This is a genomic window from Corynebacterium urinipleomorphum, assembly GCF_900155535.1.
Classification (GTDB): Bacteria; Actinomycetota; Actinomycetes; order Mycobacteriales; family Mycobacteriaceae; genus Corynebacterium; species Corynebacterium urinipleomorphum.
In genome coordinates, this window is sequence record NZ_LT706962.1 from 215,817 (window position 1) to 256,865 (window position 41,049).

Sequence of the window (41,049 nt, forward strand, 5' to 3'; positions counted from 1 at the left end):
ACCCGCGCCCACTCGGCGCGCGCGTGGCTCGGCCACAACGCCGCCCACGACCTCGCCGGCGTGCTCACCCGCGTCGCCGCGTACGAGCCGCGCACCGTCACCATCGCCGGCTGCGAATACCGCGAAGGCCTCAACGTCGTCGGCCTGACCGGGGGAGTAGCCACCAACACGCTTCCCGACGAAGCCGCGCTGACCATCAATTTCCGCTTCGCGCCCGACCGCAGCCTCGACGACGCGAAACAGCACCTCGAGGACACGCTCGCGCTCGAAGACGGCATCGAGTTGCTTTACGACGACGCCGTTCCCGGCGCCCTCCCCGGCCTCGACGCCCCCGCCGCCCAGGGGTTGCTCTCCGCCGTCGGCGGTGAATTCCGCGCCAAATTCGGATGGACGGATGTATCTCGGTTCTCTACGCTTGGTGTTCCGGCTGTGAACTTCGGCCCCGGCGACCCCGGGTTCGCCCACAAGATCGACGAGCAGTGCCCGATCGACCAGATCCGCTCTGTCGCCGACACACTCACGGCGTACCTGTCAGGCGCGTCCGCGTAGCTCTTCCGGGCTGGGCCGTTCAGTCCCGGACAGGCACCGATTGGCGTCGCCTGTTCCTCGGTATTCCGTCGGTGCTCTAGGCGGCACAGCCGGAAAACCCCGACACGTCAAGCAGAAATAGAAAGCATTCTCCGTGGCTCCACACATCACTCCGCGCCCGGACCGGGACCGCACGTTGAGCGGCCCGATCCTGCGGCGGCACAAAGGCGGCGACGCCGATCCCTCCTCGACCTATGACCAGCGGCTGTTGCAGATGGGGCGCGCGGACCATGACTGGAAGCACGCAGACCCGTGGCGCGTCATGCGCATCACCAGCGAGTTTGTGTCGGGGTTCGACGCTCTCCAGGACCTCGACTGGGCAGTGACCGTTTTCGGTTCAGCTCGCCTGGGGGAGGGCACCCCGGAGTACGAGCAAGCGCGGGCACTGGGCAAGGCGCTGGTTGAGGCCGGCTACGCCGTGGTCACCGGTGGCGGCCCGGGCCTGATGGAGGGGCCGAACCGCGGTGCGCACGAAGCCGGCGGCATGTCCGTGGGCCTCGGCATCGAGCTGCCGTTCGAGCAGGGGCTGAACCCCTGGGTCGACCTGGGCCTGAATTTCCGCTACTTCTTTGCGCGCAAGACCATGTTCCTGAAGTACTCGCAGGCGTTCATCTCGCTGCCGGGCGGATTCGGCACCATGGACGAGGTCTTCGAGGTCCTCTGCATGATCCAGACGGGCAAGGTCACTAACTTCCCGATGGTGCTGCTGGGCACCGAGTTCTGGTCCGGCCTGGTCGACTGGATCCGCACGCAGCAGCTCGGCCGCGGTCTCATCTCCGAGGGCGACGACCAGCTCTTCCTGGTCACGGACTCGGTCGAGGAGGCCGTGGAATACATCGTGAACGCCCACCGCGAGATGTCGGACCCGCGGAACCTGCACAAACACGATAAGTAGATGGGCGAGCTCACCTGTGGCCTGCCCCGCGTCATGGCCATCATCAACCGCACGCCGGACTCCTTCTACGACAAGGGCGCGACGTTCGCCATTGACGCGGCACTCGAGCGCTGCCGCGAAGTGGTGGAGCAAGGTGCCACGATCGTCGACGTCGGCGGCGTGAAAGCCGGCCCCGGCGACGAGGTGGACCCGCAGGAGGAGATTGAGCGTGTCGTTCCCTTCATCGCTGCTGTGCGCGGTGAGCTCCCCGCCGGGGTGGACATCTCCGTGGACACGTGGCGCCCCGAGGTCGCCGAAGCCGCAGTGCAGGCTGGCGCGACCCTGATCAACGACACGTGGGCGGGCTTCGAGCCGGAGCTCGTGGAGGTCGCCGGCGCACACAAGGTCGGCTACGTCTGCTCCCACACCGGCGGCGCGACACCCCGCACCCGCCCGCACCGCGTGCACTACGACGACGTCGTCGCTGACGTGATCCGCGAAACCACAACTCTGGCCGAGCGCGCTGTCGCCTGCGGTGTCCCGGAGGAGAAAGTGTTCATCGACCCGACCCACGACTTCGGTAAAAACACCTTCCACGGCTTGGAGATCCTGCGGCGCATCGACGAAGTGGTCGCCACCGGCTGGCCGGTGCTGATGGCGCTGTCCAACAAGGATTTCATCGGGGAGACCACCGGGCGTGCCGTGGGGGAGCGCGTTGCGGGAACGCTCGCCGCCACTGCATGGTGCGCGGCGCGCGGAGTCGCGGCCTTCCGCGTGCACGAAGTCGCCGAAACAGTCGACGTCATCCGCACCACCGCCGCCATCCAGGGCACGGCTCGGCCGCTCGACACGACGCGGGGGCTCGCATAGTGCGGGTCTCCGTGGTCATTCCCGCGCTCAACGAGGAGGGCACCGTCGCGCACGTCGTGCGCGCAGCCCGCGCCTCTTGCGCGGACGAGGTCATCGTCGTCGACTCCGACTCCACGGACGCTACCTCCAGCAACGCGGCGGCGGCAGGCGCTACCGTGCTCAATTGGCGCGGGATTGCCCCCGAGATCCCCGTCCAGCCCGGCAAAGGCGAAGCGCTCTGGCGCGGAGTCCGCGCGGCAAAAGGGGACATCGTCGTCTTCCTCGATGCAGACGTGACCACGGTGGAGCCGGGGTGGGTGGACGGGTTGGTAGGGGGGTTCGTCGATAAGCATGTGCACCTCGTGAAAGCGAGTTACACCCGCGCACTCAACGGCGCCCCGAGCGGCGGCGGGCGCGTGACAGAGCTGACCGCGAAGCCGCTGCTGCGCCTGCTGTTTCCCCACCTCCCGGAGCTCGACCAACCCCTCGCGGGCGAATACGCCATCCGCCGCAGCACCGCGCTGGAAGTGCCGTTCGTCGCCGGGTACGGCGTAGAAGCGGGCCTGCTTATCGACGTCGCCTCCCTCCACGGCCCCTCCTCCCTCACCCAAGTGGACCTCGGGCAGAAAGCCCACCGCAACCGGCCCCTGAGCGAGCTGACCGAGATGTCCGAGACCGTCGCCCGCACCATCCTCTCCCGCGCCGGCGTCCTCGACGTTCCCCAACGCCAGCCGTGGACGGAACTGCGGTAGCATCAGCTCATGCTGTCTTGGTTGATCCTCATCCTCGTCATCGCCGCCATCGCGCTGTTCGGCGCGTGGATCTCCGCCGCCATTTTCGGCCGCGGCGAAGCGGTGCCGCCCATGGATGAGCCGCAGAACGTCATCGCCGACAACCGCGCCGCTGTCGATGAGGGCCGTTACGACGACATCGCGCTTGAAGTCGTGCCCCGCGGATACCGCCAGGACCAGGTCGATGCTCTCATCGAGCACCTGCTCGGCGCGCAAGAGCGTAAGATTGGGGAAGAGTTTCCGCCGGAGGCCACCGCGCCCGCCGACGGAAAGCAGACAATCGAAGAGCCAAGGAGTACCACCACATGGCAGCAATGAAGCCGCGTACCGGCAATGGGCCGATGGAAGTCGTCGAGGAAAGCCGCAAGATCGTGATGCGCATTCCGTCTGACGGCGGCGGGCGTCTCGTGGTGGAGCTCAACAACGAGGAAGCGGCCGAGCTCGGCCAGCTCCTCACCGATGTCGCAGCGCAGTAGAGCTGCAGGTAACATAACGCGCCATGCTCAAAGACATTGTTGATGTACTGGCGGACCCGATCGACGGCAGCGCCCTGACGGGTGCGGACGATTTCAGCCGTCTCGTCTCTGAGACAGGGCATTCTTACGACGTGGCCAAGCAGGGCTACGTCACGCTGGCGTCTGGCGCGGGGATCGCGCACCAGGGCGACAGTCCGGAGATGGTCGCGTCGCGCGAGGCGTTTCTCTCGCGCGGGCACTTTGCGCCGTTCGTGGAGACGGTCACGGAGCGCGTCCTCGACGCCCTCCAATGCCTCCCGCTTGACGACGTCGCCGCGACCCCACCCACCATCCTCGAAGTCGGCGCCGGAACAGGCTATTACCTTTCCCACACACTGGATGCGGTGGAGAATTCCCGCGGCATCGGTGTGGATATCGCTGTGCCCGCCGCGAAGCACCTGGCTAAGGCACACCCGAAAATCGGCGCAGTCGTCGCCGACGTGTGGGACGGCCTCCCGGTGCGCGACCGCTCCGTCGATGTCATTACCGTGATCTTCGCGCCGCGCAATCCGGAAGAATTCGCGCGCGTGCTTGTCGACGACGGCGAGGTCCTCATCCTCACCCCCCAAACCGGCCACTTGGACGAACTTCGCGAGCCCCTCGGCATCCTCGGCGTTGAGGAAGGTAAGCAGAAGCGCATGCTCGAGCAGGCCGCCGGCTACCTCGAGCCCGTCGGGGACCCCGAGCTGATCGAGTTCCCGATGAACTTGGACCGCGAATCCATCGCCGCCCAAGTAGGAATGAGCCCATCCGCCCGCCACCTCGACCCCGAGGTGCTCGCGGAGCGCGTCGCCGCTCTGCCCGAGACAATGACGGTGACTGCCCGCGCGCAGCTCACCCGCATGAAGAAGCCCGCGCGCGGCTAGACCCACTCCGCTAACGCAACTAGACCGTGCCAGGAAGCCCGCGCGACCAGGCCGGTGCGACTACCGCGGCGGGATCACGAACGCGGGGAGCCAGCACGCAGCGAGCACGCAGCCGGCCCAGCTAGCGCGTCCCGCCCACGGGGCTGCGTTACGGGCGGCTCCACTGGTTCAGGATCTCCGCGTCGCCGGAGGCCGTGACGCGCAGATCCCCGACGCCGTTCTCGGGCCAGAAGCGGCTCGCCATGGTCACGGCGCCGCCGCCGGCGAAGACTTCGATGGCGGAGCCGTCCACAAGCACGGAGATGTGGTCTTCGTCCTCGTCGTCCAGCTCGGCTGTGGCGGGGGAGCCGTCGAGGCGGTCGAGCGTGATCGAGTCGCCCGAGTGCGTGATGGTGGCTGCGACGTCACCGTCGGTGTCTAGCACCTCCACGGTCACGGACGAGCCGACGGGAATCTCGCACATGCCGGTCCAGAGCTTCGCGCGTTCGGTGGCGCTCACGGCGTCAGGGAGCCCTTGGGCCGGAGTCTGGAAGAGCTCTCCGCCCGCGAGCGTGACCACGCGCGGAAGGGACAGCGCGTTGGCCCAGCCCTCGGTCTCCCATGTCGGCTGCGTGGTCGGATCGCCGCCGCGGCCCGTGGCTGCGAGAAGACCGAAAATGCGAGCTTCGGAGTAGCGCTCGCCGTCGGTCTGGGTGCCGCGCACGACGTTGGTGCTGCGCGGACGCGTGAAGTCGTGGCCGTAGTCCAGGCGCGTGAATGGCGTTTTCACAGTGAACTCGGTCTCGTGGAGCGTGCCCACAAGGTAGCCGGTGCGGTCGCCGTCCTCCAGCTCGAGAGTGAGGAAGAGGACGTCGTAGATGTCGCCGTCCGCTTCGTCGCGCAGGCGGATGATACGCGGGGCTACCGTCACGTCATCGTCGTTGAGGCCGGTCTCGCCGTTGAAGCGCAGCGGGCCAAGCAGCGACCACGAGGTGCCGTCGGAGGAGTCGAGCACCACCGGGACCGGCTTCTCGGATGGGCCGCTGCTGGCCAGCATGATCCAGCCGGACTGGCCGCGGTCGCGGTCACTGCTCTCCGTCCAGTCGGGGACGACGCAAGGGGAGCGGAAGCGGGTGAAGCGCCCGACATCCTTGACCACAGGGCCAAGGCGCCGCACTCCGGCATCAATGTCACCGTTGTCGTCGACTTCGTCGCAGAGGGTCTCGATTTCGTCGATACGCGCTGCTTGAATCGTCGTCCCTGCGTTGGTGACGGACGTGAAGTAGAGGTCCGTGCCCTCCGGCGACGAGACGACGGAGCCCGCAAGCACGCGGGTTTCGCCGCCGACGGGCGCGATGACATCGTTGCACTCGTAGAAGTCGAACGGGTTGCCCTCGGAGAACTGGTGCGCCCACCGTGCGGGCGCGTCGAGGGTGGGTTCGTACTGGTAGAAGAGGTGCCAGTCGTCGCCGTCGCGGAGCATGCCAGCTGCGGCGTCGAGGATGCCTTTGTCAGCGGTGACATGCAGTTCGGGTCTCAAATTGCTCACAGTTTCGTCCTCCGGGTTACAGAAGCGACTTGTACACGTCGACGGTTTCTTGGGCGATCTTGTCCCAGGTGAATTCCTGCTTCACACGGGTGAGGCCAGCGGCAGCGAAGCGCTTCGTGGTGGCCGCGTCCTGTGCGAGTGCGTTGACAGCGGCGGCGAGATCTTTCTCAAACGCTTGTGTGTCTTCCGCGTCGTAGTGCACCAGGGTACCGGTCTCGCCGTCGACGACAACCTCGGGAATGCCGCCCACATCGGACGCGACAACGGCGGTCTCGCACGCCATCGCCTCCAAGTTCACAATGCCCAGTGGCTCGTACACCGACGGGCACACGAAGATATCGGCGGCCGAGTAGATGTCGCGGATATCTTCCTTCGGCAGCATGTCCGTCACCCAGTGCACACCGTCGCGCGTTTCGCGCAGCTTATCGACGAGCCCCTGCGTCTCCTCCGCAATCTCCTTCGTATCCGGTGCTCCCGCGCACAGAATCAGCTGAATATCCTGGTCGAAGTCCTGTGCCGCCTTGACCAGGTGGGGCACGCCCTTTTGGCGGGTGATGCGACCGACGAACGCGACGATGGGGCGGTCCGGGTCGATGCCGAGGCGCTCGATGACGTTGCCGTCGCCGCTGTTGCCGTTTCCGCTGTTGCTGCCGTTTGTGCCTGCGCCATCTGCAGCGTTATCGCTGTTCGCGTCGGCTGCAGCGCCGCTCGCGTCCTGGCTCGTTTCACTGCGCAAGTCGCCGCTGGGGTTACCCGCGGAGTCAACGGTGGGGTACCAGAAAGAGGTGTCGATGCCGTTGAGGACGACGTGGACGCGGGATTCGTCGATACGCGGGTAGGCGCGCAAGATGGCGTCCTTCATTCCGGCAGACACGCCGATGACGGCGTCCGCGTACTCCATGGCGTTCTTCTCGGACCACGAGGAGACGTCGTAGCCGCCGCCGAGCTGCTCGCGCTTCCACGGGCGGTCCGGCTCGAGCGAGTGCGCAGTGACCACGTGGGGGATGCCGTGTAGCAGGCCGGCGAGGTGCCCGCCGAGACCCGCGTACCACGTGTGGGAGTGCACGACGTCCACGTTGTCGGCGGCGTTGGCCATGCGCAGGCCCGTCGACATCGTCTTGATGGCGCCGTTCGCGTCCTCCAACTCAGTGTCCACCCCGTGGACAAACACGTTTTCCGCGTCGCGTGGCTGGCCCATGCAGTGGACGTCTACGTTGACACCATCAAGCTTGCGCATGAAGCGTGTCAGCTCTGTGACGTGCACTCCCGCGCCACCATAAATCTCGGGCGGGTACTCGCGGGTCATCATTCCGACTCTCATGCTTCCCGAGACTAGTAGCGAATTCACATGCGTGCAGGCACCCACAGAGAGAGGTGGCACGCAACCGATTTTGGCAAGGCGGTGCGGGTTTGTCCGATCTTCCCTAGTGTTAGTGGTGTGAACAGCCAGCCGAATGTCCTCGCAATTGTCCTTGCGGGTGGAGAAGGAAAGCGCCTCTTCCCGCTCACCCTCGACCGTGCTAAGCCCGCCGTGCCGTTCGGCGGCAACTACCGTCTCGTCGACTTCGTCCTGTCCAACCTGGTCAATGCGGGTTACAACCGCATCGCCGTGTTGACGCAGTACAAGTCGCACTCACTCGACCGCCACGTGGCCACCGCCTGGAATTTCTCCGGACCGACGCACCAGTACATCGCGTCAGTTCCGGCGCAGCAGCGCCTGGGTAAGCGCTGGTACCAGGGCTCAGCGGACGCGCTTTTGCAGTCGCTGAACCTGATCTACGACGAACAGCCCGACTACGTCCTCGTGTTCGGCGCCGACCACGTCTACCGCATGGACCCATCCCAGATGGTGGAGAACCACATCGCGTCCGGCAAGGAATGCACCGTCGCCGGCATCCGCGTCCCGCGTGCCGACGCCACCGCCTTCGGCTGCATCCAGTCCAACGAAGACGGCACGATTTCCGAGTTCCTGGAAAAGCCCGCCGACCCTCCCGGCACCCCCGACGACCCAGAGATGACCTACGCGTCCATGGGCAACTACTGCTTCTCCACAGAAGCTCTCATCCGCGCCCTCCGCGAAGACAACGAGAATGAGGAATCCGACCACGACATGGGCGGCGACATCATTCCGTACTTTGTGGAGAAGGGCCAGGCCAACGTCTACGACTTTTCCGCCAACGAAGTCCCCGGCGCCACCGATCGCGACATGGGCTACTGGCGCGACGTAGGCACCATCGACTCCTTCTACGAGGCGCACATGGATCTCATCTCGATCCACCCCGTGTTCAACCTGTACAACAAGTCGTGGCCCATCCACTCCACGGAGGACGAGAACCTGCCGCCCGCGAAGTTCGTCTCCGGGGGCATCGCGCAGGAGTCCATCATCGCGCCGGGGTCCATCATTTCTGGCTCGACGGTACGCAACTCCGTCCTGTCCACCGACGTGCGCGTGGAAGAGGGCGCGACCGTCGAGTCCTCCGTGCTCATGCCGGGCGTCCGTGTCGGCCGCGGTGCAGTCGTGCGCCACGCCATCCTGGACAAAAACGTGTATGTGTCCGACGGCGCGACCATCGGCGTCGACGAGGACAACGACCGCGTCCGCGAGTTCACCATCTCCGACTCCGGTGTCGTGGTGGTCGGCAAGGCCAGCGTCGTCGAATAGTTGGCGAGTCTGCCCGACAGCCGACTCGCGCTGAGCCCGCGCCGGTCGGCGTGCACGCGCGGCTAGGCGGTGCAGCTAGGCGCGCCGCGTCACCAGCGTCACGCCGGAATCGAGCGGCAGACGCGTCACTACGGCACCCTCGAGTCCGTCCACGAGCTCCTCAGCTTCGCGGGCGGCGAGGGTGCCGCGGTCTTTGCGGGTGGGGTCGGTGATGGTGCCGTCGAGAAGCGAGCCAGCAAGGACGAGGGTGCCGCCGGGGGAGAGCAGCGGCCACGCGGCCTCGACGACGGCGGGCAGGTCGACAGGGTCGACGTCGGCGTAAACGAGGTGGTACGCACCCGTAGCCAGGCGGCCTAGGACGTCAAGGGGGCGCGACGGCAGGAAGCGGGCGCGCGAGCCGCCGAACCCGGCGTCGCGGAACGCGGCCTTCGCGCGCGCCTGGTGCTCAGCCTCAGGGTCGATACACGTCAGCGCAGCTTTCTCCGGCAATCCGGCGAGGATGTGCAGCCCCACCACACCGGCTGAGGGAGTCATGGCGACAGCTCCCGTCACGCCGGCTGAGCTCCCGTTGCCGCCGGCAGCAGCCAGGGTGCCCAACAGGGAGCCCACCGCGACGCTCGGGGTGGGGAGGGAGTATTCGGAGGCGTCGGAGCGGGCGTCGATAAGCGTGCCGTCCTGCTCTTTCGCCGTGATGTACTCGTTGAGGGAGGAAAATGCTGAATCGCTCACACGCTCATCCTACGAAATGGACCCCGGCCGTGCGGGCACCAGCGCGGTACGCAACAATAGTGGGCATGCAAGAGGACGTGACGGGCACCGCCGCTTTCGACGCCGGCCGCGGCGCCATGCCGAGCTGGGCCGAACTCGTCGAGGAGCACGCCGACAGCGTCTACCGCCTCGCGTTCCGCCTGTCCGGCAACCAGCAGGACGCCGAGGACCTCACGCAAGAGACATTCATGCGCGTATTCCGCAGCCTGAAAACGTACAAACCAGGCACCTTCGAGGGGTGGCTGCACCGCATCACCACCAACCTCTTCCTCGACATGGTGCGCCACCGCAGCAAAATCCGCATGGAAGCGCTGCCCGAAGACTACGAGCGCGTGCCCGGCACCGCCCCGACGCCCGAGCAGGTGTACTCCGCCGCCAACCTCGACCCCGCGCTGCAAGCCGCGCTCGACGAGCTCAGCCCCGAGTTCCGCGTCTCCGTCGTGCTCTGCGACGTCGTGGGCATGAGCTACGAAGAAATCGCGAAAACACTCGGCGTGAAAATGGGCACCGTCCGCTCGCGCATCCACCGCGGCCGCAGCCAGCTGCGCGCCTCCCTCGAAGCGCAAGCCGCCTCTAGCGAAACCGCGCGCGAGCTCATCCGGGCGAGGTGACAGCCGTGCCTAACTTCGATTCCATCGACCACCTCAACTTCGAAGCTGTCGCCGCGCTTATCGACGACGAACTTACCCCCACCGCCCTCCACCGCGCCCAGAACCACCTCGCGCAGTGCCCCGACTGCCGCCGCGAAGTCGCGCAGCAGAAAGCCGCCGCTGAGGCCGTCCGCGAACACAATACCGACGGGTGCCTGCGCGCCCCGCCGTCGCTCGTGGAGCGCCTGGCCCACCTCGACGAGCCCCCCGCACGCGGCGGCTCCCTAGACGCTCCCTCCCGCAGCGGAAGTTTCCCAGACACCCCCGCTGCTGAACGGAAATGGCCCATCTCCTGGAGCCGCTTACGCGACGGGCTAAAGTGAAACCGTGTTTGACTCAATCGGCTGGGGCGAAATATTCGTCGTCATTCTCGCGGGACTGATCATCATCGGCCCAGAGCGCCTGCCTGGGGTCATCATGGATGTCCGCGCCGCGATCTTCGCCGCGCGCCGCGCGATCAACGACGCAAAGAATGAGCTGTACGGCGAGGAGTTTGATGAGCTCCGCAAGCCAATGAGCACCGTCACCGAGTACGCAGCGATGGGCCCCAAACGCGCGATCGCCAAAGTGCTTTTCGACGAAGACGGCGACTACCTCGACCAGTTCGACCCCCGCCGCATGATGGAGGGCGACCCCTCCGTGAGCAACCACAACCGTCCTGCGGAGCCAGCCGCAGCCGGTGACGCGACAGCCGGTGCCGCGAACGTCGCCGCCACGCCCGACCATGCCGCTCGACCTTCACATAGCGCACAACCCGACCATGCCGCTCAGCCTGCGCATAGCGCACAACCTGCGTACACCGGCGATGCCGAGCATCCCCAGCAGTCGCACCAGACCTCCCAGCCGCAGCCGCAACCGCAACCGCAACCAAGTCAACCCGTACAGCCCAGCGCGTTGGGGCAGCAAGCTGACGCGGACGCGTCGGCGGCAATGGTGCAGGCGAGCTCGAGCGCTCCCGGCACCGATCAGGACCCGAATGCCATTCCGCGGCCGCCGCGGCGTCGGCGACGACAACCCGGGATCAACCCGGCGCACTGGCAAAACGATTCTTCCGCCCAGTCGAGTGGGGGCGGATTCTCCTGGGCCGATATCACGTAGCGCTGGCGGGGTGAGCCGATCGAGCTGGCTGTTATGCCGCTCTTGCCCCGGAACGCCGGATCCGGGGTGGCTGGACGGCGGGAGCAGCCATATCCGGGGCGGCTGACAGCGGGTGCAGCCAGATCCGGGGTGGCCGGACGGCGGGAGCAGCCATATCCGGGGTGGCTGCACGGCGGAGGTAGTTAGTTCCGGGTAACGCCCAAGCCGAGGCTCTTGCCGGCGAGGGAGTCTCGGCGGATCTTCAACTTGCCGGCGATGTTGGCGATGGCCTGGCCGGAGGGAGAGTCGGGGGCCTCCACGGCAATGGGGGTGCCCTCGTCGCCTTGGACGCGCAGCTGTGGGTCGAGGGGGACGGAGCCGATGAGGGGGACCTCGGCGCCGGTGATCGCTGTGAGACGCTCGGCGACCTGCTCGCCGCCGCCGGTGCCGAAGATGTCCATGGTGGAGCCGTCGGGCATGACCATGGCGGACATGTTCTCGATGACACCGGCGACGCGCTGCCCCGTCTGCTGGGAGATGGAGCCGGCGCGCTCGGCGACCTCGGCGGCGGCGGCCTGCGGAGTGGTCACGATGAGTAGCTCTGCATCCGGGACGAGCTGGGCGACGGTGATGGCCACGTCGCCGGTTCCGGGTGGGAGGTCCATGAAGAGGACGTCGAGCTCGGACCAGTAGACGTCGGCAAGAAATTGCTGGATGGCGCGCGTGAGCATCGGGCCGCGCCACACGACGGGGGCGTTGCCTTCCACGAACTGGCCGATGGAGATGTGGCGAACGCCGTGGGCGATCGGGGGCATGAGCATGTCGTCGACAACCGTCGGGCCTTGACCCGTGGAGCCCATCAGGCCGGGAATGGAGTGGCCGTAAATGTCGGCGTCCAGGATCCCGACGGTCAGGCCCTGCGCAGCAAGAGCAGTAGCCAGGTTCACGGTCATCGAAGACTTGCCGACGCCGCCCTTACCCGACGCCACCGCAAACACCCGCGTCGTCGACCCTGGCTGGGAAAACGGAATGACAGGGTCGGACTTGTCGCCTTTGAGACGCTGCGCCAGGTTGCGCCGCTGCTCCTCGCTCATCGTGTGCATGGTCACACTGACCTCGCCCACACCGTCGAGCTCCTCGAGGACGGCGCGCACGTTCCCTTCGATGGTGTCGCGCATCGGGCATCCGGCAATGGTGAGGTAGATGCCGACGGCGACGTCGCGGCCGTCGATACGCACTGATTCGACCATGTCCAGGTCGGTGATCGGTTTGCCGATCTCCGGGTCGTCGACACGCGCGAGCGCGTTGCGGACAGCTGCTTCTGAAATCGGGGCTGTGTCAGTCATCGACCGTAAAGTATATGGCTTCCACGCTCCTGGCTGAAGCCGGCACTACACTCGTGTGAGTAACCGAACGCGACCAGAAGGAAGACACATGAGCCAGCCGACCCCCGCACCGTCCGGTACCCCCGCAAACCGCCGCAACGTCGCCGGCCTGCAACGCCCATCCGGCTGGCCGGTGGGAAGCTTCCAGAACTACGCCGACGCCCAGGCCGCCGTCGACGGGCTGTCGGACCATCAGTTCCCGGTTGAGAACATCACCATCGTTGGTGTGGACCTCATGCAGGTTGAGCGCGTCACCGGCCGTCTCACCTGGGGCCGCGTTCTCGCAGGCGGCGCACTCTCCGGCCTGTGGTTCGGCCTCTTCGTCGGTCTTCTGTTCGCTTTGTTCACGCCGGATGTGTGGCCGTCGTTGCTGTCTGCGTTGGTGATCGGCCTCATCTTCGGTGTCGGTTTCGCCGCCATCGGCTACGCGTTCACTCAGGGCCGCCGCGATTTCTCGTCTGCGACCACCATCGTCGCCGGCCGTTACGACGTTCTCTGCGAACCCGCCAACGCGCCCCAGGCCCGCGACCTGATCGCCCAGATGGGCCCGCACCCGTCCCAGAACCAGGGCAACCAGCGTGTCCAGCCGCAGCAGTCGGCAGCTCAGCAGCCCGCCGCGCCCCAACAGCCGCAGCCAACAGAGCAAACGGACGCGCGCCCTGAGCCGCAATACCCGGCAGCCCAGCAGCCGCAGGATGCCCCGCACGACGTTCCGCGTCACGACGCCCAGAGCTAATGCGAACCCCCCGAAGAACACTCGCGGCCCTCGGTTTCGTGTGCACGGCGTCGCTTGGCGGGCTGACTGCGTGCACGCAGGCGGAGGAGCCGGTGAAGATTGCCGCTGACCCGTCGGATCCGGAGCAGATGGTGCTCGCCGAGATCTACCGCCAGGTGGTGGAGTTGGCGGGGAGGGACGTGGGGATCGTCGGCAAGAAATTTGCTGATGACGGCGAGAAACTCGACATCCTGCAGACCCGCGACGCGAATTTCGCGGTGATGTGCGTCGGCTCGCTGGTCGTTGCCGCGAACCCGGGGGAGACCGCCGCGCTCGAGGCGAACAAGAAGGACGCGGCCGAGGGGGACCTGAACGACGTGGACCTCGCCCTCGCGACGTACGACGCGGCGGTCGGCACATTGCCAGGCAGCTTGACGACGGTCGACCCTTCCCCCGCCCAAGGCTGCCCCCACTCCGACCACGCCGATCTGCCCCAGAACATCATTCCCGTCTATGAAGACGGGCTTTTCGACCGCGGCGTTCGCGGCGCCATCAGCAAGGTCACCCGCGCCCTAGCGACGAACGATTTGGAGAAGCTCGTCGAGCAAACCGAAGAAGACGGTGATCCCGGCGCCGCTGTCAACGCGTGGATGCAGGAGAAGACCGGCATGGGTTCCGAGCTGAAACGCATCGTCGACGAAGGCCAAGCCCGCGAGTCGTAGTCGGCGCTTCACAGCTTCTCGGAGCCCGGGCTCACATCTGCCCAACGCCTGTGTGCCCCGGACTAGCGCCCGCACGTGCTCCGCGCATGCCGATAGGGCCGCAGGGCGTGTTTCGCCCCCGGCCGTACCGGCTGTTTCAGCTCGTGCTTTCGGATGCGCGGCTGCTTCCCGCTTCTATCCGCTATTCCGGTGTCAGTCTGCTGGCCCGCAAATTGATCCTGGCGTTATTCCCGTTGTTTATTCTCGTTGTTTTCCGAATAACAGGTGCATCGCGCCGTATTGGTGGGTGGTGTTCGCCGCCGGTCGCCCCCTGGGGGATACCCACACTGGGGTTCCGGCCCTGATCTCTACCCGTCCGCGGTGGTGGCGGGTGGGGTCATCATCGTTGAAGTGTCCTGGGTTTAGTTCCGATCATTTCTAGAGAAGGATTGGAATCATGCCAAGGAAGTACAGTGACGAGTTCAAGGCCAAGGCAGTGCGTTTGGCTGAGGATCTCGTTGAGCTCGAAGGGTGTTCGAAATGGGGTGCAGCCGTAGAGATCGGTGAAAAGCTCGGCATTCCAGCGCACACGCTCAACGATTGGTTGAAGCCGAATATGGCCTCGTCCGATGTTGAGATTGGCGCCGGCGAGTCAGCGGCTGACGAGCTGAAGCGGCTCCGGAAAGAGATTAAGGAGCTACGCAGGGCTAACGAGATCTTGAAAACCGCGTCAGCTTTTTTCGCGGCGGAACTCGACCGTCCCACCAGAAGATGATCGAATACATCGATGCGTATCGCGATCGCTTCGGGGTCGAGGCTATCTGTCGCACCTTGAAAGAGACAGAATGTGGGTTCATCACCTCTCGCGGTTACCGAGCAGCGAAAGCACGAGCGCCGTCGGCGAGGAGTTTGTCAGATGCGCTGCTTATTCCTGAATTGGTGAGGGTCTACGAGGACAACTTCAGCGTCTACGGGGTCCGCAAGATGTGGAAGGCTATGCAGCGCGCCGGCTGGAACATCGGTCGTGATCAGACCGCGCGTTTGATGAAGCAAGCTGGTATTCAAGGCCGCAGGCGTGGCCGCACACCGATGACAACGCTTCGGGCCAACGTGCCGGATTGCCGCCCTGACCTGGTCAACCGTGACTTCACTGCACCCGCGCCGCACCGGTTGTGGGTCGCTGACATCACCTATGTGCGCACCTTGTCTGGTTTTGCCTACACCGCGTTTATCACCGATGTGTACTCCAGGAAGATCGTCGGTGTGGCGACTCGGGCGAGCATGCGTACCGATGAACTGCCGTTGGAGGCCTTTGAGCACGCTTTGTATCACGCTGGTGATCTTCGCTCAGAAGGGCTTGTCCACCACAGTGACCGCGGCTCGCAGTATGTCTCGATCCGTTATGGTGAAGCGCTCGCCCAGGCCGGTATCGATCCGTCTGTCGGCACCGTCGGCGACTCCTATGACAACGCGTTGGCTGAAACGGTCAACGGGCTCTACAAAACAGAGCTGATTTATCCCCACCGGCCGTGGGCATCGGTCGGTGAAGTCGAGATCGCCACCCTTCGCTGGGTGCACTGGTGGAACAACCAGCGACTTCATCAATCCCTGGGATATATCACTCCACAGGAGATGGAGGACGCCTACTATCAACGATCAGACGCTCAAACGTTGGGCGTTAAATAAGCGGAACAAAAACCAGGACGCTTCACGTTGGTGCGGTTGTGGTACCTGCACACCACCGCCAAGTTATCCATGTTGGTTTGCCCACCCCTCGACCAGGCGGTGACGTGGTGCACCTCGCAGTTATCAGCGGCATGCCGGCACCCCGGCACAGGACACGTTGTGAGTGTTGCTCGGGCCAGGTCACACTGCTTCGCATTGGCGAACCGTTTCGTGTCGTATAGGTTCACCGCACCCGCCTGCGGGTGGAAGATCGCTACTTCCAGATCCTCACCATGGAACCGGGCCAAATACTCCGCACCGGTCATGGTGGTGCCGTCGGATAGTCCCAGGATGGTGTCATCGCCTTCACCACGCAGAATCCTCGTGTGCTCTGCTAACGGGACCACCACCAGTGGGCGGGGTACAGCATCAGCCACACCACCATCACCACGCAGAATGTCGGTCAGTGCTTCATACATTTGCGGGCCTGCCGGACGACCCGGATCCAGGTTCCGGCGCAGGGCGTATTCGAGGGCGGCGATGAAGCTGTCGTCACCGGTGGCGGTAAAAGAGCGTTTGCCTTTCTTCGGTGTGCTGAACCGGACCGTCGACTCCGGGGCGGGTGTGTCCTGATCAGGATCCGGGATGATGGTCTTCGCACGACGCCGCAGAGTGTTGTAGTCACCCGGCACGGACAGCAACGCGAGGCGGAGCCGCCACGTCTCACTGGCCGGCTTTATGGGCTTCAATTGGTTCTCAATGAACACCAACTGATCCAGAGACTTCCCCGTCTCACGGGCAATGCGGATGGCGTGGGCTTGCTGACGGGCGAACCGGGTTGTGCCGTAGTAGACGGTGTGGACACGCTCCCACTCATCAACAGTGGCGGGTTTGACGCCGGCGTCACGAGCAGCCTGACGGTCAAACCCAGCCAGGATATCCAAAGGACTCGCAACAGAAGCGAGAAACGCGTCAAACGTGTTCATGCCCCACACGCTAAAACCCGACAACCACGAACGAAAGGACACGGCCCGAAACCTGTGGATAACCGTCGACGCCGCCGGAGTTATCCACAGCCCCCGGTTCCATCACACGTTGAAACCACCCTCTGACGTGCGCAAAAAGGCGGTTCCATGGAGCCCCGAAAAATATCGGGGCTCACGCGGGGCAGCAAAAACCCGCCCCCTCGCCGCGGAAGGAAAAGCGGGAAGGGGGCGGGGAGGGGAGGTTAGGCGAAGGCTTCGTCGATAAGCGCTTTCTCCTCTTGCTGGTGGACCTTGGCCACACCGGTCGCTGTGGTGGACTGTGCGCGGCGGGAGATGCGGCGCATCGGCGGGAGGTCGTCCACGAGGTTGGCCAGGTGCTCGTTGTAGAACGGCCACGGACCTTGGTTTGCGGGCTCATCCTGGACGAACCGGACTTCCTTGGCGTTCGGGTAGTTGGCGAACGCCTTGTTGAGGCGGTTGAACGGGATGGGGTGGAGCATCTCGATGCGGATGATGGCCACGTCGTCACGCTCGTCCTTCTGGCGGCGCTTCTCCAGGTCGTAATAGATCTTGCCGGAGCACAGGATGATGGTGGTCACCTTGTCGGCGTCGCCGATGACCTTGTTCTTCGCGTCGACGATGTTGGGGTCGTCGATGACGGAGCGGAAGGACTTGGACTCGATGAAGTCGGCGGGCTGGGAGACGGCTGCCTTGTTGCGCAGCATCGACTTCGGGGTGAAGACGACGAGCGGGCGACGCATATCGCCGAGAGCTTGACGGCGCAGCAAGTGGAAGTGGTTCGCCGGCGTCGACGGCTGTGCGACGGTCATGGAGCCCTCGGCGACGAGCTGCAGGAAGCGCTCAATGCGTGCCGACGAGTGGTCCGGTCCCTGCCCCTCGTAGCCGTGCGGGAGCAGCATGATCAGGCTGGACAGCTGGCCCCACTTGGTCTCGCCGGAGGAGATGTACTCGTCGATGATGGTCTGGGCGCCGTTGGCGAAGTCGCCGAACTGCGCCTCCCATGCGACGAGTGCGCCCGGGTTACCCACGGTGTAGCCGTACTCGAAACCGAGTCCGCCGTACTCGGTGAGCGCCGAGTTGTAGATGCGGAAGCGGCCGCCGTTGCCTTCCTCGATGGCGTGGGCGTCGAGCGGGTTGTACTGCTCGCCGGTGTTCGGGTCGAACAGGACGCCGTGGCGCTGGGTGAAGGTGCCGCGCTTGGAGTCCTCGCCGGCGAGGCGGACAAGCTTGCCTTCTGCTGCGAGGGAGCCGAAGGCGAGGAGTTCGCCCCAGGCCCAGTCGATGTTGCCGTTCTCGAAGGAGCCGCCGCGGGACTTCAGCACCGACTTGAGGCGCTTGTTGGGGGTGAAGTCGCCGGGGAGCTCGGCGTAGGCGGAGGCGAGGGCCTTGAAGGTGGCCTCGTCGATAGACGTGTCCAGGCCGCGGGTGAGCGACTGGGACTCGGTGATGCCGTGCTGCTCGGCCGGGGAGCCGCCGTCTTCCTTGACGTCGTTGAACACGGAGTCCAACTGGTCGTGGAAGTCGCGCTTGGCAATCTCGGCTTCTTGCTCGGTGATGTCGCCGCGGCCAATGAGGTCCTTGGTGTAGCGGGTACGCACCGACGGGTGGGACTCGATGCGCTCGTACATGAGCGGCTGGGTCACCGACGGGTCGTCGGCCTCATTGTGGCCGCGGAGGCGGTAGCAGAGGAGGTCGATGAAGACGTCTTTGCCGAATTCGCGGCGGTACTCGGTGGCCAGCTGGCCGACCCATGCGGCTGCTTCGGGGTCGTCGCCGTTGACGTGGAAGACGGGGCAGTCGAAGCCCTTGGCCAGGTCGGTGGCGTAGTAGGAGGAGCGGCCCTGGTCCGGGGTGGTGGTGAAGCCGATCTGGTTGTTCACCACGATGTGGACGGTGCCGCCGACGTCGTAGCCGTTGAGCTTGGACATGTTCAGGGTTTCCTGAACGACGCCGAGGCCGGTGAAGGATGCGTCGCCGTGGAGCATCATCGGGACGACGGAGTGGTCGTCGGCGTTCTTGTTGTGGTTCAGGATGTCCTGCTTGGCGCGGGCGATACCGACCATGACCGGGTCGACGGCCTCCAGGTGGGACGGGTTGGCGGCCAGAGTGACCTTGATGTCGCCGTCGCCGAACATCTGGATGTGTTCGCCCTCGAATCCGAGGTGGTACTTCACGTCGCCGGAGCCACCCTGCTGGGCCGGCTGCAAGTTGCCCTCGAACTCGCCGAAGATGGTCTTGACGGGCTTGCCCACGATGTTGAACAGCACGTTGAGGCGACCGCGGTGCGGCATGCCGATGACTACTTCGTCGAGGCCCTGGCCGGCAGCGGTGTCGATGACGGCGTCCATGAGCGGGATCAGAGTCTCGGCGCCCTCGAGGGAGAAGCGCTTCTGGCCGAGGTACTTGGTCTGCAGGAAGTTCTCGAAGGCCTCTGCGGCGTTGAGCTTCTGCAGGATGTACTTCTGCTCGGCGCTGGTCGGCTTGGGCATGCCCACCTCGATGCGGTCGCGCAGCCATTCGCGCTCGTCGCGGTCGAGGACGTGGGTGTATTCGGCGCCGACATGGAGGGTGTAGGCGGCGCGGAGGCGGGTGAGCACCTCGCGCAGCGTCATGGTCTCCTTGCCGCCGAAGCCGCCGACGTGGAAGGTGCGGTCCAGGTCCCACAGGGTGAGGCCGTGGGTTTCCAGCAGCAGGTCGCGGGAGTCCGGCTTAGGCAGGCCGGGCTGGTGCCAGTGCAGCGGGTTGGTGTCGGCCATGAGGTGGCCGCGGGAGCGGTACGCCTCGATGAGGTTCATCACGCGCGTGTTCTTGTCCACACCGCTGTTGGGGATGTCCTGGGCCCAACGCATCGGGGCATACGGGATCTGCATGGCATCGAAGATCTCGTCCCAGAACTTGTCGTCGTTAAGCAGCTGCGAGATGTCGCGGAGGAATTCGCCGGACTCTGCGCCCTGGATGACGCGGTGGTCGTAGGTGGAGGTCAGCGTGGTCAGCTTGCCCACACCGAGCTCTGCGAGACGGTCCTGGGAGGCGCCGGCGAATTCTGCCGGGTAGTCCATGGCGCCGACGCCGACGATGGTGCCCTGGCCCTTGGTCAGGCGCGGGATGGAGTGGCGGGTGCCAATGCCGCCCGGGTTGGTCAGCTGGATGGTGACGCCCTGGAAGTCCTCGAGCTTGAGCTTGTTCTTGCGGGCGCGGTCGACGATGTCCTCGTAGGCCTTAACAAACTCGTCGAAGGTGAGGGTCTCGCACTCCTTGATGGCGGCGACGACGAGGGCACGCGTGCCGTCCTTCTGGGGGAGGTCGATGGCCAGGCCGAGGTTGATGTGCTCGGGCGTGACCACAAACGGCTTGCCGTCCTTGACGGTGTAGTTGACGTTCATGCCCGGGTGCAGCAGAGCGGACTTCACTATGGCCCAGCCGATGATGTGGGTGAACGAGATCTTGCCGCCGCGGGTGCGCTTCAGGTGGTCGTTGATCTGGGCGCGGTTTTCAAACATGAGCTTGACCGGCATGTCGCGCACGGTCGTCGCCGTCGGGACGGTCAGGGACTCGTCCATGTTCTTCGCGATGGCTTTGAAGGTGCCCTTCAGCTGGGTCTCGCCAGCCTCCGGCAGCGGCTTGAGGCGGTCCATCGGGGACTGCTTCGTCTTCTTCTTGCCCACCTGCTTCTCCGACGGTGTGGGCACCTCCTTGACGGCGGTGTCTACGCGGGTCTCGCGGCCGTCCTGGCTCGGTGCACCGGTGGTCTCGGAGACCTTGGTGTCGGTGCGGGCCTTGTGCGGCTGGGTGTCCTGGGCCGCTGCCTTCTTGGCGGCGGGGGAGACGAGCGGGGTGGCCTGGCTAGCGCCGGCGTTGCCCTGTTTGTCGAACATTTCACGCCACTCGTCGCCGACAGAGTCCGGATCGTTCTTGTACTGCTGGAACATCTCATCAACCAGCCAGTCGTTTTGGCCGAATGTGCTCTCGCTGCTCACGGCAGGTACTCGCCTCATTTCCTAAGTTCTACGTGTGCTTTTGATTGATTTTCATCAATGGCTAACAGCCCACAATACTGCATACTTTCCGCCCTGCTGTAGCAGGTCGGTGTGGGAACCGTCCTCAATGATACGTCCTTGGTCAATGACGAGTATTCGGTCGGCTCTCGCGGCGGTGGCGAGTCGGTGGGCGACGATGATGGAGGTGCGCCCGGCGGTGGTGTGGGCGGAGGCGTCGAGCACGGCGCGTTCGGTGGCGGGGTCGAGGGTGGCGGTGGCTTCGTCCAAAAGCACGACGTCGGGGTGGAGCATCTCGGCGCGGGCGAGAGCGATGATTTGCCGTTGCCCGGAACTCAAGCCCCGGCCGCGTTCGCCGACGCGGTGGTTGAAACCGCCGGGGATGGCGGCGACGATGTCCAGCGCGCCGATCCGCCGTACGGCTTCCTCGATTTCGCGCTCGGTCGCACCGGGGGCGCCGTAGGCGATATTCTCCGCGACGGTCCCGGGGAATAGATAGGACTCCTGAGGCACCTGCGCGAGCGCGCGTCGCCAGTCCGCGAGCGGGAAGTCGCGCACGTCCGCGCCGCTCGCGGTCACAGCGCCCGCCGAAGGATCGTAGAAACGCGCCAGCAGCTTGACGACGGTCGACTTGCCCGCCCCCGTCGACCCCACTAGCGCCACTGTCTCGCCGGGCTGGAAGGTGGCGGTGACTCCCGACAGCGCGACCGGGGACGGGGATGCGCTGGTCGGCTCGGCTGCGGCGGCTGAAACGCGGGGCGCGCCGGCTGAGTCGGCGGTTTCCGGGTCAGGGGACCGGTCTGTCGCGGCGGCGTCGGAGCGCGCACCGTAGGAGAAGGTCACGTTCTCCAGTGCGAGCGGTCCGCGGGCGGCGTCGGCGGCGTGCGGGGAGGTGCCGGTGTCGGGGACGGTGGTGCGCTCATCCAGCAGCTCCCGGATGCGGTCGAAGCTGACGGTGGCTTGCTGCCAGGAGTCGAAGATCTGGCCGAGCTGCTGGATGGGGCCGTAGAGCTGGCCTAAGTACATGGTGAAGGCGACGAGGACACCGACAGACAGGGTGCCGTCCGCGATGCGGGCGCCGCCGATGGCGATGATGATCGCGGTCATGATCTGGGAGATCATCTGCATGCCGTTGAAGTAGGTGGCGACGAGGAGCTGGGAGCGCATGCGGAGGCGTCGATAAGCCTCGCTCTCGGATGCGAAGTGCGCCTCGGCGGACGGCTCCATGAGGTGCATCTGGCTGATGCGGATGCCGCCGATGAGCTCGGCGAATTCGCCGTTGACCGCGGAGATCTGCGCGCGGGCCTGCGCGTGGAAGCGTTTGGAGTAGTGGCGGAAGACGACCGTGATCAGCGCAATGACCGGCACGGCGTAGAACGCGGTGAGCGCGAGCGAGCCGTCGGTGGCCACGAGCATGGCGGCAACACCAATGAGGGTGCCCACAGAGACGATGGCTTGGGCGAGGCCGGTCTGCAGGAAGCTGGACAGGGTGTCGATGTCGGTGGTCATCCGCGTCATGATCCGCCCCGACAGGTGGGATTCGAAGTAGCTCATGCCCAGGCTCTGCAGGTGGGCGTAGCTGCGCACGCGCAGCCCGTAGAGGAGGCGCTCGCCGGAGCGGGCGGAGAGCACGGTCATTGCGGCGTTGGCCAGCCACGCGATGATCACCACCGCGAACGCGGCTCCGGCGACCAGCCATAGCGTGCGGGGGTCACCAGCTTGAATGCCCTTATCGACGGCCGCACGCACCAGCGTCGGGAAACTCAGATCCGCGAGCACGCCCACCACGAGCAGGCCGGTGACCGCCGCGATGAGCCACTTCACCGACGCGAACATCGCGCGCAGACCGGACGGGATGGTGCCTTTGGGCTCCTCGTCGGCGGGAGGGAGGTGCTCCAGGCGCTCGAGGAGCTCGGGTGTCGCGGTGACCACGCGGGCGGCACCGCCGCCACCACCGCGGGGGCCTCCGCCGCCGAAGCCGCCGCCACCGCCGCCAGCGGACGGGGCGAGGATGTGCTCGCAGGGTGCGGTGTCGCCGAGGTCCGGCCACAGCTCCTCGTGGGAGGGCTCAGTTCGGGAGAGAGCGGTGCTGCCTGCGGTGGCGTCCGAGTCCGGGGCAGGCGTGCCGGCATCGTCGGGGGCCATGAGAGCCGTGTAGGAGGGGTGGGAGAGGGCGGGGGACAAAGGGGCGTCGATAAGTGTTGTGCCCTGGTTCATGATGATGACGCGCTCGGTGTGCTCGACCGTGGACTGGCGGTGAGCGACGGCGATGATGGTCACGCCCGGGAGGTTGTCGCGGAGGTTGGCCAGGATGTCGGCTTCTGTGGCGGCGTCGATGGCGGAGGTCGCGTCGTCGAGGATGAGGATGCGGGGGCGCGACAGGAGCGCGCGGGCGAGCGCGATGCGTTGGCGCTGGCCGCCGGACAGCGTGAGGCCGCGTTCGCCGACGACGGTGTCGTAGCCGTCGGGGAGGCGGGTGATGAATTCGTCGGCGCAGGCCATGCGGGCGGCGTGCTGGATGTCGGCGTCGGTGACGTCCGCGCCCATGGCGATGTTGTCGCGGATGGACAGGGAGAAAAGGAATGCTTCGTCGAAGACGCACGTGACGGCGCTGCGGATGCTGCGGTGGGTCAGCTCGCTGTACGGGATCTGGCCGTCGGGCGTGACCAGCGCGAGGTGCCCGCTGTCGGGTGCGTAGAACGCGCCGGCGAGCTGCACGGCCATGGACTTGCCGCTGCCCGCGGGGCCCACGACGGCGACCTGCTCGCCCGGCGCGACGGTGAGGTCGAAGTGGTCGAGGACCGTGCGGCCGCCGGTGGTGAACGTGACGTCGTTGAACGCGATGCCGACAGGGCCGCCGGGGACCTCGCGGGGTGTTGCCGGGTCCGGGTGCTCGGGCGCGAGGGAGAGGACCTCGTCGAGCCGGTCCACGCCGCTCATACCCATCTGGAGCGTGACGTACGTGTTGGCCAGCATGGACATCGAGGATGTGAGGGATGTCAGGTACGCGGTGAACGCGACGAACCCGCCGACCGTCATCCCGCCGCTCAGCGCAATGAGACCGCCGGCGACGATGGTGACCACGAGTGCGAGGTTGGGCAGCTGGCTCAGCGCCGGTTGGAAGCGCGCGGTGAGCTTGGCCGCGCGCATCTTCACGGCGTACAGGTGCTTGGCCAGCCCGTCGAGCACTTCGACTTCGTGTTCCTCGCGGCCGAAGGCTTTGACCACGCGCACGCCGGAGACGGTTTGCTCGACGTGGCTGGTCAGATCGGCAGCGGACTGCTGGTTCGCCCACGTGGCGGCGTAAAGGGACGTGCGTGACCTGTTGGCCAACCACACGATCAGCGGCAGGAACGCCAGCGCCATGACCGTCAAGGGCAGGTCCACCCACGCCATCACGCAGACGGTGAGCACGAGCTGCACCAGGCGCGACAGCGCCATGGGGCTCATCGCGAGGACGGAAAACAGCTGGCCCAAATCCGTGATGGAGCGCGAGACGATCTGGCCGGTGACAATGTCGTCCTGCCCGGGGCCGTCGAGGCGGTGGAGCGTCTTGAGCAGCTCCACGCGCACGTAGTGCTGCGAGCGGGTGGCCATGTTGCCAGCTGCCCAGCGCCGTAAAACCTGGAACGCGAACTGTGCGACGGCGATGCCGGCCATCGCCCACGCGATGCGGGCGACGGAGCCTTCCCGCTCGCCGGTGGCCACGTCGACGGCGGTGCCTGTCAGCCCGGGCAGGGTCGTCTGCAGCACTGCCGCGATCACGGCGGTGACCAGAGTGAGGACCGCGAACCCGGGGTTAGCTTTGAGCGACCGGGTGATCAGGTGGCCGCGCACACGGTCGGCGGAAGAAGTGAGAGAGTTGATCCGCTACTCCTCGGATGAGTCGGCGGTGGTGTGGACCGTCTTAGCGTCGTCTGCACCTTCGTTGTCGTCGCCGCCGCGGTTGCGGCCGAAGATGTCCAGGATGGCCTTGACGCGGGTCTTCGGGTTCTTGTCCGCCTCGTCGAACTCGTCCTCCACCTCTGACTTGGCCGGCAGCTCGTTTAAGAACTGAGCCGGCGGCTGGCCAAGGTTGGGGCCGATGCCCTCGATGACCTTCTTGGCCAGCGCGCGGTTGGCCATGGTGCCGGCGACAGCGCCGATGCCCAGCGGCATGAGTTTGCCGATCCACATGCGGCGCAGACGGCGCTTCATGGACTTGAGCAGCTGCCGGGTGAGCAGGCTGTTGGCCTGGTTCAGAGTCGGGCCGGAGAACTTGGACAGCATCGCGGCGGACGGCACCTTCTGCGCGTCCGGGCCGATGAGGGTGTCCACGATCGCGGCGCCCTGGGAACCGGACAGCACCATGAGCACGATGGCGCGGCGGCGCTCCGGGTCGGAGATGTCTACGCCGCGCAGGTAGGCGGAGCCGACGGTGTACACGGCGGCGAGGTCCACGAACACGAGCGATTCGCCGGCGATGGCGGCCGCGCCGGTGAAGAACCCGATGCCCGGCACCGCGGCAGCGCCGCCAGCGCCCGCGCCAGTGCCGGAGGCGGCGTAGAGGAAGTGCTTGTCCATGATCGCCTGGATCTCCGCCGGCGACGCATCCGGGTTGGAGCGGCGCAGGTGGTCCACGTAGGCGCGGATCACGCCGGACTGCAGGTGCACAGCGCGGTCGAGGCCTTTGATGAAGGACCGGCCCATCAGGTTCGCGTTCGCCTCGATGGTCTGCGGGTCCATCTGGCCGGCGGCAGCGGCGGCAGCCTTGTTCTTGCGGTCCTTGCTTTTACGGAAGAGGGCCATTGCGGGAAGTCTCCTTTTACGCGCCTGCCAGTGCGGCGCGGTTGCGGCGCAGCGAGTGCGCGGGGGTCGGTGCGGGTCTTTCGGCCCGTGAAAAAGCCAATGCACACCAATTTATAGGAGGAACGGATGCGCCGTCGCCGCGGGCACTTAGAACCAGCGGCCGGGGGAGTAGCCCCGCACCACCGACGTTGCCCGTGCGGCGGCGTGGCTACAGTGGCAAGGCATGGACGATCAGCCTGTCGTGCACACCACCGCCGGACGGGTCCGCGGCATCGTGGACCCCACGACGGGCATGCGCACGTGGCGGGGTGTGCCGTACGGCGCGCCGACGGACGGGCAGCACCGCTTCCGCGCGCCCCGCCCGCGCGAGCCGTGGAGCGGGGAACTCGACGCGACGCACTTCGCTGAGCCCGCCATGCAGGGCACATACGGCTGGAATGACCGCGTCAAGGGCACCGAGGACTGCCTGACGCTCGACATTGTCCGCCCCGACACCGACGACGTTTTGCCGGTGGTGGTGTACATGCACGGCGGCACGTTCCTCACCGGTTCCTCACACGAGAAGGTGCTGCAGGGCCACCGTTTCGCGCAGGCCACGGACATCGTCTACGTCTCGCTGAATTTCCGCCTCGGGGTGCTGGGCTACCTGGACCTGCGATCACTCGGGCCGGATTGCGTGGCCAACCCGGGCACCATGGACCAGATCCTCGCGCTGGAGTGGGTGCGCGACAACATCGCGGAATTCGGCGGCGATCCGGACCGCGTGACCATCATGGGCGAATCCGCCGGTGCCGCCGCGGTGACCACGCTCATGTGCGCACCGCCGGCGCGTGGTCTCTTCCACGGGGCCGTCGCTCAATCCGCGCCCGCGGCCGCGGTCCATTCCCGCATCCAGGCCGCAATGTGGGTGCGCAAGCTTCTCGACGGCATGGGCCTCTCCCGCCTCTCCACCCTCCAGGACCTGCGGGAGGTGGACGGTGAGGAGCTCGTGCGCGTGGGCAATTCGCTCCTGATCCGCAGCGGTGAGCTGCCGTACCTCAATTTAGCGTTCATGCCCACCGTCGACGGGGAAGTCGTGCCCCGCCACCCGATGGACGTGTTCACTGACAACGAGGAGGCGCCGGTTCCGCTGATCATCGGTTCCAATTCCGGCGAAGCCAGCTTCACTAAGGCGATGTACGTGTTCAGCAAGTCCCGTGAACGCGCCGCCCGCCGGATCCTCGAAGTGTTCGATCCCGGCCACGCCGACGCGATCCTCGATGCTTACAACGGCGCGCTGACCCGCTCCGATTTCGCGGAGCTGGTTGCCGACGCGGTGTTCTGGGCCCCCTCCGTCCGCCTGGCCACGGAACACCGCCGCGTCGCGGACGTGTGGATGTACCACTTCGACCACGCCGCCCCCGCAGTGAAGAAACTGGGCATCGGTGCCGTCCACACCGCCGACCTGGAGGCCGTGTTCGGCGCGAAGTACTCCACACCCGCGGGCCTTCTCCAGCGCCTCGGCCCCCAAAGCGACTTCGAGACCGTCAGCGAGCTTATGCAGCGCAACTGGGGCGCTTTCTTCCACACCGGCCGCGTCGGCGACGAGTGGCCTGTCTACGGTTTCCGTTNTGCCTGACGCTCGACATTGTCCGCCCCGACACCGACGACGTTTTGCCGGTGGTGGTGTACATGCACGGCGGCACGTTCCTCACCGGTTCCTCACACGAGAAGGTGCTGCAGGGCCACCGTTTCGCGCAGGCCACGGACATCGTCTACGTCTCGCTGAATTTCCGCCTCGGGGTGCTGGGCTACCTGGACCTGCGATCACTCGGGCCGGATTGCGTGGCCAACCCGGGCACCATGGACCAGATCCTCGCGCTGGAGTGGGTGCGCGACAACATCGCGGAATTCGGCGGCGATCCGGACCGCGTGACCATCATGGGCGAATCCGCCGGTGCCGCCGCGGTGACCACGCTCATGTGCGCACCGCCGGCGCGTGGTCTCTTCCACGGGGCCGTCGCTCAATCCGCGCCCGCGGCCGCGGTCCATTCCCGCATCCAGGCCGCAATGTGGGTGCGCAAGCTTCTCGACGGCATGGGCCTCTCCCGCCTCTCCACCCTCCAGGACCTGCGGGAGGTGGACGGTGAGGAGCTCGTGCGCGTGGGCAATTCGCTCCTGATCCGCAGCGGTGAGCTGCCGTACCTCAATTTAGCGTTCATGCCCACCGTCGACGGGGAAGTCGTGCCCCGCCACCCGATGGACGTGTTCACTGACAACGAGGAGGCGCCGGTTCCGCTGATCATCGGTTCCAATTCCGGCGAAGCCAGCTTCACTAAGGCGATGTACGTGTTCAGCAAGTCCCGTGAACGCGCCGCCCGCCGGATCCTCGAAGTGTTCGATCCCGGCCACGCCGACGCGATCCTCGATGCTTACAACGGCGCGCTGACCCGCTCCGATTTCGCGGAGCTGGTTGCCGACGCGGTGTTCTGGGCCCCCTCCGTCCGCCTGGCCACGGAACACCGCCGCGTCGCGGACGTGTGGATGTACCACTTCGACCACGCCGCCCCCGCAGTGAAGAAACTGGGCATCGGTGCCGTCCACACCGCCGACCTGGAGGCCGTGTTCGGCGCGAAGTACTCCACACCCGCGGGCCTTCTCCAGCGCCTCGGCCCCCAAAGCGACTTCGAGACCGTCAGCGAGCTTATGCAGCGCAACTGGGGCGCTTTCTTCCACACCGGCCGCGTCGGCGACGAGTGGCCTGTCTACGGTTTCCGTTCCGAGGACGCGCCGGGCCGCGCCACCGCCGTTATCAGCGCTCAACCCAAGGTGGTCCGCGACCCGAAGGCGGAGAAGCGCCGCGCCTGGGAGGGCTTCAAGTTCACCAGCTGGGGCACCGGCCGCCCGGAGGTGCTGGACAGCGTGACGGACTTCCTGGGGCTCGAGCCCGACGAGAAACCCTGATCTGCGCACAGGCAAGTCCCTGCCCGCAGGACACCGCGCCCTAATACAAAGCCGCGGTGAATCGGCGCAGAACCGGTGCGTTGTCGCAGGAACGTGGCTAGGCTAGGTGCGGCCAGGCCGAACGGTCCGGGAAAACCAGCAGGAGGGAACTGCCGTCATGAGCTTTTTCGAGGACATCGCCGCAGGTCTTGACCGCGAGGGCATCGAGTCGCGCGTGCACGACGAGACCATGTTCGTGCCCATCACCTCCGATGTGGAGATCCACTTCGTGGAGATCGACCCGCACCTGCCCGCCGCTAATGTCTACATCGCCGCCGCCGACGTGGACGAGGACGATGACGAGTTCGAGACCGTCCTAGTCTCCGTCGTCTTCTCCGTGGAGGACGCCGTGCAGACCGCGGTGAAGCACATGGCCACCGACCAGGTGATCACTGTGCTCAGCGACCTGCTGGAAGGCACCGACGAGCGTATCGGCGATCTGGACTTCTTCCAGGACCCCGTCGACCCGAACCTCGTGCGCGCCGAAGTCGGCGACAACGCCGAGCTGCAGGTCCAGGTGGAGCTCAAGGACGGCACCCCGTGCGCGTCCGTGACGTTCGTGGCGCTGCCGGAGTCTTACGACGACTTGCTGGACGACGCGATCGGCGAGCTGTGGGAGTCCGACGGCGACGCGGAGCTCACCGACGAGGACCGTGAGAAGCTCTTTGCCACTCTCCACGCCGAAGCCATCGCGGAGGTAGAGACCCTCGATCTCGGCGTCTTCTTCGACTTCGACCGGCTTTTCGACGTCCTGTCGCTCGCCGCCGACCACGCCGAAGACTGGGAAGCCCAGCTCCTCCCGTTCGATGACGATGACTTCGACGAGCCCGATGTCTACGACATCTTCGGCGCCGACGACCCGGACGACGACGGCCTCGACGATGAAGACGATGAAGGTGACCTCGACAGGGACGACGACCTGGACGAGGACGACGACCTTGACGGGGATGACGAGGACGATGACGACACCGTCACCGAGGACGTTGACTTCGAGGACGAGGTCTAGGCGGCGGCCAGTCCTTCAAACATGGAGGCGGGGGAGTAGACGGGCGTGAAGGTGCCGTCCACGAGCCAGACAAAGGTGGTGCCGGTCGGGGAGTAGATCTCGTGGACCGCGCCGGCCATGGAGCTGGGAACGATGGCGCGGACCCACGCCTCGGCCAGATCACGGTCGACGGTGATGCCGGTGACGTCGGTGAAGCGGACCTCGATGAGGTAGGCGGGCACGTGCGTCTCGCCGTAGCCCTTGATGCGGGCCTGGGCGCGGGGGCCGACGCGGCGGCGCGTGACCGCCGCCTTCAACTGTGGTCCGTGCCCGATGCGTGGAAGCTCCCGTGTCGGCGGGCGCCAGGCGGGTGTCGGACGGGCGAGGGAGCGCGGGTGGTGGATGACTGCCTCGAAACGGTCGAGTGCGTCGGCCTGGGTGGAGCGGATCTGGTGGGCGAGTTCTCGTGTGTTCGTCATGGCCCACAAATTACGAAACCGAGTGGACACACCCATCCCGAAATTCGAACAACCATTCGAACGTCTAACGGCCCGTAAACGGAAAGGTGGCTTTACCGGCCATAAGGGGTAGCGTGTGGGGCGCTATGACAACCTCATCCAGTATCGGCCGGTGGCCGCATGACCGGTGGCAGCACTGGTCCCACAACCGGGCTGAGCGCAGGCAAGAGCGCAACGCGGAGCGCGGACCGGTTCCGCCGATCCCGCAGGAGATCTGGGTGCTCGTCGCGGCGGCATTCCTTATCGCGCTGGGCTACGGCCTGATTGCACCGATCATTCCGCAGTTCGCGGTCAGTTTCGGTGTGTCGATGGCGGCGGCTGCCGCGGTGGTGTCGGTGTTCTCGGCGGCACGGTTGGTGGGGGCGCCGGGGGCGGGGTGGCTCGTCGATAAGCTCGGCTCGCGCAAGATCTACTTGTCGGGCCTGGTCATTGTGGCGGTGACCACTGGTTTGGTGGCTCTCGCGCAGGTGTATTGGCACATGCTGGTGCTGCGGTTCATCGCGGGGCTGGGGTCGACGATGTTCACTATCTCGGCGCAGGCGCTGATTGTGAAGGTGGCGCCGCCGCAGATCCGCGGGCGGGCGAGCTCCACATACGCGACGGCGTTCCTGCTGGGCAATATCATCGGCCCGGTCGCGGGCGCGGGCCTGTCGTTTCTAGGGATGCGCTGGCCGTTCGTGATTTACGGCGTGGGCGTGGGGCTTGCGGCCGTGGTGGTGTGGGCGCGTCTGCCCAAGTCGGACCACGACGTGGACCGTGCCGCGCGCCCGCCGATGCGTCTGGATGAGGCGTTCGGCCACCCCAGCTACCGAAGCCTTTTGGCGTCGATGTTCGCGAACGGCTGGGTGAACATGGGCGTGCGCGTGGCTATTCTCCCGCTGTTCGCGGCGTCGGTGTTCACGCACGGCACGGCGATGTCCGGTCTGGCGCTGGCGGCGTTCGCTGCGGGCAACGCGATCACGCTGCAGTTCTCCGGCCGCCTGGCGGATGAGATCGGACGCAAGCCGATGATTCTCTCCGGCCTGGCCACCACCGTCGTGGCCACGGCGACCCTCGGCTTTGCCACGAGCTTCTGGCCGCTGATCGCCCTGTCCGCGCTCGCCGGCGTGGGCGGCGGCATGCTCGTGCCCAGCCAGCAAGCGACGCTGGCGGACATCATCGGCAACGACCGTGCGGGCGGCAAGACCTTGTCCGTGTTCCAGATGTGCGGCGACGCCGGCCAGGTCCTCGGCCCGATCATCATCGGTGCGCTGGCTGAGTCCCACGGCTTCCCCGTCGCGTTCGGCGTGTGCGGCGCCATCGCCGCCGGCGCATTCATCGTCTGGGCGGCGATGGGGCAGGAGACCCACCCGAAGCGCACGGCGCCAGCAACTGGAAGGGCAGCGGAGGCAGCCGGAAACACACAAGGAACCACCGACCCCGCGAAGGAGAACTAATGCGCATCATCCTCGACTGCGACCCGGGCGTGGACGACACCTACGCGTTGATCTACCTCGCAGCCGCCGCGCACGCAGGTACGCACGAGCTGGAGTGCGTGACCACCACCAGCGGAAACGTGGAAGCGGACCAGTGCGCACGCAACGCCGCGTGGATTCTCACGCTGTGTGGCCTGCCCATCATCCCTCTCGCAGCCGGCATCCCGGAGCCGCTCGAGTGGGACCTGATCACCACGCCGGAGACCCACGGCGACACGGGCCTGGGCTACGCGCATGCGCCGGGGCGCCACGTGGAGCACGACTGGGACCGGCTCTGGATCGACGCGATCGACCGCGGCACTGAGGACCTCCACCTCATTGTCACCGGCCCCATGACCAACCTCGCCGCGTTCCGCCGCCTTCACCCGGACCATTACGCGAAGCTGCGCCACATCACGGTCATGGGTGGCGCGTTCCACTACCCGGGCAACACCACGCCCAGCGCCGAGTGGAATTTCTGGGTGGACCCCCACGCCGCCAAGGAAGTCTTCGCTGACGCGCCAGCGCCGATCACCGTGTGCCCGCTCAACGTCACGGAGAAAATGCTCCTCACGCCCGAGCACCTCACGCGCATCACGGACTCCCTCGGCACCGCGCCGATCGCGCAGCAGCTCGACCCCATCACCCGCTTCTACTTCGAGTTCCACGAGGACATGGGGGAGGGCTATCAGGCACAGATCCACGACCTATTCACGGTGCTTACCGCCACCGGCGCCATCACCCCCACGCCGCAGCTGGCCACCGTGGACATCGAGGCCGACAGCGACCTCACCAGGGGCACATCGCTTCTCGACGCCTCCCACTTCTGGGACCGCACCCCCAACGCCCACGTGATCACCGACATCCGCGACACCACCATCACCCACGCCTGGCAGCTTTTCGACGACGCCTGCCACATCCTCTCCCGCATCGCCTCCGGCGACGCCGCCCTGGAGAAACTCCGGCACCTGCGGGCGGAGGACTAGGGGGTTATCTCCATTTGGCGCCTTAGATCGCGGGGCAAGGCTGGTTTGTACGCATACCATGGCTGGACTAACTTCTGATGATGGTGACGAACGTATCTGCGATTCTTTGATCGCAAGACATGAACTTGATCATGTCTTGTTTTCCGCCTCTAAATTACGATTGATCAGTAAAGGATTTTTAAGTGAAACAACCGACAATGCTTTCTACATTTGCTGGTTGTGGCGGAATGGATAGGGGGTTCGAAGACGCCGGTTTTAAGACGATTTGGGCGAATGACCTTCATCCGGATGCAGTTCGTACTTTTGAAGCGAACTTCGGTCCAGGGATAATTCACCAAGGCGACATTACGGAGCTTGACCCATTTGAAGATCCGTCAATTCCAGGTGCGGACCTGATTACTGGGGGTTTCCCATGTCAAGACTTTTCTAATGTTTGGAAGCAGCCGGGTTTGGACGGTGAACGGGGGAACCTCTACAAAAACTTTCGTGACTTTATTGCAGCCAAAAAGCCTGCTGCGTTTGTTGGTGAAAACGTCAAAGGGCTACTAACGGCTAATGGTGGTAACGCAATCAAAACAATAGTCGAAGATTTGGAGTCGATAAGTCCTGGATACCTGGTGAAGCCCCGACTTTATAACTTTGCGGAGTACGGAGTTCCTCAGTTCCGTGAACGGGTGTTGATCGTTGGAGTTCGAAAGGACAAAGGGTTTAACTTTCGCCACCCGAAGCCGACTCATGGCCCCCGGGGAGAAATCGATTATATGACTTCAGGGGAAGCACTTAAGAATGTGGATCTGGCGACCTTTAACAACGAACTACCTGAGCATAATGCCAAGATTCGTCGGATGTTGGAGGCTATTCCTCCTGGGAAGAACTACACAGTTATCCCCAAGGATAGCCCTCTTTATGTCAAGGGTCTGATCAGTCACGTTTACCGTCGACTCGACCCTGAAAAACCTTCACCAACGATTATTGCGGGCGGTGGAGGAGGCACTTGGGGGTACCACTATAAGGAACCCCGCGCCTTGACGAATAGAGAAAGAGCTCGCTTGCAGTCGTTCCGCGATGATTTCATCTTCATGGGTAACCGGGCTGAGGTGCGTCGCCAGATCGGTAACGCTGTGCCTCCTAAAGGGGTCGAGGCCTTGGCCTTTCGACTGATGGAGCTGTTTAATGGGCAATATCAGAGAGTGGACTTGGAGCCTGAAATTGAGCGGCTTCGGTCGATGACAATAAGTGAACGCCTATTTGAGGCTGATTCCGAAGCCGACTAGTCCTTGGCTTGGTAAGCATGTTGTGCACATCCTGGATTTCTAGCGCAATATCCGCAATTGGCTCGTGTTCCCAAAACCGCAGGACGGTCCAGGATTGGCCCCTAAGATTTTCAGTGACCCATTTGTCTCGAGCTCGCACATCTGTCCAATACTTCGACCAGTAGATTTCCCTAGATGTTTTACTTCGATGAAGTGAGCAACCATGCCAAAAACAACCATCGATGAAAACTGCGAGTTGCTGAGTGGGAAAGACGATGTCCGGAGTGCCTAAAATATCTTTACGGTCGACCTGAAAGAAAAGACCGAGTCGATTGAGTTCACTTCGAACAGCCCATTCGAGGTTGTTACCACCTGGGCATCCCGTCGTAATCGGCTTCCGTCTGCGTGAAGTCAATCATTCCTCCACAACTTCATCCAGGAGTTCAGTCACCGTTTGTTTGAGCTGTTCTTCTGGAAGCATTTCAAGACGTTGATAACCCGTGTGCAGGTACACATGCTTCAACAACTCCTTTGATCTGTCCTTTTGGCCTTCGATATGCTTCTCTTGCAGAGCCTCCAGGACCGCCCACATGAGGTTCGGGCTGCGGCCGATCTGCCGTTCAAAGATTGATTGGCGACGATTCTCGTTATCCAGGACCCATCGGGTGTAAGCAAACGGATCGCCCGTCCTGACTGAGTATGGATGTTCGATCCCTTGGTCGTACGTTAAATCAGCGATCCACCAAAGCCTAGCGATGCTATTTCGCATAAGTGATCTTGGCGAACTGCTCACCATCAGGCAGTGGTCGAGCGCGTAAGGCTTAAACTTCTCCCGCCCCACGAGTGGCCAGCGTTTCTCGGTGTACTGCCGAAAAGTCACCATCGAAAGGTAAGACCAGAGTCGCGCATCTGCGGCGTTCGCTCGATCGAGTGACCCGATGGCCTCGTATACTTCGACTGCGTTGGAGCCATCGTTTTCGTTAGAAAGCGCATTGGGGAACTGAATAGGCCGATCGAGGGCGATCAAGTATCTTGAGTCGTTAGCCATACTGTCGACCAAGTGGAGGAACTCCTCCGGCTTTTCGCAGTCATTCAGTTTGAATCTCAAGATGTCGATCGCATCTTCGCTGAAGATGTGAGAACACGTAAGGGAAGATTCGTTGCTCATTCTTCGTTCTCCTCTTGTTCAAGTGATGCCAGAGCCTTCGCCGTGGTGTGATTCAGGAGCCGTTCTGCGGATTCCAGTGGAGACGAGATGTCCAGTTTGCTGTGCTCAATCATGCGCTTGAGAGTTTGATACCATTCGCGACCAGCAAAGTCGTCGCCTTCTGGCATAGCTTCCATTCGTGAGATATAGCTCAAAGTCTCCATCAGTACAGGAAGCACTACCAGCGAAAGCTTTAGGTCGTCTGCGTACCCGAGGGCTTGAAGCCCATCGAAAACCTGAGCAGATAGAAAAACTGAAATTTGCTCTGTGTTGTTGAAATCGACCCGAATCGGTTCAACTTGATCCTCTCGCTTGGTGATGCGGAAGATGCTACCCAACGGTGGATTCATTGCGTCATACAGTTTTGCCGCGTTGAAGTAGAAGTCGCCACCGAAAGCGAGGTAATCGGCCACTCTAATCGAGAATTTTTGGCCACCGTAGTCCTCGTGTTGGTTATCCCATCTGAAATTCTCGATGTCTTGAGCTGCGGTGATTTCGACTACGATATCAACGCGATCCCGCAAGAACTCTTGATCCAGCGAGCATTCGAAACGCCAACCATCGATCCTAGCTTCCGCAGCAAGGGGCTCGAGGATTCCGCTGCTGAGGGTTGCTCGACAATGCCACCAAATAACGATCTTTGCTTGCCCGGAATTAACGAGTTCCTGCAGCTGCTGATCATCGGTAAAAACCTTGAACTTGATCAAGATGTCTTCGACCGTTGGACTGATGCCGATGTTGGTCAAATGCAACGACGAGGACACGTCGTCACCGTTGCCAATGACTGGGTGGGGAAAAGAGCCAACCTGTGCAACCATTTAAACCACTCCTAACCTAAAGCGTTGCGAATTGGAAAGTTTCAGACGAAGAGTTGTACTGAGGGTGTCAGGATCGATTTCAACCCCGTGAATCGTGTTTCCCTCGAACTCGATCTCAACCAGATCTTGTCCGTCTTGGACATAAGCCTGCTGAATTGGAAGCGTGAAATCTTTTTCTGGCTCTCCACCGTCTCTTAAAGCGGCAAGGGTCAGGTCGCCGGAACCTGCCTCTGAGGCCCTCAAGACAACGATCAAATCTCCAGTTGATGCTTCGGTCCAGCTGCGCATTCGCACGTCGGTTTCCAAAATCTTCGCTGAGCCATCACCTTTTTCCGCGACAACATCTGCGGAACCGCCAGAAGATTTGGCTGTGTGTCCACTATTCTTGCGCAGGCCCCCCATTGCAGGATCGCCCTGGCCACTACGCGCGCTAGTGCGGGGACCCACCTCGTAGATTTGACGCTTAGACTGCTTCACCGCTGGTGTTGAATCATCTCCATGCACGCTATCCGACTCATCGTTTCCAGTCTCTCTGTCTGTTGAGGTTCCTTCGTATGAGTGGATATCGAGATTGTCTTTCCCGAGGCCGGACGGCAGGAGTCGGTCCATCTCTTCAATCTGAATTTCTTCTCCTATTTCATCTGAGAGCTGAGTTTTCAATCCCTCGCGGATGAATTCCTTAACTTTCGAGACCAGTTTGCTCCCGTATTCCGCTCGCTTAGGGACCCACTTATCGTGCGCAGGGGGCTCCAATGTGCGTAGCTTCGAATTGAGCGGTTCGTCTTCCCCTAGGAAAATAGCGGCGTATTTTGCCCGAATAGAATGATGGGAAAAGGTCGTAACCTTCATCAGGGGTGCTCGCATTGCGATCGTGTCCAGTTTCTTGGGCAGCGAACTGTCGAACTCCATGTACAATTCGCACTTCCCGAACCCTTCAATTTCGCCCGAAATCGGTTCAGAATGAAGTGCTTTGTAGAAGGGGTAAACGTCGTCGAAAGTCCTTACGAGTTCTCCCAAAGTTTTCGAATTCAGAGTCCAGTTTCCGCTGGGGGTGATGCCTTCCACTTCAAGGAGGCCTCGGTCGATAGCGACGAAAAAGTTCCTTACAAAGGCGGCCCTGATATTAAATAGGTTTGGATCAGCATTCGCGTCCAGGTACCCCAGGATATAAGTGTCGGTACCATTTTCTTTGCGGGGTGAGAACCCCCCAATCGGGTCTGGGGAGCGGAGGTAGTGGAACCCTGATCTATCGGCCCTGTCGATAAAGAAGCCGTCTGGCCCTCGTCGCACGCCGTCAAGATCATGGGTAGCGAGTTGGCTCTGTCCAGCGAAGACTACTTCGTCGCTGTCTTCCGCGAGAGTAGTCCAGAGCACGGTGCGAATGGCAGATGAGAGCGCACCGGTAACTGCGCCTACTCCGAAGGACCCGCCCTTGCCCTGTTTTCCTGAACTGATACCTCTAGAGCGGGTAAGGGCAACAATCGGCGAGTCGTTTGTGTTGTCGTTCTCGTGCCCTGTCAGGCCTGTGGTTCCATAGTCACCAATGCGAAGAACGGGTAACTCATTGAGATCAGTGGCCTCCGCGGCAGTCACTAGACGTGTGTTGGTTGCATCTATGTGTCGGGTTGCTTCATCTGCCGCAATTACGTGCCGTCGTAGTTCTCGATAATCCGGAATCTCGCCGGTTTTCAGGTTACGGAGTTCAAACTGCATCCTGACTGGGCCTTGATTCTCTGTGGCCTTTGCATCGAGCGAATTTTGGCCCATTTCTCGGACCAGCGCTTCGGCCATGGTTACTTCTTTGAAGTGCTCCTCTGCCGAGGAAGTTGCACCTTGGACTGCGCTCATTCCCGCTTTCTCGAAATAGAATCCAAAATCAGTGTTCATCTTGCCTCACCGTCACTAATCTGCTTGTAGAACATTTCCTTTACCTCTTCCAAAGCGGCATCAATAGGGGTAAATAGTTCGTCTACGTCTCCCGCTTGAAACTCGTAGTTCTTCGTATTTGAAAGGTTGCCGATAAGGCGGATTTCTCGTTTCAATCGGTCGCCTCTGCTCGAGGCTAATCGCTTAAACCTTTCCTGTTTAGACTCCATGATCAACCTCCGTCGTGGCTACATTTACTAAATATAACCGATATGTAGACGACGTCAAGTGGTTCAGAGGTTTCCTGCAGTCGGTGATGGCTCGGCAGGGCGAGGGGACTGCGCGGGCTAGACCGGCAGTTCACTGACGCGCTTGGGAGGAACGGCGACGACGAATTCCTCGTCGTTATTGGGGCCGCAGGAGGGGAACTTGTTGAACTTCTGGTCCTCGTCGCCGGGGAAGAGGTAGTTGCTCCCGCCGCATGTCCAGCCGTTGGGTGCTGTCCAGAAGGCGCCGGAGCCTTGCGGGGGCATGCCGGACGGGGAATCGGACATGTAGTCGGAGAAGACCTCCATGGCCTCCTCGCAGTTCACGCCGTCGGTCATGGCCACGATGGACAGCGGGCTGCCGTCGCCCAGGGATGTCACTTGGCCGCAGACGGTGCCGGCAGCGACGTTTGTGCGGTCTTCTTTCGGCTTGGCTTCCTGGCTCTTCTCGTCCTTGGCCTTGGTGTCCTTCGCCTCGTCTTCCTTCTTTTCTGTCTTCTCCGCCGACTTCTTTTCGCTGGTGGTCGGCTCCGCGGACGTGGTTGCAGTAGTGGCTACGGCGGAGGAACTCTCCATAGTGGTCAGGACGGGGCCGCTAGCACTGTCCTGTTCGGAGGAGCACCCAGTAAGGGTGAGGACGGCGGTGGCCAGGGCAGTGGCGGTGAGGGCGGGGCGAGAAAGGCGCATAGACACACAGTCTAGGGGGTCGGTGTGGTGGGGGCGGGCTCTCCGTGTGGAGGAAAGTTCGCACTGATGGCGGAGATGAATCCGGTTAATCTGAACCAAACAGCTGCGCCGGGCACCGCGTCCACTGCATGGCGTATGGGCCGTATGCGTGGGCGTGGTGGAGGAAGGTGCGGGGATGAAGAAGGCGGGAGTGATCCTTGCTGTGCTCGGCGCGGTGGCGCTGGTCGGGGCGGTCGTTCTGGGGTTGGTCGGCGGTTCCGGGCTGAGGGCGGCGATTGAGGCGCCGAAGGTGACCATCGAGGGCGGCAAAGGCGTTGTGGAGCTCGAGGAGGATACGGACTACATGATCTTCAGGGCTCAGAACGCGCCGGAAACGGTGTTGTGCGAGGTGCGGTCGCCGGGCGGGGAGGTTCTCCCGCAGCAGACCAAGGGCGTCACGCTGAATCTGGAAATGGAGAACGGGACGTGGACGTCTATCGGCAGCTTCCATGCTGATGAGGCCGGAGGGTATGCGGTGGAGTGCACCGACGAGGTCATGGTGACCACCAAGTCCGCCACCGATGCGGTGGGCCGCGGTGTCGGCGGGATTATGGGATCGGTCTTCGCTGTCATGGGCGCTTTGTTCATGATCATCATCGGCCTGTTGATGGCCGTGGTGGGCAACCACCGGGACAAACAGCGGCGCGGCCAGGGTGGGTACTAGAGACACTCTCAGTACTCGCCCGTACTTGCGAATTTCAGGCATCGTGGCTCGTCCGAGAGCTGAAGCCCCTGGGTACTGAAATGGCTATAGTGCCCGCTCTGACGTAGGCTTTGGCGGTGATGAGTATTGATGAGAACGCCGCTGAAGACCAGCAGGCGAACACCCCGGCTGAGACGGAGAACGCGACCGAATCTGTGACGGATCCGGTGCAGTCCAGCCCCGAGGCGCAGAAGCAGCTTGAAACGGAGAACGTTTCGCAGGCTGCGGGCACTGCAGAAGAGAATGGGCACGTGAACGAGAATGGGACCGCGGAGAATGCCGCGGAAGAAGAACTGAACCAGACTCCCGCTGAGGACAACGGCGGGGAGGGGGCTGAGGAGGCGTCGATAAGCAACGGCTTCGACGCGCTCGACCTCCCCGACGATGTGCTGGACGCGATCCGCAAAGTGGGCTTTGAGGAGCCGTCGCCGATCCAAGCGCAGACGATCCCGCTGCTGATGGAGGGCCGCGACGTGGTCGGCCTCGCGCAGACGGGTACGGGCAAGACGGCGGCGTTCGCGCTGCCCATCCTCGCCCGGATTGACAAGAAAGCGCGCCACCCGCAGGCGCTGGTGCTCGCACCGACACGTGAGCTGGCGCTGCAGGTATCCGACTCCTTCCAGTCCTTCGCGGACCACCTCGGCGGCATCTCCGTGCTGCCGATCTACGGCGGGCAGGCGTACGGCATCCAGCTGTCGGGTCTGCGCCGCGGCGCGCAGATCATCGTGGGTACCCCGGGCCGCGTCATCGACCACCTGGAGAAGGGCTCGCTGGACATCTCCAACCTGCGCTTCCTCGTGCTCGACGAGGCGGACGAGATGCTCAACATGGGCTTCCAGGAGGACGTGGAGCGCATCCTCGAAGACACCCCGGACGACAAGCAGGTGGCGCTGTTCTCCGCGACGATGCCCAACGGTATCCGCCGGATTTCCAAGCAGTACCTCGACGACCCCGCCGAGGTCACCGTCAAGGCGGAAACGCGCACGAACACGAACATCACGCAGCGCTACCTGTTCACCGCGCACCGCAACAAGCTCGACGCCATCACGCGCATCCTCGAGGTCACCGAATTCGACGGCATGATCGTCTTCGTGCGCACCAAGCACGAGACGGAAGAGGTCGCCGAGAAGCTCCGCGCACGCGGTTTCTCCGCCGCCGCGATCAACGGCGACATCGCCCAGCAGCAGCGCGAGCGCACGGTCGACCAGCTTCGCGACGGCCGCCTAGACATCCTCGTCGCCACCGACGTCGCCGCACGCGGTCTGGATGTGGAGCGCATTTCCCACGTGCTCAACTACGACATCCCGAACGACACGGAGAGCTACGTCCACCGCATCGGCCGCACCGGCCGCGCGGGTCGAACTGGTGAGGCAATCCTGTTTGTCACCCCGCGCGAGCGCCGCATGCTCCGCTCCATTGAGAAGGTGACTGGCGCCAAGATCGAGGAGATGGACCTGCCCACCGTGGACGAGGTCAACGTCTCCCGCATGGCCAAGTTCTCCGACTCCATTACCGAGTCCCTGGAGAACGACCAGATGGATCTTTTCCGCGGCCTCGTGCGCAGCTACTCCGCCGACCACGACGTGCCCATGGAGGACATTGCCGCTGCACTGGCCGCGCAGACCTCAGGCGACGAGTTCCTGATGAAGGAGCCGCCGAAGGACAAGCGCGACCGCCGCGACCGCGAGAAGTGGGACCGCGACGATCGCCGCGACCGTGACCGTGGTGGCCGTGGACGCGACCGCCGTGACCGCGACGACCGTGGCGGCCGCGGGCGTTTCCACAACGACGACCCGAACTTTGACACCTACCGCCTCGACGTGGGCAAGCGCCAGCACGTCCGCCCGGGAGCCATCGTGGG

At 64.0% G+C, this 41,049-nt stretch carries 36 protein-coding genes, 1 pseudogene and 1 other annotated feature; of the genes and pseudogenes, 22 read left to right on the forward strand and 15 right to left on the reverse strand.

Annotated elements, in window-relative coordinates:
- The 7 genes from CZ338_RS11020 to CZ338_RS01800 all read left to right on the forward strand — a co-directional run.
- Positions 1-549: peptidase dimerization domain-containing protein (locus CZ338_RS11020; protein ID WP_235839383.1), on the forward strand; the 549-nt coding region annotated here is incomplete at its 5' end.
- A gap of 133 nt (positions 550-682) precedes the next feature.
- Positions 683-1,483 carry an LOG family protein gene (locus CZ338_RS01775; protein WP_087116506.1) on the forward strand — a complete coding sequence of 267 codons (801 nt, stop codon included), beginning with the start codon at positions 683-685 and terminating at the stop codon, positions 1,481-1,483.
- Entirely contained in the window at positions 1,484-2,332 is an 849-nt protein-coding gene (gene folP, locus CZ338_RS01780) for a dihydropteroate synthase (protein WP_087116508.1), read from the forward strand. It begins immediately after the preceding gene.
- Entirely contained in the window at positions 2,332-3,063 is a 732-nt protein-coding gene (locus CZ338_RS01785; protein ID WP_204211805.1) for a glucosyl-3-phosphoglycerate synthase, read from the forward strand. The genes folP and CZ338_RS01785 overlap by 1 nt, the downstream gene beginning before the upstream one ends.
- Positions 3,064-3,072: 9 nt before the next feature.
- Positions 3,073-3,420 (forward strand): cell division protein DivIVA, encoded by a 348-nt coding sequence (locus CZ338_RS01790; RefSeq protein WP_204211807.1) that lies wholly within the window; start codon positions 3,073-3,075, stop codon positions 3,418-3,420.
- A complete protein-coding gene (locus CZ338_RS01795; RefSeq protein WP_087116512.1) occupies positions 3,408-3,578 on the forward strand; it encodes a DUF3117 domain-containing protein in 171 nt (56 codons plus the stop codon). The genes CZ338_RS01790 and CZ338_RS01795 overlap by 13 nt, the downstream gene beginning before the upstream one ends.
- Before the next feature lie 23 nt (positions 3,579-3,601).
- A complete protein-coding gene (locus tag CZ338_RS01800) occupies positions 3,602-4,483 on the forward strand; it encodes a methyltransferase domain-containing protein (RefSeq protein WP_087116514.1) in 882 nt (293 codons plus the stop codon).
- A 148-nt stretch (positions 4,484-4,631) separates the two neighbouring features.
- Here the strand turns inward: CZ338_RS01800 and CZ338_RS01805 are convergent, their stop codons facing one another.
- Positions 4,632-6,011, reverse strand: coding sequence for a GH32 C-terminal domain-containing protein (locus tag CZ338_RS01805; protein ID WP_087116516.1), 1,380 nt, complete (start codon positions 6,009-6,011; stop codon positions 4,632-4,634).
- Positions 6,012-6,027: 16 nt separating this feature from the next.
- Positions 6,028-7,332, reverse strand: coding sequence for a glycosyltransferase (locus CZ338_RS11345; RefSeq protein WP_235839384.1), 1,305 nt, complete (start codon positions 7,330-7,332; stop codon positions 6,028-6,030).
- Positions 7,333-7,449: 117 nt separating this feature from the next.
- Between CZ338_RS11345 and glgC the strand changes: the two genes are divergently transcribed.
- On the forward strand, positions 7,450-8,673 hold the full coding sequence (gene glgC, locus CZ338_RS01815; protein ID WP_235839385.1) for a glucose-1-phosphate adenylyltransferase: 1,224 nt from the start codon (positions 7,450-7,452) through the stop codon (positions 8,671-8,673).
- Positions 8,674-8,748: 75 nt separating this feature from the next.
- Here the strand turns inward: glgC and CZ338_RS01820 are convergent, their stop codons facing one another.
- Positions 8,749-9,402 (reverse strand): O-methyltransferase, encoded by a 654-nt coding sequence (locus CZ338_RS01820; RefSeq protein WP_087116522.1) that lies wholly within the window; start codon positions 9,400-9,402, stop codon positions 8,749-8,751.
- Positions 9,403-9,467: 65 nt separating this feature from the next.
- Here CZ338_RS01820 and sigE point away from each other — a divergent pair, with 65 nt between their 5' ends.
- Genes sigE through CZ338_RS11030 form a run of 3 tightly spaced genes read left to right on the forward strand, consistent with a single transcriptional unit; the run spans position 9,468 to position 11,189 of the window.
- Positions 9,468-10,052, forward strand: a complete 585-nt coding sequence (sigE, locus tag CZ338_RS01825) for an RNA polymerase sigma factor SigE (protein ID WP_087116524.1) — start codon at positions 9,468-9,470, stop codon at positions 10,050-10,052.
- 5 nt (positions 10,053-10,057) lie between these two features.
- On the forward strand, positions 10,058-10,414 hold the full coding sequence (locus tag CZ338_RS01830; RefSeq protein ID WP_162287286.1) for an anti-sigma factor family protein: 357 nt from the start codon (positions 10,058-10,060) through the stop codon (positions 10,412-10,414).
- A 4-nt stretch (positions 10,415-10,418) separates the two neighbouring features.
- Positions 10,419-11,189: a Sec-independent protein translocase family protein gene (locus CZ338_RS11030; RefSeq protein WP_235839386.1), complete on the forward strand. Its 771-nt coding sequence runs from the start codon at positions 10,419-10,421 to the stop codon at positions 11,187-11,189.
- Between the two features lie 182 nt (positions 11,190-11,371).
- Here the strand turns inward: CZ338_RS11030 and CZ338_RS01840 are convergent, their stop codons facing one another.
- A complete protein-coding gene (locus CZ338_RS01840; RefSeq protein ID WP_087116528.1) occupies positions 11,372-12,514 on the reverse strand; it encodes an Mrp/NBP35 family ATP-binding protein in 1,143 nt (380 codons plus the stop codon).
- Positions 12,515-12,602: 88 nt separating this feature from the next.
- Between CZ338_RS01840 and CZ338_RS01845 the strand changes: the two are divergent.
- The 3 genes and pseudogenes from CZ338_RS01845 to CZ338_RS01855 all read left to right on the forward strand — a co-directional run.
- A pseudogene (locus tag CZ338_RS01845) lies at positions 12,603-13,097 on the forward strand (general stress protein); the annotation flags it as partial.
- A 191-nt stretch (positions 13,098-13,288) separates the two neighbouring features.
- Positions 13,289-13,990 (forward strand): hypothetical protein, encoded by a 702-nt coding sequence (locus CZ338_RS01850; RefSeq protein WP_143341229.1) that lies wholly within the window; start codon positions 13,289-13,291, stop codon positions 13,988-13,990.
- A 436-nt stretch (positions 13,991-14,426) separates the two neighbouring features.
- A protein-coding gene (locus tag CZ338_RS01855; RefSeq protein ID WP_143341230.1) for an IS3 family transposase occupies positions 14,427-15,655 on the forward strand; the annotation gives its coding sequence in 2 pieces (ribosomal slippage) (positions 14,427-14,703 and positions 14,703-15,655; 1,230 coding nt in all).
- Positions 14,702-14,801 (forward strand) — a sequence feature (AL1L pseudoknot). Its footprint overlaps the gene before it by 100 nt.
- Here CZ338_RS01855 and CZ338_RS01860 read toward each other — a convergent pair.
- The 4 genes from CZ338_RS01860 to CZ338_RS01875 form a co-directional block, all read right to left on the reverse strand.
- Positions 15,634-16,620, reverse strand: coding sequence for an HNH endonuclease signature motif containing protein (locus CZ338_RS01860; protein WP_143341231.1), 987 nt, complete (start codon positions 16,618-16,620; stop codon positions 15,634-15,636). The genes CZ338_RS01855 and CZ338_RS01860 overlap by 22 nt on opposite strands.
- Positions 16,621-16,862: 242 nt before the next feature.
- Positions 16,863-20,618 carry a multifunctional oxoglutarate decarboxylase/oxoglutarate dehydrogenase thiamine pyrophosphate-binding subunit/dihydrolipoyllysine-residue succinyltransferase subunit gene (locus CZ338_RS01865; RefSeq protein ID WP_087116534.1) on the reverse strand — a complete coding sequence of 1,252 codons (3,756 nt, stop codon included), beginning with the start codon at positions 20,616-20,618 and terminating at the stop codon, positions 16,863-16,865.
- Between the two features lie 54 nt (positions 20,619-20,672).
- On the reverse strand, positions 20,673-24,473 hold the full coding sequence (locus CZ338_RS01870) for an ABC transporter ATP-binding protein (protein WP_204211809.1): 3,801 nt from the start codon (positions 24,471-24,473) through the stop codon (positions 20,673-20,675).
- 33 nt (positions 24,474-24,506) lie between these two features.
- The gene (locus CZ338_RS01875) at positions 24,507-25,361 is read right to left on the reverse strand and encodes a hypothetical protein (protein WP_407919355.1); all 855 of its coding nucleotides are present in this window, start codon (positions 25,359-25,361) and stop codon (positions 24,507-24,509) included.
- Between the two features lie 286 nt (positions 25,362-25,647).
- On the opposite strand from CZ338_RS01875, the gene CZ338_RS01880 reads away from it, so the two are divergent.
- The 3 genes from CZ338_RS01880 (at position 25,648) to CZ338_RS01890 (ending at position 29,412) form a co-directional block, all read left to right on the forward strand.
- A complete protein-coding gene (locus CZ338_RS01880) occupies positions 25,648-27,042 on the forward strand; it encodes a carboxylesterase/lipase family protein (protein ID WP_087116538.1) in 1,395 nt (464 codons plus the stop codon).
- Positions 27,012-28,367 carry a carboxylesterase/lipase family protein gene (locus tag CZ338_RS01885; RefSeq protein ID WP_235839388.1) on the forward strand — a complete coding sequence of 452 codons (1,356 nt, stop codon included), beginning with the start codon at positions 27,012-27,014 and terminating at the stop codon, positions 28,365-28,367. The genes CZ338_RS01880 and CZ338_RS01885 overlap by 31 nt, the downstream gene beginning before the upstream one ends.
- Positions 28,368-28,524: 157 nt before the next feature.
- Positions 28,525-29,412, forward strand: coding sequence for a hypothetical protein (locus tag CZ338_RS01890; protein WP_087116539.1), 888 nt, complete (start codon positions 28,525-28,527; stop codon positions 29,410-29,412).
- On the opposite strand, the gene CZ338_RS01895 is transcribed toward CZ338_RS01890, so the two are convergent.
- Complete coding sequence (locus CZ338_RS01895; RefSeq protein WP_087116541.1) at positions 29,409-29,870, reverse strand: hypothetical protein; 462 nt, start codon at positions 29,868-29,870, stop codon at positions 29,409-29,411. The two genes, CZ338_RS01890 and CZ338_RS01895, sit on opposite strands and share 4 nt — an antisense overlap.
- A gap of 125 nt (positions 29,871-29,995) precedes the next feature.
- On the opposite strand from CZ338_RS01895, the gene CZ338_RS01900 reads away from it, so the two are divergent.
- The 3 genes from CZ338_RS01900 to CZ338_RS01910 all read left to right on the forward strand — a co-directional run bounded on the left by CZ338_RS01900 (position 29,996) and on the right by CZ338_RS01910 (position 33,623).
- Complete coding sequence (locus CZ338_RS01900) at positions 29,996-31,345, forward strand: MFS transporter (protein WP_087116543.1); 1,350 nt, start codon at positions 29,996-29,998, stop codon at positions 31,343-31,345.
- Positions 31,345-32,349: a nucleoside hydrolase gene (locus tag CZ338_RS01905; RefSeq protein ID WP_087116545.1), complete on the forward strand. Its 1,005-nt coding sequence runs from the start codon at positions 31,345-31,347 to the stop codon at positions 32,347-32,349. Before CZ338_RS01900 ends, CZ338_RS01905 begins: the two co-directional genes overlap by 1 nt.
- Before the next feature lie 182 nt (positions 32,350-32,531).
- Positions 32,532-33,623 (forward strand): DNA cytosine methyltransferase, encoded by a 1,092-nt coding sequence (locus CZ338_RS01910; RefSeq protein ID WP_235839389.1) that lies wholly within the window; start codon positions 32,532-32,534, stop codon positions 33,621-33,623.
- Here the strand turns inward: CZ338_RS01910 and CZ338_RS11350 are convergent.
- The 6 genes from CZ338_RS11350 to CZ338_RS01940 all read right to left on the reverse strand — a co-directional run bounded on the left by CZ338_RS11350 (position 33,520) and on the right by CZ338_RS01940 (position 38,446).
- A complete protein-coding gene (locus CZ338_RS11350) occupies positions 33,520-34,017 on the reverse strand; it encodes a PDDEXK family nuclease (protein WP_087116549.1) in 498 nt (165 codons plus the stop codon). The genes CZ338_RS01910 and CZ338_RS11350 overlap by 104 nt on opposite strands.
- Positions 34,018-34,770 (reverse strand): DUF6339 family protein, encoded by a 753-nt coding sequence (locus CZ338_RS01920; RefSeq protein WP_087116552.1) that lies wholly within the window; start codon positions 34,768-34,770, stop codon positions 34,018-34,020. It abuts the gene before it with no gap.
- Positions 34,767-35,627 (reverse strand): hypothetical protein, encoded by an 861-nt coding sequence (locus tag CZ338_RS01925; RefSeq protein WP_087116554.1) that lies wholly within the window; start codon positions 35,625-35,627, stop codon positions 34,767-34,769. Before CZ338_RS01925 ends, CZ338_RS01920 begins: the two co-directional genes overlap by 4 nt.
- A complete protein-coding gene (locus tag CZ338_RS01930; protein WP_087116555.1) occupies positions 35,628-37,514 on the reverse strand; it encodes a hypothetical protein in 1,887 nt (628 codons plus the stop codon).
- On the reverse strand, positions 37,511-37,723 hold the full coding sequence (locus CZ338_RS01935) for a hypothetical protein (protein ID WP_087116557.1): 213 nt from the start codon (positions 37,721-37,723) through the stop codon (positions 37,511-37,513). The genes CZ338_RS01930 and CZ338_RS01935 overlap by 4 nt, the downstream gene beginning before the upstream one ends.
- Before the next feature lie 117 nt (positions 37,724-37,840).
- A complete protein-coding gene (locus CZ338_RS01940) occupies positions 37,841-38,446 on the reverse strand; it encodes a hypothetical protein (protein WP_143341232.1) in 606 nt (201 codons plus the stop codon).
- 175 nt (positions 38,447-38,621) lie between these two features.
- On the opposite strand from CZ338_RS01940, the gene CZ338_RS01945 reads away from it, so the two are divergent.
- Complete coding sequence (locus CZ338_RS01945; protein ID WP_087116561.1) at positions 38,622-39,149, forward strand: hypothetical protein; 528 nt, start codon at positions 38,622-38,624, stop codon at positions 39,147-39,149.
- Positions 39,150-39,268: 119 nt separating this feature from the next.
- On the forward strand, positions 39,269-41,049 hold a 1,781-nt coding region (locus tag CZ338_RS01950; protein ID WP_087116786.1), incomplete at its 3' end, for a DEAD/DEAH box helicase.

Bases quoted from the DNA above. Each gene is read 5' to 3' on its own strand.
- CZ338_RS01925 (WP_087116554.1), bottom strand. From the start codon at position 35,627: ATGGTTGCACAGGTTGGCTCTTTTCCCCACCCAGTCATTGGCAACGGT.
- CZ338_RS01930 (WP_087116555.1), bottom strand. From the start codon at position 37,514: ATGAACACTGATTTTGGATTCTATTTCGAGAAAGCGGGAATGAGCGCA.
- sigE (WP_087116524.1), top strand. From the start codon at position 9,468: ATGCAAGAGGACGTGACGGGCACCGCCGCTTTCGACGCCGGCCGCGGC.
- CZ338_RS01890 (WP_087116539.1), top strand. From the start codon at position 28,525: ATGAGCTTTTTCGAGGACATCGCCGCAGGTCTTGACCGCGAGGGCATC.
- CZ338_RS11345 (WP_235839384.1), bottom strand. From the start codon at position 7,332: ATGAGAGTCGGAATGATGACCCGCGAGTACCCGCCCGAGATTTATGGT.
- CZ338_RS01800 (WP_087116514.1), top strand. From the start codon at position 3,602: ATGCTCAAAGACATTGTTGATGTACTGGCGGACCCGATCGACGGCAGC.
- CZ338_RS01940 (WP_143341232.1), bottom strand. From the start codon at position 38,446: ATGCGCCTTTCTCGCCCCGCCCTCACCGCCACTGCCCTGGCCACCGCC.
- CZ338_RS01945 (WP_087116561.1), top strand. From the start codon at position 38,622: ATGAAGAAGGCGGGAGTGATCCTTGCTGTGCTCGGCGCGGTGGCGCTG.
- CZ338_RS01895 (WP_087116541.1), bottom strand. From the start codon at position 29,870: ATGACGAACACACGAGAACTCGCCCACCAGATCCGCTCCACCCAGGCC.
- CZ338_RS01840 (WP_087116528.1), bottom strand. From the start codon at position 12,514: ATGACTGACACAGCCCCGATTTCAGAAGCAGCTGTCCGCAACGCGCTC.
- CZ338_RS01850 (WP_143341229.1), top strand. From the start codon at position 13,289: ATGCGAACCCCCCGAAGAACACTCGCGGCCCTCGGTTTCGTGTGCACG.
- CZ338_RS01900 (WP_087116543.1), top strand. From the start codon at position 29,996: ATGACAACCTCATCCAGTATCGGCCGGTGGCCGCATGACCGGTGGCAG.
- CZ338_RS01795 (WP_087116512.1), top strand. From the start codon at position 3,408: ATGGCAGCAATGAAGCCGCGTACCGGCAATGGGCCGATGGAAGTCGTC.
- CZ338_RS01920 (WP_087116552.1), bottom strand. From the start codon at position 34,770: ATGAGCAACGAATCTTCCCTTACGTGTTCTCACATCTTCAGCGAAGAT.
- folP (WP_087116508.1), top strand. From the start codon at position 1,484: ATGGGCGAGCTCACCTGTGGCCTGCCCCGCGTCATGGCCATCATCAAC.
- CZ338_RS01875 (WP_407919355.1), bottom strand. From the start codon at position 25,361: ATGGACCCGCAGACCATCGAGGCGAACGCGAACCTGATGGGCCGGTCC.
- CZ338_RS01790 (WP_204211807.1), top strand. From the start codon at position 3,073: ATGCTGTCTTGGTTGATCCTCATCCTCGTCATCGCCGCCATCGCGCTG.
- CZ338_RS01860 (WP_143341231.1), bottom strand. From the start codon at position 16,620: ATGAACACGTTTGACGCGTTTCTCGCTTCTGTTGCGAGTCCTTTGGAT.
- CZ338_RS01935 (WP_087116557.1), bottom strand. From the start codon at position 37,723: ATGGAGTCTAAACAGGAAAGGTTTAAGCGATTAGCCTCGAGCAGAGGC.
- CZ338_RS01905 (WP_087116545.1), top strand. From the start codon at position 31,345: ATGCGCATCATCCTCGACTGCGACCCGGGCGTGGACGACACCTACGCG.